Raw genomic sequence first — 45,377 nt, forward strand, 5'->3', positions numbered from 1 at the left:
TTTTTTTACTGCACAATGCCCCTTGCCTGACGCAAGGTCGCGCTTGCCATATTCCGTATTTGGCACAACACTAATTTTATTAATGAGTATTGCGTAGATTGGTAACCACGCGACCCACCCTAACCCTGTGTGGTCGCGTGTTTTTGCGCGGCAGGAGGAGTAAGCGTGGAAAAATCAATCCTTATGGCGGGCTTTCTGGCCCTGTTTGCGGTCCCTGCCTTGGGCGACCCGGCGCATGGGCTTTGGAAAACCGCCCCTGATGACAACGGCAATTTCGGCCATGTGCAGATACAGACCTGCTCCAACGGCAAAATATGCGGGGGGCTGGTCGCGGCATTTGACAGCGGGGCCCAACAGATTGCATCAGACAATATTGGGCGGGCCATTGTGTGGGACATGGAACCCCAAGGGAACGGGCAGTATCGCAATGGGCGCGTTTATGCCCCCGACCGCGACCGCACCTATACATCGCGCATGGAATTGCGGGGGCGCGAACTTGGCGTTTCGGGCTGCGTCATGGGACTATGCCGCGAGTCGCTGTGGACCCGCGTAAACTGACATGACGCGCCGTGCGCCAATGTGGCGCGGCGCGCTTGCGCCCCCATATGGCACACGAAAAATTGCCCTGTCCGTGCAGGCTTGCTATTGTGCAGCGCCGCCATATGGGCAATTGTGCCCTTCAGACAGAATGTCTGCCCCCGCCTGCAACACAGCAATTCGCGCTGCGCAAACAGCATGAAGTGGTCACACCTTGCTTAAATCTGGCCCATGGCCGAAACCTTTAGGCAGTTGCTGCGTTCATCCACAGATGAAGGGCAGATTTGGGGCGTAAGGGCAACATGTCGGGAACCAGATACGAATGCGAAGTCTTCTGCGCCGATGATTTTGCAGTGACTTGGGGAATAAACGAAGGCGACCCCCTTGGGCTGCCGCAGGAATGTGTTCTGGGCGATATCTACAGCCTGAAATCCACACATGTTTTTTCCAGACTGACCCTTCAGCTTGACCCCGCCATTACCGTGCTGCACCATCGTGGTAGTCGCTGTCCTGACATGCCCGCAGGCGCGAAGGTCAGGCTGCTGGGCCAGCTCCGGCTTATGGCCTATGACGGCGATGTGCTGGAAGTGATCTTGTTGCAAATCGAAGGGCAGGTTTTCGGCTTGCCCCTTGGGCCAATGCGCGCGGCCACCGATTATGCCCTCATCGAGATCAACACAACAGACACAGCGCTGCGCCTGTCCGAGATTGTGCGCGGGTGTTTCGGTGCGGGCACGCGCGTGACCATGGCAGATGGCAGCCTGACCGCCATTGAACAACTGCAAAGCGGGGATATGGTCCTGACACGCGATCAAGGCGCGCAACCTGTGCGGTGGTTGGGCAAGGTCACCTTGCGCGGGTATGGGGCCTATGCGCCTGTGGTCATTCCCGAAGGGGGGCTTGGCAATCTGCGCAGTCTGAAACTGGCCCCGCGCCAGCGTATCTTCTTGTATCAACGCGGGGATAAGCGGCTGGGGGGGCGCGCCGAAGTGCTGGTGCAGGCACTGCACCTGGTTGGGTCTGCGGGCATAACCCAACACGAAGGCGGGTTCGTGGAATACTTCAGTCTGGCCTTCGATGAACACCAGATCATCTATGCAGAAGGCGTGCCCATGGAAAGCTTGCTGGTGTCGCGCGCCACCATGACACGCCTGCCCCCCGCCCTGCGGACAGATTTGCAAGCGCGCTATCCCAATTTGCAGCACAAGCCACATTTTGCGCAGGATGTGGCGTCAGAACAGCCGCCGGACGCGCCACATGGCATAAGTTCGCGCGCCTAACCCTGCGTTTTTGCGAAAGCAAAGTGACGGCGCAATTCCGATCTGCTAAGACAGGGTGCCATGTTTTCAGATCATCACAGGGTGCGGTGTTGCCTGCTATCAGAACAATTCTTGTTGCAACGGACCTGCAGCAGCGCTCAGCGGCAGCGCCGGAACGGGCTGCGGCGCTTGCGCGCAAACTGGGCGCGCGCGTTGTGCTGGTGCATGCAGCGCCGGGACGAATCAACCCTGTGGCACGTTTTACCCTGCGCAAGAGACCGGCCAGCGGGACCAGACCTGAAACCGCCCTTGCGCGGATGATGGAACAATACCGCGATGTGCCCATGGACTATGTCATCGCGTCTGGCGCTGTCGAAAATGTGATTTCCCAAGCCGCCAGCGATGTGTCGGCGGATCTGGTGGTTGTGGGGCTGCACAAGCTGCGCAAAGTGCTTGATACCCTTCGGCTGACCACCATGGAACGCATTGCGCTTGCGGTGTCCTGCCCGGTTCTGGTGGCACATACCACCGCAGTTACACCCTATCGTTGTGTTCTGGGCGCAATCACCTTCGCGCCCGCTTCCGCGCAGGCCATGGCAACAGCGGGAATTCTTGCACCAGATGCCGAATTCAATGCCATTCACGCACTGCAACTGCCCCTGAAGGAAAAGCTTCCCAACTCCGAGGTGGAAAACGGCACCGCCATGACCAGCGCCATATTGCAGCGTGACGCGTTCATGCGGCTGGACGGATTGCCCCCGCATATGAATTTGCCCGAAATCATCCCCGGCGGGGTCCACGAAGTTTTGCAATTCCGCATCAACGAACTTGACCCCGATCTTGTTGTAATCGGCAGCGCATCCGGGCGCGATAGCGCCAGCCTTGGCAATTACGCCCGCGACCTTATGCGTGCGCCACCAACCGACCTTCTGATTGCGAAACCCGCCTGAAACGCGCCTGACGCAGCGGTGAACGGGCATGTTGCGTTCATCCGCGCACTATGGCGGGGGCGGATGTCGAAAAACACTCGCAACCCAGAAAAATATGCGCTATTTAATTGTTTAACGTTGAACTATCACTTTTTCCGGGAGGGCTACCAGGCATGGCCACACGAAAAACCGCCGCGAAACCAAACGTTTCGGCCGAAGAGTTGTTGGGGTATTACCGCGACATGTTGCTGATCCGCCGATTCGAGGAAAAAGCAGGCCAGCTGTACGGAATGGGCCTGATTGGCGGGTTCTGCCATCTGTATATCGGGCAGGAAGCTGTTGTTGTCGGGTTGGAAGCAGCGGCCAAGGATGGCGACAAGCGCATCACATCCTACCGCGATCATGGTCATATGCTGGCCTGCGGGATGGACCCCAAGGGCGTGATGGCCGAACTGACCGGGCGCGAGGGGGGCTATTCCAAGGGCAAGGGCGGCTCGATGCACATGTTCTCCAAGGAAAAGCATTTCTATGGCGGGCATGGCATTGTCGGCGCACAGGTGCCACTGGGCGCGGGGCTGGCGTTTTCGGACAAATACAAGGGCAATGACAACGTGACCTTCACCTATTTCGGGGATGGTGCGGCCAATCAGGGCCAGGTCTATGAAACCTATAATATGGCCATGTTGTGGGATTTGCCGGTGATCTTCGTGATTGAAAACAACAAATACGCCATGGGAACCTCTGTGCAGCGCGCCACCAAATCCCCCAGCCTGTGGGAACGCGGTGCCGCTTACGGCATCAAGGGCGAAGAAGTTGACGGGATGGACGTTCTCGCGGTCAAGGCCGCCGGTGAAAAGGCTGTCGCGCATTGTCGCGCAGGCAAGGGGCCGTATATCCTTGAAGTGATGACCTATCGCTACCGCGGGCATTCCATGTCAGACCCCGCCAAATACCGCACCCGCGACGAGGTGCAGAAAATCCGCGAGGAACGCGACGCCATTGAACATGTCCGTGATTTGTTGTTGCAGGGCAAACATGCCAGCGAAGATGACCTGAAGGCCATCGACAAGGACATCAAGGCAGTCGTGAATGACGCGGCCGAATTCTCCAAGGAAAGTCCCGAACCCGCGCTGGACGAACTTTGGACCGATATTTACGCATCCAGCGTGCCACAGAACGCTTGACAGGGGGGACAGGAATCATGGCAACCGAAATACTTATGCCCGCACTCTCTCCCACCATGGAGGAAGGCACATTGGCCAAATGGCTGGTGAAAGAAGGCGATACTGTAGCCGCCGGTGACATTCTGGCCGAGATTGAAACAGACAAGGCCACGATGGAATTCGAAGCGGTGGACGAAGGGGTGATCGGCAAAATCCTGATCGCCGCAGGAACCGAAGGCGTGAAGGTGAACACCGCGATTGCCGTTCTGGTGGAAGAAGGCGAAAGCGCCGAGAATATCCAAACTTCAGCGTCGTCGCCCCCCGAGGCCGCGCCTGCGCCGGCCGAGGCGGCCGACAAGGCGGCCCCCGCAGGGGGCTCCGCGAAGGCCGCGCCCCCCGCTGCGCCAACGCCCGACACCAGCCCCGACTGGCCCGAAGGCACCGAAATGAAAACCCAGACCGTCCGCGAAGCCCTGCGCGACGCCATGGCCGAAGAAATGCGCGCCCATGACGAAGTATTTGTCATGGGCGAGGAAGTCGCAGAATATCAGGGCGCCTATAAAATCACCCAAGGGTTGCTGGCCGAATTCGGCGCACGGCGCGTGATCGACACACCTATCACCGAACACGGGTTTGCCGGAATCGGGGTCGGGGCGGCATTCGGGGGCTTGCGTCCGGTTGTCGAATTCATGACATTCAACTTTGCCATGCAGGCGATTGACCAGATCCTGAACTCTGCCGCGAAAACCCTGTATATGTCAGGCGGCCAGATGGGCTGCCCCATCGTGTTTCGTGGGCCAAATGGCGCCGCCGCGCGTGTGGGGGCGCAGCACAGCCAGTGTTACGCAGCATGGTATAGCCATATTCCCGGCCTGAAAGTCGTGATGCCCTATTCCGCCGCCGATGCAAAAGGTTTGCTGAAACAGGCCATCCGCGACCCCAACCCGGTCATCTTTCTGGAAAATGAAATCCTCTATGGGCGCAGCTTCGATGTGCCGGTGCTCGATGATTTCACAATCCCCTTCGGCAAGGCCAAGATCTGGCGCGAAGGCACTGATGTGACCATCGTCAGCTTTGGCATTGGCATGACCTATGCGCTGGAAGCGGCTGAACGGCTGGCCGAAGATGGCATCAGCGCCGAAGTTCTCGACTTGCGCACCATCCGCCCCATGGATACCGACGCTATTCTGGCATCCGTGCGCAAAACCAACCGTCTGGTCACTGTTGAAGAAGGCTTCCCGCAAAGCTCGGTGGGGAATTACATCACCTCGGTGGTGATGCAGCAGGCATTTGATTATTTGGATGCGCCGGTCATCAACCTGACCGGCAAGGATGTGCCAATGCCCTATGCGGCCAATCTTGAAAAACTAGCGCTGGTCACCACCGATGAGGTGGTCGAGGCCGTGCGCAAAGTCACCTATCGCTGAAAAGGGAGGGACCCATGCCTACAGAAATCCTGATGCCTGCCCTCTCGCCCACCATGGAAGAAGGCACGCTTGCCAAATGGTTGGTCAAGGAAGGCGACAGCGTGTCTTCTGGCGACATTCTGGCGGAAATTGAAACTGACAAGGCCACGATGGAATTCGAGGCCGTGGATGACGGTGTGATCGGGAAACTTCTTGTGGCTGCCGGTTCGGACGCCGTGAAGGTCAACACCCCGATTGCGGTGCTGCTCGAAGATGGCGAAAGCGCCGATGACATCAAAACCACCAGCGCCCCCGCCAGCGCGGGTGCCCCGGAAGCCGCGTCTGCGGCTGACGCGGCTGCGAAGGCGGCCCCCAAAGGGGGCTCCGCCGCAGCCGCCCCCCCTGCGCCGCACCGCGACGGGCAACGCATCTTTGCCTCGCCGCTTGCACGCCGCATCGCCGCCGAGAAGGGCATTGATCTGGCGAAAATCACCGGCTCCGGCCCGCATGGCCGCATCGTCAAGGCAGATATCGACGGCGCGAAACCCGCAGCCAGTGTCACGCCCGCCGCCGCTGCCGCCCCCGCAGCGGCCAAAGCTGCCGCCGCCGCGTCTGGCCCGACCGCCGATCAGGTCGCGCGTATGTATGAAGGCCGCGACTATGAAGAAGTCAAGCTTGACGGTATGCGCAAAACCGTTGCCAGCCGCCTGACCGAAGCCAAGCAGACGATCCCGCATTTCTATCTGCGCCGCGATGTGCAGCTTGATGCGCTGATGGCGTTCCGCGCCGGTCTGAACAAACAGCTGGACGCGCGCGGCGTCAAATTGTCGGTCAATGACTTCATCATCAAGGCCTGTGCCATGGCGCTGCAAGCGGTGCCTGATTGCAATGCCGTTTGGGCCAGTGACCGTATCTTGCGCCTGAAACCGTCCGATGTGGCCGTGGCTGTCGCAGTCGAAGGCGGGTTGTTCACGCCTGTGTTGAAAGACGCGCATCTGAAATCCCTGTCCGCCCTGTCGGCCGAAATGAAGGACCTTGCAGGTCGTGCCCGGAACAAGAAACTGGCGCCGCATGAATATATTGGCGGTGCCATGGCCATTTCCAATCTTGGCATGTTCGGGATCGAGAATTTCGATGCGGTCATCAACCCGCCGCATGGGTCCATTCTGGCAGTTGGCGCAGGTCTGAAAAAACCTGTTGTCGGGGCAGATGGCGAATTGAAGGTGGCCACTGTCATGTCAATGACCCTGTCTGTGGATCACCGCGTGATCGACGGGGCCCTGGGCGCGGAATTCCTGAAAGAGGTTGTCGCCTATCTGGAAAACCCCGTGACCATGCTGGCATAGCAGCTTTAACAAAATCCTGCAAAGAATTGAAAAGGGGCGCAAAAGCGCCCCTTTTCGTTACGCGGGGGCAGCGAAAAATTCCTTTGGGAAACTGCTGCCGCCGGGTCAATCCGCTTGCTGTTGCTGGCGCATCTCTGCCTCAATCTGGCGCCAGCGGGCAACGGCGCGGTTGTGGTCAGCCAGATTGGTGCTGAACGTATGCCCGCCAGTGCCATCTGCCACGAAATACAGATAGGGTGTATCATCAGGGTCCAGCGCTGCGGCAATTGCCGCGCGGCCGGGATTGGCAATAGGCGTTGGCGGCAAACCATCAATCCGGTAAGTATTATAAGGGGTTACCGCGTCCAGTTCAGAACGCCGCAACCCGCGCCCCAATGTGCCGCGCCCCTGCGTGATGCCGTAAATAACCGTGGGGTCGGTTTGCAATCGCATCGGCACCGCAAGGCGGTTCACAAATACGCTGGCAACCTGTCGGCGTTCATCTGCAACGCCGGTTTCCTTTTCCACAATAGACGCCATGATCAGCGCCTCTTGCGGGGTTTGATAGGGCAGGCCATCGGCGCGGGTTTCCCAAAGCTGCGTGAGGATCGCTTCCTGTCGGGCTTGCATATCTGCCAGCAGCGTTTCGCGGCTTGACCCGCGCGTGACCGAATAGCTGTCAGTTGCCAGCATGCCTTCGGGGGGCACCTCGCCTGCTTCGCCGTCCAGAAACTCGGCCAGCCGCAGACCTTCCCATACCTGCCAGCTGGTGGCGCCTTCCGCGACGGTCACGCGGTATTGCATATCCGCTTGCGCTGTGAAACGCGCATAGTCTTCGGGCGGTTCCTGCCCTGCATCGAACTGCACCACGGTTTCAAACCGCTGCGTTGCCGGGTCCAGTTCACGCACCAATGTGTCAATGCGCGTCACCCCGATCCGATACTGGATTTCGCTGCCACAGGTCGACGCCCCGCCCCGCGTAAGAATATCAAGGATTTCATCCATCGAGGCCGCTTCGGGAATCAAATACGACCCGAAGCGCAGACGATCCGCGCGCGCGCTGTATTGCGCGCCCACACGAAACACCTGTTCGGATTTGATGGCGGATTGTTCGGCAAGCCCGCGCGACACCACCCGCAGGCTTGCACCCGGTTCCACGCGGAAACACACAGGCTGTGTCAGCGGTCCGGGACCTGTAAACTGACGTTTTCCTGCAGAAATGATGATGGCCAGCCCGATAAGGCCAACAATCATCAATGTCAGCGCATTGGCTACAACATGGCGCACCATCAGCTGTCAATCTTTCCCAGAATCAAGCTGGCATTGGTGCCGCCAAACCCGAAGCTGTTGGACAGAGCCAGCCGGATATCGCGTTTGCGCGCCACCTTCGGGGCCAGATCAATCGGTGTGTCCACGGCGGGGTTGTCAAGGTTCAGCGTGGGGGGCGCAATCTGGTCGCGGATGGCCAGAATGCAGAAAATAGCCTCGACCGCGCCTGCGGCCCCCAGCAAATGCCCGATTGCCGATTTCGTCGATGACATCGTGGCCTTGCCCGCGCTGTCGCCGAGCAACCGTTCCACTGCCGCCAGTTCAATGACATCGGCCATGGTGGATGTGCCATGCGCGTTGATGTAATCCAGTTCTGACGGGTGAATACCCGCGCGCGCCACCGCCGCTTTCATGGAGCGCAACGCGCCATCGCCATCTTCTGACGGGGCGGTGATATGGAACGCATCGCCCGACATGCCATAGCCCAGCACCTCGGCATAAATCTTCGCGCCGCGTGCTTTGGCGTGTTCATATTCTTCCAGCACCACGACCCCCGCCCCTTCGCCCATCACGAATCCGTCGCGGTCCGCGTCATAGGGGCGGCTGGCGGCTGCGGGGTCATCTGGGCGCTTGGTTGACAGGGCCTTGCACGCATTGAACCCCGCAATTCCTATTTCGGAAATCGGGCTTTCCGCCCCGCCCGCGACCATGACATCGGCATCGCCAAACGCGATCAGGCGGGCCGCGTCGCCAATGGCATGCGCGCCCGTTGAACAGGCCGTTACCACAGCGTGATTCGGCCCCTTGAACCCGTAGCGAATGCTGACATGCCCGGATACCAGATTGATCAGCGCGCCGGGAATGAAGAAAGGCGACACCCGGCGCGGCCCGCGTTCCTTCAGCAAAACGGCCGTTTCCGCAATGCTGGACAGGCCCCCTATGCCAGACCCGATCATCACGCCTGTGCGACAACGGCTGTCTTCGTCTTCGGGCATCCATCCCGAATCCTGCACCGCTTGCACAGCGGCGGCCACGCCATACAGGATGAATTCATCAACTTTTCGGGCTTCTTTGGGTTCCATCCAGTCATCGGGATTGAACGTGCCGCCCGACCCGTCACCACGCGGCACTTCGCACGCATAGGTTGTGGCAAGACCGCTGGCATCAAAGCGCGTGATGGGTCCCGCACCGGATTGACTGTCCAGCAGGCGCGCCCATGTTTCTTCAACACCGCAAGCCAGCGGCGTGACCATTCCCAGCCCTGTGACGACAACCCTGCGCATGTGCCCTCTCACTCCTGTTCGTCGAAAGATATTATCGTTCTGATAGCGGGATTTGGCCCGCAGGGAAAGGGTTGAGCATGGCGCGAATGCTCACAAAGCGGCAAGCTGCGGGAACCTGCCGATAGGGTCGCGCGCAAAAATGCAAAACGCCACCCCGAGAGGTGGCGTTTCAATTTCCGAAAGCCGTTGGAAAATCAGGCCGCTTCCGAGATGAACTTCACTGCATCACCAAAGGTCTGGATGTTCTCGGCAGCGTCATCGGGAATTTCAATGCCGAATTCTTCTTCGAACGCCATTACCAATTCCACGGTATCAAGGCTGTCTGCGCCCAGATCGTCGATGAAGGACGCGCCTTCGGTGATCTTGCCTTCTTCGACGCCAAGATGCTCGACAACGATTTTCTTCACACGATCCGCGATATCGCTCATGTTCTTCCTCTCGGTTTTTTGCCGGTAGCCGGCCTGTAATGTCCCTCAACCGCCAGTGGTTGGCGGCGTGTTGCGCGCCCAATAGGGCCTTCATGTCCGCAGGTCAAGAGTATTGCGGCGTTTGAAACTGTAGTCTCACTTTCATAGCACAGCCCCGCGCCACCGCAAGCATGCTGCGCGGCGTATGGCATGGGTCCCCGTCATCGCATCGTCAGACCATCGCCATGCCGCCATTAACGTGGAGAACCGCACCCGTCACATACCCGGCCTGATCGCTGGCAAGATACAGCACTGCTGCGGCAATATCGGCGGGGGTGCCCATGCGCGCCGCAGGGATACGCGCGTTGATCGCCGCCTTCTGGTCATCGGTCAAGGCGTCGGTCATTGGCGTGGCAATAAACCCCGGCGCCACACAATTGACAGTGATTCCGCGCGATGCCACTTCTTGCGCCAGCGCTTTGGACATGCCCACCAGCCCCGCCTTGGCGGCAACGTAATTTGTCTGACCGGGGTTGCCGGTGGCACCGACCACCGAACTGATATTTACAATCCGGCCCCAGCGCGCTTTCATCATGCCGCGCAGACTGCCGCGCATCAGGCGCATGGCGGCGGTCAGGTTCACGTCCAGCACTTGTTGCCACTGTGCATCGCTCATGCGCATCAGCAGGTTGTCTTGGGTGATGCCTGCATTATTGACCAGAATATCCAGCGCGCCCATTGCGTCAATCGCGCGTTTGGGCAGGGCTTCCACGGCCTCGGGGTCTGACAGGTTGCATGGCAGCACATGTGCGCGCGTGCTCAGTTCGCGCGCCAGCTCCTGCAAGGGGGCCTCTCGTGTGCCCGAAAGCGCAACAGTCGCACCGGCGCTGTGCAGTGCGCGCGCGATATCGGCGCCAATTCCGCCCGACGCCCCTGTGATCAGCGCGGATTTTCCAGTCAGATCAAACATGAGTATTTCCCCAATCCAGCCCGTTTATGCGTTGTCTTCTGCCCCTATAGCAAGGCTTGGGGCGCAGTGCCAACCGAAAGCGGGTTGTGCAATTTGCCGTTACGGTGGCACAACGGGCCGCAAGCCAGATAGCGCTATCAACCCAAAAGGAGTGGGGCACCATGCTGAACCGCGCCCAGATGACCAAGTTGTTCACCACAGGCGTTGCCGCTGCAAACCCGCATGCGGCGGTGCATGACGCGCTGTGTGATGCGCCTGTGCAGTTGCCTGACGGGGGGCGCTTGTATGTGCTGGCGGTGGGCAAGGCCGCGCGCGCCATGATGCAGGCGGCCTTGGCACAGTTGCCTGTGCCCCATGCCGCGCTGGTGATCACCAATTACGAAAACGCCACCCCGCTGGAGGGGGCGCGCGTCATGGCCGCAGGGCACCCGGTGCCCGATGAAAACGGGCTTCAGGCGGGATTGGCAGTGCAAAAGATGCTGGCACGCACCCGCGCGGGCGACCGGGTTCTTGTGCTGGTATCGGGCGGGGGGTCGGCGCTGATGCCGGCACCTGTTCCGGGCCTGTCGCTGGCCGACAAGGCGCAGGTCAATGACCTGTTGCTGGGCGCCGGGCTGGATATTGTCGCCATGAACGCCGTGCGCCAGCACCTGTCGCGGATGAAGGGGGGCGGATTGTTGCGCATGGCGGCCCCTGCGCAGGTGCACGCACTTATCCTGTCGGATGTGATTGGCGATGACCTGCGCGCCATCGCGTCCGGTCCCACTGTCGCGCCGATTGCCACCCGCGATGAGGTGCGCGCGCTTCTGGCCACATCGGGCTTGTGGGACCGCCTGCCACTGGCCGCGCGCGCGGCGCTGGGGCGTGCGCCGGACACGTCCCCCCTGCCCCACGCCGAAAACCGCCTGATCGGGTCCAATCGCATGTCGCTGGACGCGATGGCGCGCGGGTGTGACGGGGCCGCAATTGTGTCGGATGCGCTGACGGGCGATGTAGGCGACGCTGCCGCGCAAATTGTGGCGATCCTGCGCGACGGCGGGCCGCAGGTTGCATTGTTCGGCGGCGAAACCACCGTCAGGCTGCAAGGCACCGGGCGCGGCGGGCGCAATCAGGAACTGGCGCTGCGCGTGGCCAGCGCATTGGACGGTATTGCGGGCTGGCGGTTTTTGTCAGGCGGCACAGACGGGCGCGATGGCCCCACGGATGCGGCAGGCGCGGTGGTCGATGGCGCAACGCTGGCACGCATTCGTGCCGCCGGCGCCGACCCGGCCGCATTGCTGGCCAATAATGACAGCTACCGCGCGCTGGACTTGGCGGGTGATCTGCTGATCACAGGGGCAACCGGCACGAATGTGGCCGATCTGCAAATCCTGTGCATTGACGACGCGCGCGCATTTTAGGCCCTTGCAGGGCACGCAGGCTTGACTTAATCGGGGCGCCATGACCCAGCATCAACGCCTTCTGATCATCGATTTCGGTTCTCAGGTCACGCAGCTTATCGCGCGCAGGCTTCGGGAACTGAATGTCTATTGCGAAATTCACCCTTATCAGAAGGTGGATGACGCGTTCTTGGCCGAATTCGCCCCCAAGGCGGTCATCCTGTCGGGCGGGCCTGATTCGGTCACGAGGGACGGGTCGCCCCGCCCGCCGAAATCGGTGTTTGCGCTGGGTGTGCCCATCCTTGGCATTTGCTATGGCCAACAGGTGATGATGCAGGAACTTGGCGGGCTGGTCGAAACCGGTCATGGCACTGCGGAATTCGGGCGTGCCTATGTTACGCCGTCAGATGACCGGCTGCCGCTGCTGGACGGCTGGTTTACCGGCGCAGATGGCCGCGAACAGGTCTGGATGAGCCATGGTGACCATGTCAGCCGCCTTGCCCCCGGATTTCAGGTATTCGGCACATCGCCCGGCGCGCCGTTTGCGATTACCGCCGACCCGTCGCGCAAGTTCTTCGCAGTGCAATTCCACCCCGAAGTGCACCACACCCCGAACGGCGCGAAACTCTATGCGAATTTCGTGAAGCTGGCGGGCTTTACCGGCGACTGGACCATGGCGTCCTACAAGGATGAAGCGATTGCGCGCATCCGCGAACAGGTGGGCGACAAGCAGGTAATCTGTGGCTTGTCCGGCGGTGTCGACAGTTCGGTTGCGGCTGTGCTGATTCACGAAGCCATCGGCGACCAGTTGACCTGCGTGTTCGTGGACCACGGCCTGTTGCGCCTGAATGAAGCCGAAGAAGTCGTCACCATGTTCCGCGACAATTACAACATTCCGCTAATTCACGCAGATGAAGCTGATTTGTTCCTGGGCGAGCTGGACGGCGTTTCCGATCCCGAAACAAAGCGCAAGATCATCGGGCGATTGTTCATCGACGTGTTCCAGAAATACGCCAGCCAGATTGATGGTGCGGAATTTCTGGCCCAGGGCACGCTGTATCCTGATGTCATCGAATCGGTCAGCTTTTCCGGTGGGCCGTCTGTAACCATCAAAAGCCACCACAATGTCGGCGGCCTGCCCGAAAAGATGGGCCTGAAACTGGTGGAACCGCTGCGCGAATTGTTCAAGGACGAAGTGCGCGCGTTGGGGCGAGAACTGGGGCTGCCGGACACGTTCATTGGCCGCCACCCCTTCCCCGGTCCGGGACTTGCCATCCGTTGCCCCGGTGAGATCACACGCGAAAAGCTGGAGATCCTGCGCCGCGCCGATGCGGTCTATATTGACCAGATCCGCCGCCATGGTCTGTATGATGAAATCTGGCAGGCATTCGCGGCCATCCTGCCCATGCGCACTGTGGGCGTCATGGGCGACGGGCGCACCTATGATTTCGCGCTGGGGCTGCGCGCCGTAACATCCGTGGATGGCATGACAGCGGATTACTATCCGTTCACGCATGAATTCCTGGGCGAAACATCTACACGAATCATCAATGAAGTGCGCGGAATCAATCGTGTTTTCTATGATTGCACGTCCAAACCGCCCGGCACGATTGAACTGGAATAATGCCTGTCCTGCTTCAGGGCAACTTGCATTGTGCTGATGATGCGCAAGCCGGTATCGTGCGCCGGCATCTGCGTGACCATATCCGCCTGACGCGGGCGGAAGCGGGCTGCCTGCAGTTTGACGTCACGCCCACGGATGATCCGCATGTCTGGGAAGTGACGGAACGTTTTGCCACGCGCGCAGCGCTTGACGCCCACCAGACCCGCGCCAAATCCAGCCCATGGGGGCAGGCAACTGCTGGCATACCGCGCAACTACACCCTGACCGAAACCTGAAAACGCAACGCTGTGCGTGGTATTTCAAAACGTCTTTTCTAGAACAAACCGCCATGCTAGGCATGGTGCAGGGCGGCCAGAACCGCCGGCCCCGTGCCAGCTTGGCACAGGGCAGAATGATAACAAAACCCTATGGGAGATACCTTATGAAAAAGCTGCTTCTTGCAAGCACCGCGCTGGCCTTCTCGGCTGGCGCTGCGTTCGCCGATGATGTGAAAATGGGCGTCCTGCTCGGCTTCACCGGGCCGCTGGAATCCATCGCGCCGCATATGGCCGACAGTGCTGAGCTTGCTTTTGCCGAAATCAACGAAAGCGGCCTGTTTCTGGGCGGCCAGACCATTTCAGCGGTGCGCGCGGATTCCACCTGCGTTGACTCCTCCGCGGCGCAGGCTGCGGCAGAACGCATGATTTCCTCTGACGGGGTTGTGGCGATCATGGGCGCGGATTGTTCGGGTGTCACAATGGCGATTTTGCAAAACGTCGCAATGTCTGCAGGCGTTCCGATGATTTCGCCTTCGGCAACATCACCTGCCTTCACAACAACCGAATCAAACGGCCTGTTTTACCGCACCTCCCCGTCTGATGCGCGTCAGGGCGAGATTCTGGCAGGTATCGTGATGGAACGCGGCTTTGATCAGGTCGCGCTGACCTATACCAACAACGATTATGGGTCCGGCTTTGCCAACGCATTCGAGGAATCTTTTGTGGCGGCAGGCGGCACCATCACGTCAAAAGTGGCGCATGAAGAAGCCAAGGGCGATTATTCCGCAGAAGTCGGCCAGCTTGCGGCAGCCGGTGGCGATGCGCTGGTCGTTCTGGGCTATGTTGATGGCGGCGGGTCCATGCTGCGCACGGCCTATGAACTGGGCGCATTCGAAAGCTTCTTCATGGGCGATGGCATGTATGGCGATGAACTGGTCTCGGCTGTTGGCGAAGCGCTGGAAGGCACCATTGGCACCATTCCATGGGCGTCTGGCGAAGGCGCGGATATCTTCCAGCAAATCGCCGAAGCGGCGGGCGTGAATGCATCCTCCAGCTACACCCGCGAAAGCTATGACGCAGCGGCGCTGCTGGCACTGGCGGCACAGGCTGCAGGCGAAGCAACCCCCGAAGGCATTGCGGCAAACATTCTGAATGTCGCCAATGAACCGGGCGAGCTGATCTTGCCGGGTGAACTGGCCAAAGGTCTGCAAATTCTGGCGGATGGCGGTGAAATCAACTATGTCGGCGCAACGAATGTTGAACTGGTCGGTCCCGGCGAAGCGGCGGGCAGCTACCGCGAGTATATCGTCGAAGGCGGCGAATACGTGACAGTTACGTTCCACTAAACACGAAACGGGTCCGGAAGGATCCAGCGGCCCGAGGCGACCCCTCGGGCCGTTTTTCCGATACTACCGAAAAACATGTGTGGCGGAAAACAGATGTGGCGGACAGGGAGTAACACATATGGCCATGATCCGGGTCGAAAACCTGCACAAACATTTTGGCGGGTTTCATGCCGTTGACGGGGCGTCACTGGAAATTGAAAAAGGGTCCATCACCGGATTGATCGGCCCGAACGGCGCGGGGAAAACCACGCTGTTCAATGTGATTGCCGGTGTGCTGCCGCCCACATCGGGGCGCGTGCTGATGGAAGGCGAGGATATCACCGGCCTGCCCCCGCATGAGTTGTTTGCCAAGGGCCTGCTGCGCACCTTCCAGATTGCGCATGAATTCCATTCGATGACTGTGCGCGAAAACCTGATGATGGTGCCCCCCGGTCAGGCCGGTGAAAACCTGTGGTCGGTCTGGTTTCACAATGCCCGCGTGCGCGAAGAAGAACGCCGCATTCGCGCGCGTGCCGATGAGGTGCTGGAATTTTTGACCATCGACCATATTGCCGATGAAAAGGCAGGGCAGATTTCAGGTGGCCAGAAAAAGCTGCTGGAACTGGGCCGCACCATGATGACAGACGCGCGCATCGTGTTCCTGGACGAAGTCGGCGCAGGCGTGAACCGCACGCTTCTGAACACGATTGCCGACGCGATTGTGCGGTTGAACAAGGAACAGGGCTATACATTCGTTGTCATCGAACATGACATGGATTTTATCGGGCGCATTTGCGACCCGGTGATTTGCATGGCCGAAGGCAAGGTTCTGGCGCAAGGCACGCTGGATCAGATCAAGTCGAATGAACAGGTGATCGAGGCCTATCTGGGCACGGGCCTGAAGAACAAGGTCAAAGCCGAGGAGGGCGCGCTGTGAAGAAACGCTGCGCCAACAGAATGAGTATTTGGGGCAAGATGAAACATGCAAAGGGTTCGGCCCATGGATAAGCCGGTTCTGATAGGGGATGCCATGACCGGCGGCTATGGCGGGGCGGATATTTTGCATGACTGCACCATCGCGGTGGACAAGGGCCAGATTGCGGTGATTGTTGGCCCCAATGGCGCGGGAAAATCCACAGCCATGAAGGCCGTGTTTGGCATGTTGAAACTGCGCAAGGGGGCTGTGCGTCTGAATGGCGAGGATATCACCGCCCTGACGCCGCAGGCCCGCGTTGCCAAAGGCATGGGGTTTGTGCCGCAGACCAGCAATATCTTTCCATCCATGAGCGTAGAAGAGAATCTGGAAATGGGTGCGTTCATCCGCCGCGACGATTTTCAGGAAACGATTGAACAGGTGTATGAGCTGTTTCCCATCCTGCGCGACAAGCGCCGACAGGCGGCGGGTGAGTTGTCGGGCGGGCAGCGCCAACAGGTGGCGGTGGGGCGGGCACTGATGACCAAACCCAGTGTCCTGATGCTGGACGAACCCACGGCAGGGGTCAGCCCCATTGTGATGGATGAGTTGTTCGACCGCATCATCGAGATTGCGCGCAGTGGCATTTCCATTCTGATGGTGGAACAGAACGCGCGGCAAGCCCTTGAAATAGCTGATAAAGGCTATGTTCTGGTGCAAGGCGCCAACCGCTATACCGACACAGGGCGCGCGCTTCTGGCCGACCCGGATGTGCGCAAAAGCTTCTTGGGGGGGTGATCAGGATGGAACCGTTAAACGCGCTTGTCAGTGTCACAAATTTCATGCTGATCCCGGCGCTTGCCTATGGCAGCCAGCTGGCACTTGGGGCGCTGGGGATCACGCTGATTTATTCGATCCTGCGCTTTGCGCATTTTGCACATGGCGATACCATGGCGTTGGGAACGGCGGCGGTCATCGGGGGCACCTTCTTTTTGCAGGCGCAAGGTGTCAGCATTGCCCCGCTGCCCACCGCGGTGCTGGCCATCCCGTTCGGGATGGTGGTTTTGATTGGGTATCTGCTGATCGCCGACCGTCTGGTGTATCGCTATTACCGGAAGGTCAAGGCCAAACCGATGATCTTCGTCATGGCTTCGCTTGGGGTCATGTTTGTGACAAATGGCATTACGCGGCTGTTCATGGGGGTCGGTGAAACCCGTTTTGAGGATGGCGAGCGGTTCATCTTCTCGGTCCGGGATTTCCGCGATTTCACCGGACTGGCCGAAGGGATGGCGTTACGCAATGCGCAGGCGCTGACCATCATCACGGCCCTGATCGGCATGGTGGTGTTGTTTTGGTTCCTGAACCGCACACGGGCGGGAAAATCCATGCGCGCCTATTCCGATAACGAGGATCTGGCGCTGCTGTCAGGGATCAACCCTGAACGTGTGGTCATCATTACATGGGTGATTACCGGTATGCTGCTGGTGACTGCAGGCACGCTTTACGGGCTGGACAAGGGGTTTCGCCCCTTCAACTATTTCCAGCTGCTGCTGCCCATGTTCGCCGCGGCCATTCTGGGGGGGCTTGGGTCGCCTGTGGGGGCCATTGTGGGCGCCTATATCGTGGCCTTCGCGGAAATGGGCATAACCTATGCATGGCGACGGGTGTTCAGCTACCTGATGCCCGAAGGGCTGGAGCCGACATCCATGATGCAGCTGTTGCCAGTGGATTATAAGTTTGCCGTCACCTTCGCAATTCTGGTGATTGTGCTGTTGTTCCGGCCAACAGGTATTTTCAAGGGGAAAGTGCTATGAACCTGAGCGCGCGCGATCTGGGTCTGTTTGCGCTGATGGGGGCTGTTCTGGCGATGGTCGGCCTGTTCCAAAGCTGGCAACTGGCCATAACCATTCTGAACATGAGCCTGATTTCCGCCATCATGGCGCTGGGTGTGAACATGCAATGGGGCTATGCAGGCCTGTTCAATGTGGGGGTCGTGGGGTTTACCGCTGTGGGCGGGTTGGCCGTGGTTCTGGTGGCACAGCCGCCAGTGCCGGAAGCGTGGGCCGCAGGGGGGCTTGGCATTTTGCTGGGGCTGATGCTGGGGGTGGCAACCATTCTGGCGGCCATTGCCGTATACAAACGCATGACACCCGGCAAGCTGCGCGGTGCGGCCATTGCTGGCGTTCTGGCGGTTGGGTATTTGCTGACAAGCTATGTGTTCGGCCCGGCCAAAAGTGCTGTGCAAGCCGTCAATCCGGCATCCGAGGGGTATTTGGGCGGGTTGAACATGCCCGTTATTCTGGCATGGCCTGTTGGCGCGGTGTTTGCTGCGGGGGTTGCGTGGCTGGTGGGCAAGGTCAGTCTGGGCCTGCGGTCGGACTATCTGGCCATTGCCACATTGGGCATATCGGAAATCGTCATTGCCGTGATGAAACATGAGCGCTGGCTGGCGCGCGGGGTTAATAATGTGACCGGGATTGACCGCCCCGTGCCCCGCCCGGTGGATTTGCAACCGCAACCTTGGGTGCAATCGCTGGCCGAAACACTGGGCTGGAATGTGTCGCAAACTGCTTCTGTCCTCTCGGGGTTGGGATATGCGGGCTTGTTCATTCTTGTGCTGGCGCTGCTGATGTGGCTTGCGGAACGGGCGCTGAATTCCCCATGGGGCCGCATGATGCGCGCCATCCGCGACAATGAAGTGTCAGCGCGTGCCATGGGCAAGAATGTCACCAAACGACACCTGAATATTTTTGTGCTAGGGTCGGCTGTCTGCGGGTTGGCCGGCGCCATGATGGTGTCCATGGACGGGCAGCTTACGCCGGGCAGCTATGAGCCGCTGCGCTTTACCTTCCTGATCTGGGTGATGGTGATTGTCGGCGGGTCAGGCAATAACTGGGGGGCTGTTCTGGGCGCGTTCGTGATATGGTTCCTGTGGGTGCAGGTGGAACCGGCGGGGCGGTGGTTCATGGAAGTGGTGACATCGGGCATGGCGGACGGGTCCGACCTGAAACAGCATTTGCTGGGGTCTGCGGCCTATATGCGGCTTCTGACCATGGGGGTGGCGCTGCTGCTGATGCTGCGCTTTGCGCCGCGTGGCCTGATACCGGAACGCTGATGCACGCGCCTTGCGCCATAGTGCTGCCCGCCGCCGGGCTGGCGCGGCGCATGCGTGGCGGGGACAAGCTGCTGGAGCAGATCGAGGGCCAGGCCCTGTTGCGCCATGTGGCCCAACGGGCCTTGCAGGCCAGCGCGCATGTGGCCGTGACCCTGCGGGTGGGGGCAGCGCAGCGCGCGGCTGTGCTTGCGGGGCTGCCCGTGACGGTCCTGAGTGTTCCCGATGCGGATGAAGGTATGGCGGCCAGCCTGCGGGTGGCCGCAAACTGGGGGCTGGCTGCGCCGGTGGATGCCCTGATGATTGCCCTGCCCGATATGCCCGATATCACATCTGATGATTTCCGCACCCTGATCGCGGCGCAGCAGGCCCGGCCTGATGACTGCCTGCGCGCCGCCACATCCGACAACCGCCCCGGTCATCCGGTGATTGTGCCACGGGCGCTGTTGCGCGATATGCTGGCCCTTGCGGGCGATCAAGGGGCGCGCGATATTCTACGCGCCCATCCCCCGCGACTGCACCCGTTGGAGGGCATGCGCGCGCTGACCGATCTGGACACACCGGAAGACTGGCAGGCATGGCGCAAGGCCCAGTCCTGAAATACTCAGCCCGTCCCCAAGCGCGCCTTGTTCAGCGCCAGCCAATAGGCGGACTGAATCAGCGGTCCGTTGCGCACCTCACCACTGACAATCAGCGCCATCAATTGCGCAAAAGGAATGACATGACTGCGGATATCCTCGGCCTCGGCGGCCAGTCCTGACACACCTTCATTGTCGCGCGACAGGTCACACAGCGCGACATAGGAATACAGATATTCGGAAATCGCGCCGGGTGACGGATAAAACGCCCCAACTGGCAAAAGCGCATCGTGGCGCACGACAAGCCGCGCTTCTTCCTGTGTTTCGCGCAAGGCCGCTTCTTCGGGCGTTTCGCCTGCATCAATGCGCCCGGCAATGGGTTCCAGCGACCAGCAATTCACATCGCCCCGGATATACGGCCCATACCGGAACTGTTCGATAATCAACACCAGATCCAGCACAGGGTCATAGGGCAGCAATGTGACAGCATCGCTCATGACGAAACCCGCGCGCCGGATCAGTCCGCTTGCGCGGCCATCAAAGCGCTGGAAGGTCAGGTCATCGACCTGCACGCCAAAGAAATACGCATAAGGCTGCATGCGCTGTTGGGACACCACATCATCGCGGTTCCAGTTTCCGCGCAGGGTTGCGGGCTGCACGTCACGGGCGGCGCGCAATTGTGACGCCGCATGCGCAAGCAACATCGGGTAGCGCACCTTCAGCGCCTCGGGGCCGTAAACAGCGCGCAGGGCGAACACTTCGCGCGCGGCCAAAACTGCGGCTTCGGCATGACGCGCGCACCAGCGCGAAAACGACCACGGCGCGCATATCTCGGGCGGCGCGTCAGGGGCGCGGTATATCTGCGCCTGAACCGCCGCCCCGTCGCACAGCACTGTCACTGTGTCGCGGGCATAATCAAATAGCCCTTCGTAAAAATCCAGTCTGGCGCGCGTGGCATCATCAAGGGCCACCAAAACCCCGTCAACTTGCGCATCATGGCTGTTGGCAAGGGCCGGATAGCCCGACTGATCAACCAGCGCGGCCCCCGGCAGGACAGCTGCCTGTCCCACATGCGCCGCGCCCAGCACCACAGCGCGCAAACCGTCATGACGCAAGGGGCCAAACAGGAATATATGCGTTGTCATCGATCAAACCGCCGTGCTTCTGCCCAACGAAAAACAATGGTCAGGGCAATTCCGCATATAACCGTCATTCCCCCCAGAAGCAGCAGGAAATCTGTGTCTGACATCCGGCGCAAATGATCCAGACATGCCCCGACAAAGCCAAGAAACGCCCCTTCCAGACTGGAATAGCGCATTCGATACCCCTGCCAGAACACATGATAACTGCCAAACAGCGCCAAGGCCAAGAAAAGCGTCAGGATAACACCCTGTAATGTCTGGAATATTGACTGCAAAACATTCGCGGAAACATGCCTGCCCACATACCGCCACCCCACAAGCGCCGCGATGGCGGCCAGATACAGGCTGCCATCCATGCGTCGGGGGGGGTGGTCATACAGCAGCACATACCGCTCGCCTGCATAAAAAGCGAGGGCGGCGAACAAGACCGCTGCGGCCAGTCTGGTCAGTGTGGGCATATAGGGTCATCCGGTGTCATACCAGACCTTACTACGTGGTGTTCATGCGCTTCACAACCACGCGGCTGGCGCATCCGATCAGCTTTTGTCCGGGCGTTGCAAGACCAGCTGCGTGACATCGCAACTACCAGAGCGAAACGCCCCTGCGCAGGATGTCAGATAGAATTCCCACATCCGGCGAAAGCGCGCGTCATATCCAAGGGCCGAAATCCGGGGCCATTGTTCAGTGAAGCTATGGTGCCACCGGCGCAGGGTTTCGGAATAGCTGGCGCCGAAATCATGGGTGTCGATATAGGCCAAGCCACTGCTTTCAGCCACTTTGCGAACCGGGCCGGGCGCGCCCAGCATACCACCGGGGAATATATACTTTTGAATAAAATCAACGTGTTTTCGATAAAACTTAAACCTGTCATCCGGCACCATGATAATCTGAATAACCGCCTTTGCGCCTGGTTTCAGCAAGTCATGCACGGATTTGAAATAGGCGGGCCAATACGCCTCGCCCACGGCCTCGAACATTTCGATTGACGCGATGGCGTCATACTGGCCGCGCGTGTCGCGGTAATCCTGCAGGCGGATATCCACGCGATCCTGCACTCCGGCGGCTTGCATACGCGCCACAGCGTAATCATGCTGCGCCTGCGAAATGGTCAGGCCCGTCACCTTCAGCCCGCGTTTGACGGCGGCATATTCGGCAAATCCGCCCCAGCCGCAGCCAATTTCCAGCACGCTGTCACCGGGCTTCACGCCCATTCTGTCCACCATGGCGGCATATTTCGCTTCTTGCGCGGCTTCCAGACTTTCCTGCCCTGTCTGAAACAGAGCCGAAGAATAGGTCATGCTGTCATCAAGCCACAGCTTGTAAAAATCATTTCCAAGATCATAGTGATAGGCGATGTTTTTGCGTGCCTGCGTTTTGGAATTGCTGCGCAGCCAATGGCGCACACGTTCCATGGCGCGCACCAGTTTCATGGGCAGCACTTCGTCATAAAGCGACGGGTTGTCGTCATTGATCAGGTCCATGAACGCCTGCAGGTCAGGCGTGCTCCAGCCGCCTTCCATGTAGCTTTCGGAAAACCCGATATCCCCCTCGCGCACAAGCCGCGCGAACAGGTCCGCGTCATGCACAGTGATCGCAGCATGAAAGCCCGGCAACTTGCCCTGAAAACGGAAAATCCGGCCATCTGGCAAGGTGACATCCAACCGGCCCTTGTTCAACCGCGCGGCCATTGCATGGGCAGCACCAAAAAACCGCGGCAAGTTTTCCTGATTATCAAGTGTTGTCAGAACCTGTGGTATCATGGTGTCGCATGATATTGTATCATCGCGCATTGGCAATACGATCCTTGTCCCTGTGGTATTTTCAAGAGTTTTTGTTGTGCTGATAGGCGTCCAGCGCCCTGTTGCGCCCTGTTGCCAGATCAACCAGCGGGGCGGGGCGCGTGTCATTGGGGCTCAGGCCCCAGGCGCGCGGGCAGGCCTCAAAAAACGATGTGGCCGTGGGCGGCGGGGTGCGGCTTAGTTCGGCAATCCACGCCTTGCGGTAGCGTTGATGCGAATCGAATTTCTGCGCCTGTGTATCGGGGTTGAAAATTCTGAAATAGGGGGCGGCATCGGGGCCGGACCCTGCCACCCATTGCCACCCCATGGCATTGGCGGCCGGGTCCCAGTCAACAAGGCATTGCGCGAACCAGTCCAGCCCAACGCGCCAATGCACCAGCATGTGTTTTGTCAGATAGGACGCCACCAGCATACGCGCGCGGTTATGCATGCGGCCGGTCACATACATTTCGCGCATCGCTGCATCGACCACGTCAATGCCTGTGCGCCCCTGTTTCCAGCGCAGCACATCTGCGCTGTCGCCATTGCCCCACGGGAACCTGTCCCACCCGTCGCGCCAGTTGCTATGGGTTATGTGGGGTGTATGGAACACAAGGTGATAGGCGAATTCGCGCCAGACCAGTTCCTTCAGGAAATGCTCGGCGCCGGGGTTTCCAGCGTCCAGCGCATGCCGCCCGGCATGCCACAACGCGACCGGGCTGATTTCACCATAGGTCAGATTCTCGGACAGGCCCGAACAGGCGTCCTGATCCAGGAAATCCCGCTTCTCCTTGTAGTGTGCAATAGTGCTGGCGATGAACCTGTCCAGCCGCGCGCGGGCCGCATCCTCGCCAATCCGCAGATGTGGCAGCACCACAGCCGCGCCACGATTCATAGCGCGCCCCATCCCCCAATCTGCCAGCGTGTCGCTGGCAGGCCAGGTTTCGGGCGGGTGTATCTGGTCGGGCGCGGCCAGATGCGGCGCAACATCCAGGTCTTTGACCGCACGCCAGAACGGGGAATAAACCTGATAGAACTTGCCCTGCCCTGTTTGCACCTGCCAGGGTTCAAACAGCAGATGTCCGGGAAAACTTCGGGCTTCGGTCCCGTTGTCGCGCAATGCCTGTTTCACTGCCTTGTCGCGTTCAACCTGCGTGGGGTCATATTGGCGCCCCCACCAAACCGCTGATGCGCCTGTCTGCCTGACCAGATCGCGCAGCACCTCAACCGCATCCCCTTTGCGCAGGATCAGCCGCGCGCCGATACGTTCCAGATTTCTGGCAAATTCCTCCAGCCCCAGCCCAAGGCGCCATCTGGGCGCTGCGCCCAAACCTTCTACAAGACTGTCATAAATGAATACCGCAATCACCGGCCGCCCCGATGACACAGCCGCGTGTAGCGCGGGATTATCAGCCAGACGCAAATCCCGCCGAACCCACCAGATAACAGGGGAAATCTGTGTCACGTTTCCTCAAGCTTCATCTTGCTAAAAATACTCATATCACCACGCGGGAGCGTTCTTCCCTTCCGGCCCTTACAAAACCTGATCTAGCGCCAGAATTAATGCGTCAAGATCATCGGGGGTGGTATAATGAACAAATGACAGCCGCAGAACACCCCTTGCGGGATCAATCTGAAGGGCTTGCAACGCACGGTTGGCATAGAAGCTGCCGCCGCCCGCCATGATACCCAGCGCGCCAAGCGCCTGCGCCAGATCGCCCCCCGCCCGCGCATGTTCCAGCGCCACAGTGGGCGCGCGGGCATCCGCCGCCTGTGGGCCGATCAGGCGCAGGTCGTTACGGCCGCTTACATACTCCAGCAAGGGGCGCAGCAGCACCGTTTCATGCGCGCGCATCATGTCATGCACCTGCCCCATACGTGTGGCGGCATCCGGCTGTGGACCTGTGCCAAAATGATGGGCATGCAGCGCATCGAAATAATCGGCCATGCCCGCGCAGGCGGCAATCTGGGCATGGTCCGGCCCTGCGGGGGTAAGCCGTTTATAAAGCGTGTCAGCGTTGAAATAATGCGCCTGATTGGGCAATTGCAGGCCCAGCTCACGCCGCACCACCATAAGGCCCTGATGTGGCCCATAAGTCTTATAGGCGGAAAACAAATATATATCGGCCCCCAGCGCCCCCACATCAGGCAAGCCATGCGGGGCATAGGACACCCCGTCCACGCAGGACCAGATTGCCTGTTGCCTTAGGGCCGCGCAGAGTTGCGCGACAGGATTGATTTCACCCACGATGTTGGAACAATGGGGAAAACACACCAGCCGCACCTTGTCATCAATCAAGCGCCACAGCGCGTCAGGGTCCAGATGGCCGCTGGCCGGATCGATCTGCCATTCGCGCACGTCAATTCCCCGCGCGGCCAGACGCCGCCATGGGCCTGAATTGGCCTCATGGTCTTGATTGGTGACGATAACGGCATCCCCCGGCGACAGCATTTCGCCAAAGGCTTGGGCCAGAACATAGGTGTTTGCAGTGCTTGAGGGTCCGAAACTCAACTCATCGGTGTCGACACCCATCATTGCGGCCAGCCGGGTGCGCGCTTCGTCCATTTCAGCGCCCGCAAGGCGCGACGCCGCATAGGCACCATAGGGCTGAACCTTGCGTTGCGTATAATAGCGAAACAGCCGGTCAATCACTGGCTTGCAGGTATAGGACCCGCCCGCATTTTCAAAAAAGCGCTGCCCCGCCAGTTCAGGCTGCTCAAAGGCGGGGAACATGGCGCGCACAAAATCAAGGTCCAGAACAGGCAAGGTCATGTGGGGGCTTTCTTTCTTCCGGCTGTTGGCGTCACTTTGCGTTGGCAATGCGCCGGGCACAACCCGTTGCGTGGGGGGGGTGGACAAAACGTCCCCCACCCCAAAGCTAGCCTGCGCCCAGAATTACCCGGACATAGTGCTGCGTTTCCGCAAAGGGCGGGATGCCGCCATGCGCCTCGACCGCGCCGGGCCCTGCGTTATAGGCCGCAAGCGCCAGCCGCCAATCCCCGAACTTGTCATACATCATGCGCAGATACCGCGCGCCGCCATCCAGGTTCTGTTGCGGGTCGTGGGGGTCCACACGCAGCATTTGCGCCGTTGCCGGCATAAGCTGCGCAAGCCCGATCGCCCCCTTATGCGACACAGCCGCCGCGTTCCAGCGGCTTTCCTGATGGACAAGGCGCAAAAACAGGTCTTCGGGTATATTGTGCCTGCGTGCCGCGCTGCGGGCAATTTCGGCAAATGCGCCCGCATCCGGGCCGGAATACCGCGGAATAACGGGGTCATCGCGGGACTGGTCGCGGGCATTTGGCAATAACCGCACCGACGCCGAATATTGCTGCGACAAGCGCCCATCGATCACGCGCGCCGCGCGCGACACCACATCTGACCGCCCCGCGCTGTCATTGCCGCGCGACAAGCTAAGCCCCTGCCCCAACCCGCTGGACGGGGCAAACGCAACAAGGGCCGCAAGGCCGGATGTAAACAATATCGCACGCATCATCGCAGTAGATACTGCAAATCCCGCAACAGCACTATCCCAAAATGACCACCCTGCCCCTGCTCGCACAGGCTTCTTTTTGCTGCCGGTCCGCGAAAGACCCGGATTCCCTGCTTTACGCCGCGCGACCAATGAGGGAAAACAGCGTTTGACAGCAAATGCAGATTCTAGAACACGCAGGGGGCAAAAATGGCTGGATCGGTGAACAAGGTAATACTGGTTGGCAATCTGGGGCGCGATCCGGAAGTGCGCACATTCCCTGATGGCGGCAAAATCTGCAACCTGCGCATTGCCACATCCGAACGCTGGCGCGACCGCGCGTCGGGCGAACAGCGCGAACGCACCGAATGGCACAATGTCGTGCTGCGCGGCGACGGGCTGGTGCGCGTGGCCGAGCAGTATTTGCGCAAAGGGTCGAAAATCTATGTGGAAGGCACGCTGCAAACCCGCAAATGGCAGGACCAAAGCGGTCAGGACCGCTATTCCACTGATGTGGTGGTCGCGGGCATGGGCGGCACATTGACCATGCTTGACGGGCGCGGCGACGGGGGCGGCGGGTCTGGCGGCGGCGCTGCAGGTGGTGGCGGTGGCGGGGGCTATGACCGCGATCAGGGCTATGGGGCCAGCTATGGCGGGTCTGGCAGTTCCGCACCTTCCGGCCCGTCCGACATGGATGATGAAATTCCGTTCTAAGCCCCGCTTGACGGGTCCGGCGTCTTGGGGTAACGAGACGCCATTGCGGGTGTAGCTCAATGGTAGAGCGAGAGCTTCCCAAGCTCCAGACGAGGGTTCGATTCCCTTCACCCGCTCCATCCCACATTGTCACGCTGGCACCGTGCATAAACTGCGCCGCGCAAGGATGGCACAGTTTCAGGGGCCGGATTGGCCAGACGAAGGGGCGGTTATGGTATCTTCTTCCTTCAACGGGGTGCGTGGCTGGGTTTTTGACCTTGATAATACACTGTATCCCCCCGAAATCCGGCTGTTCGACCAAATTGAGAAGCGCATGGTCGCCTTCGTCATGCAGGAATTGAAGGTGGATCATGCCGCAGCCAACCAGTTGCGGCGCGACTACTGGGCCACATATGGCACCACCTTGGCGGGGTTGATGCGCAAGCATGACATGGACCCTGTGCGCTATCTGCAAGATGTGCATGACATTGATTTTTCCGTGATCGCGCCGGACCCTGAGCTGCGCAACCGGATATCCAACCTGCCGGGCCGAAAAATCGTCTATACCAACGGGTCCCGCGGCTATGCCCACAAGGTGCTGGAAGCGCGCGGGCTGGCGGGCATTTTTGACGCGGTGTATGGGGTTGAGAATGCCAATTACCAGCCCAAACCCGAACGTGCGGCCTTTGAACATGTGTTCGGCCTTGACGGGCTGGACATCAGCACCGCAGCCATGTTCGAAGATGACCCCCGCAACCTTGCTGCGCCCTATGCAATGGGAATGCGCACCGTGCATGTCGCGCCTGCCCCCCATGACGCGCCGTTCATTCACCATCATACGGACAACCTGACGGGCTTTCTGGCACAATTGTCCTGACGGGCCGTGCAGGTCCGGCGCGGCAACATGCCACGCTGCATTGCAGCGCAATAAAAACTATGTCCCCGGTAAACCAATACCGGAGATAGTGAATATGACAATGACCGCCACCCAACCCGCCCAATCCGCGACATTCCTGAAAAACGAGCCTTGGGGCATTTGGGCGGGCGTGCTGTTTGTGATTGCCACATTGGTGACCGCCACTGTGACGATGGGCTTGCCCGGTCTGGTGCTGGTCATGGTGCCGGCCGCGTTGGGGATGTTGGTCTTGTTGTGCTTCATCGTCTTTGGCTGACAGGTGCGGCGCAACACAATTTCTGCCTGCATCCTTTGGCCGCATTGCACTTGCGCGTCACAACGTTAATGTCTGTCCCTGATTGAATATTGGGGACAAGGCATGCGCGAAACATTCGACATTGTGGTTTCTGGTGGCGGAATTGCCGGATTGACGGCTGCCGCCGCCTTCGGGTCGCAGGGTTACCATGTGCTGTGTGTGGACCCCACCCCCCCCATCATGGCCGAGGCCGACCCCGCATCCGACCTGCGCACAACGGCCTTCTTGCAGCCCTCTGTCAGGGTGCTGGAACTGGCGGGGCTTTGGCCGCGCTTTGCCGCGCATGCAACCCCGCTTCAGGTGATGCGTATTGTTGATGCGGGCGGCGAAACCCATGAACCCCGCGTCAGCCATGACTTCAACGCAGCTGATATTTCAGACCAACCCTTTGGCTGGAACCTGCCCAACTGGCTTTTGCGGCGCGAATGCGTGGCCAGATTGCAGGACTTGCCCAATGTCACCTTCCGCCCCGGCATTGGCACCAAATCCCTGACCACACGCGAAACTGCCGCCCTGATTGGCCTGACAGATGGCACCATGGTTGCGGCAAAACTGCTGATTGCGGCGGACGGGCGCAATTCGCCCATGCGCGCGGCCTTGGATATCGGGGTGCGAACAACGCGCTTTGGGCAAAAGGCGCTGGCCTTTGCCGTGACGCACCCTGTTGCGCATGACAATGTATCGACTGAAATTCACCGCTCTGGCGGGCCGTTTACGCTGGTGCCGCTGCCCGACCGGGACGGCACGCCCTGTTCAGCCGTCGTCTGGATGGAAACCGGACCAGAGGTGGCCCGTCTGGCCGCCTTGCCAGAAGACGCATTCGCGGCCGAGATGAACCTGCGGTCCTGTGGGGTGTTGGGGCAATTGCATCTGGTGACCCGCCGGACAGTATGGCCAATCATCAGCCAGATTGCCGAGCGATTTTATGGCGAACGCACGGCATTGATGGCCGAAGCGGCCCATGTCGTGCCCCCGATTGGTGCGCAGGGGTTGAACATGTCACTGGCCGATCTGACAGCATTGGTGGACATTGCCACCCCCGAAACGCTGGGGTCACCCAAAATGCTGCGCGCCTATCACAACCGGCGCTACCCTGATGTCGCCTTGCGCGTGGCCGGTGTGGGCCTGCTGAACCGCGCGTCCATGATTGACGCCCGGCCCTTGCGCGACATGCGCGCGAAAATGCTGGATGCGATGTATTCAACGGCCCCCGTGCGGCACACGCTCATGAAAATGGGCATCGGCGTCAGGCAGTGACGCGCAGCCCTTTTGTGCGGGCGCAATGCTGCGCAAGTCCGGCGCTGATGGCCGCGTTCATCAAGTGGTATGTCGGGCTTGCGGGAATGTGGCGAACTATGCCTTGAACTGCGGCCCGGCACTGCCTATCTTCGGGGTTGGCAGGTGCTGCTCTTCTCGTGCGTAGCCCTTTTCCAGTGGCCCATAAGCAACTCCGAGGGAGCTGGCTCTGGCATGGTCCTGGCCATGTTATCTGGCGCCCACCTGAACACTCAGGCTCTCGGGAAATTCACGCCACCACGGTCGCTGCGGGCCTGCCACCTACCGCGCGCGCATGACACCTGACGGTGTGGGCTGTTTATACCGAACTGATCGCGCTCGAAATGTGTTATTTCACCGAAATACGAACTGGCACAGGGTCAGTATGGCGCACGCCATCGCCGCCATGGTCATCATCATCGTCATCATCTTCAAACCCCATCCGCATGATTCGAATGGCAAATTGCACGCCAGCAAATACCAGCCCATTGAAGAAGAAGATCAGAAACAACCCCAATAGCCCGTCACTGGACCCGAAAACCAGACGTTGCAGGTTGCCGATGTTGAAATAGATCAGGATCGCGGTGAACACCGCCGACAGGCCAAACCCTATCGCCACCTGCTGGATATAGACCTTGATAAGCTTGGGCATGATGTGTTCCTGACCTTATTATATTCAATGATAGGCATGCAATGCGCAAAAACAAGGGACTTGTTGCGCGCCAGACCAATTGTCGCGGATAGGTGCCGATCAGCGCGTGCCATAGCGCTTGCCCCCGCTGCTGATAGCCCCTATCCACCGGATATGCGCATTCTGAACAACATTGTCACGGATCGCGGGTCCAGATATGCCGTGTCCGGCGGTCCCTGCCGCGACAATGACGACGCACGCAATTTCGTGGCCCTGCTGAAACAGGATCGCAAATTCGCCAGGGCCACCCACCACAGCTGGGCCCTGATCTGTGCCGATGGCCCCCTGAAAAGCGATGACGGCGAGGCGGGGGCGGGCCTGACCATCCTGCGCATGCTGGAACGTGAAGGGGTAAGGGACCACATAATCGTGGTTACACGCTGGTATGGCGGAAAACACCTTGGCGGGGACCGTTTTCGGCATGTGCAAACGGCTGTGCGGCATTATATGGCGCAGATGTAAAACGCGACCACCGCACCAACCAACTGCAATAACCGCAAGACAAGGCTACCTGCCCGTGATCCTGATTGAACATGGCCCCCAAGGCAAACCCGCGCTTTTCGATACGCCCACCCGCCTGCTGGTCGCATGGACGCCGCAAGACGTGCTGCGCGTCCTTGAACAGGCCGAAGCGGCACGCCGCGCCGGCGCATGGGTCGCGGGATACCTGAGCTATGAGGCAGGCCATGTTTTCGAGCCGCGCCTGCATGACTCGCTGAAGGTGGATCACGCGGCCCCGCTGGTGGTGCTTGGCGTCTATGACGCGCCACAGGCCCCCGATGCGTTTTTGCACCACGCAGCCGCCGCAGCCACCGATGCGCAGCTGGCCCCGTTGCAGCCGCTTGTCGAACGCGCCTGTTATGACGCGGCCTTTGCGCGGCTTCAGGACTATATCGAAGCGGGCGATTGTTATCAGATCAACCTGACCTTTCCGCTTGCTACAGAATTGCGTTCGGGCACGGGGCTGGGGCTATACGGGGCGCTGCGCGCGCAGCAATCTGTCGGGTTCGGGGCCTTCATTGATGCAGGGGTCGGCCCGGTCATCATCTCGCGCAGCCCGGAGCTGTTTTTCAGCGTCACCGACGGGGTGATCGAAAGCCGCCCCATGAAAGGCACAGCCCCCCGCAGCCCCGACCCTGTGCGCGATGCAGAATTGTTGCAAGAACTGCTGGACAGTGAAAAATCACAGGCCGAGAATTTGATGATCGTTGACCTGCTGCGCAATGACATTGCGCGCATATCGCGCGTTGGCACAGTGAAGGTGCCCGAACTGTTTGCCATCGACAGTTTCGCCACGGTCCACCAGATGAGCAGCCGCATTCAGGGCCATTTGCAAAACGGCGCCACCCTGCCCGACCTGATGGCGGCGCTGTTTCCCTGCGGGTCCATCACCGGGGCACCCAAGATTCGCGCAATGCAAATCATTGCGGAACTGGAACCCCATGCGCGCGGGGTATATTGCGGGGCACTTGGCTGGGCCGCCCCGTCTGGCGATCAATGCTGGTCTGTGGGAATACGGACCTTGCGCCTGTCGGGCGATGGCCAAATACTGGCGAATGTCGGCGGCGGCGTTGTGCGCGACAGCACAGCCGCAGGCGAATGGGAGGAAGCATTGTGGAAAGCACGCTATATGCAGGCGCTGATCACCCCGGCCTGAAACTGTTTGAAACCATGTATTGGGACGGCCACCGCATACGGCACTGGCCGCTTCATCTGGCGCGCCTGACTGCGGGTGCGCGCGCCTTGGGCTGGACCTGCCCCGAACCTGTCCTTCAAGGCCCCGCTCATCCGGCACGGCTGCGCTTGACACTGGATGCGCAGGGCAAGCTTGAACTGGAAACCCACCCGCTGCCACCACAGGCCACCCAATGGCGTGTCGGGCTGGCGGCTCAACGCCTGACATCCTCAGACCCGTGGTTGCGCATCAAATCCAGCCGCCGTGGCATATATGACAGCGCCCGCGCGTCGTTGCCGGATGGGCTGGATGAACTGATTTTTGTGAATGAACGCAATGAGGTCTGCGACGGCACCATCACGACAGTGTTTTTCGACAGGGGCGATGGCATGCGCACACCCCCTTTGTCATCGGGGCTACTGCCGGGCGTCTTGCGCAGTGCCATGAATTGCCCAGAGGAGGTTTTGCATCCCGAGGACCTGCCCAAGCTGCGTTTATGGGTTGGAAATGCACTGCGCGGCCTGATTGCCGCAACTTATGTGCCTGTTCCCAATCATTGAACTGGATGAATGGTCGGGGCGATAGGATTCGAACCTACGACCTACGGTACCCAAAACCGTCGCGCTACCAAGCTGCGCCACGCCCCGACTGAGGGCTATGTAACGAGGTTCCCCTCCCAAGAAAAGAGGCAATCTTGCCTTTGGCAGAAGAAACCGCATTGCATGGCGTCACGGGTCACAGGGCCATAGCGCGATAGCGTCATCAAGTCGCGGGTGGCGCAACTCTGACCCGATATCAATGCCCATTGAACGCGACAATCCGCCGTTGATTTCCAGCACCATCAGCACATTGTCCCCACCGGGAATCGGTGTTGTATCATGTGGAATGGCGTTGTGATGCACATGTGTGACAGCCCCTGTAGGATCGACAAAGATCATGTCCAGCGGAATCAATGTGTTGCGCATCCAGAAGGACGGGCTGGTGGGGGCCTCGAAAATGAACAGCATGCCTGCCGATCGCGGCAGCGTCTCGCGGTTCATCAGCCCCTGTGCGCGCAGGGCATCGGTATCTGCAATCTCGACGTTGAAACCGGCCTGCCCCCAATCACCGCGCATCTCCACGCGCGTATCCGAACATGCCGCTTGGGCCACGCCGCCAAGGACGGACAGCCCCAGCAAGACCACACCCAGAAGCAGGCCGCGCCGCAGCATCAGCTGTTCCCCACGGGGGTGGTCGCATGTGGCGGCTGGGACATGCCGGATTCCCAGGGTTCAATGGACACAGCCATTCGCCCGCGTTCGCCATCTGCAACGCGCATCGCCAATGCCTCGCCCGGTTGCAATTCCGCAAGCCCGGCACGGCGCAGCGTTTCCATATGCACAAACACATCTTCGGGTTTCCCGAAGATATTGGCAAACCCGAAGCCCTTGACCTTGTCAAACCACTTCACCCGCGCGGGTTCCAGCGGGATGGACATATCAACCGCCGGGGACAGATCGCCGCCCGCCGTGCGGGTTGCGTCTTCGCCTTCGGGGGGTAACACTTCCAGCACCTCAACAGTTTGCAACCCGCGCGTCGTTTTCTGCGCCTGTATCGTAATACGCGCCCCGTCACAGACAGAATTCAAGCCGAAGTTGCGTAACGCATTGGCATGCAACAAAATATCGGACCCTGCCTGTTCAGCAATGATGAACCCGAACCCTTTGCTGGGGTCAAACCATTTGACGACACCGGCGTATTTTTCTGTCGTTTCGTCAGGCGAAGTCATGTTTCTTGTTCCACATCATTTATCTTACGTCCAATACAGCATTTTCGACCAGGTGCCCCGCCAGTACGCCGGGGTATCATACTGTCACGCCACTGCCGATCAAGGCGATAGTCGTGTCACGGTCCATGCGGCGCCGGGCGTGGGTCTGAGCCATCGAAACCGGTCATGCAACCTGAAATCCCCATCTGCCCAAAACTCGATTTCCAGCGGTGTGATGCGATACCCCCCCCAAAACGGCGGGCGCGGCGGGTTTGGCCCAAGCCGCAGGGTCTGACGCGCCACTTCTGCCATCAGGTCCGTGCGTGCGCCCAAAGGCTGGGACTGACGCGACGCCCACGCGCCAAGTCGGCTTTTCAGCGACCGGGACGCGAAATAGGCGTCGGCCTCGGGGCCTTCGGCGCGCGCGGTGACCCCGCGAACCCTGATCTGACGACGCAAGGATTTCCAGTGCAGCACGAAGGCGGCCTTGCCAGCATGGTCAATCTCGCGCGCCTTGACGCTGCCGTAATTGGTGTAGAAGACAAAGCTGTCGTCCAGAATATCCTTCAGCAGGACCATTCGGACATTGGGCGATCCATCTGCATCTACAGTGGACAGCGCAATTGCGTTTGGGTCATTTGGTTCCACCGATTGTGCATCGGACAACCACGTCCTGGCCAGGGCGAAGGGGTCATCACCGGCAAAAATTCCACTACGCGTAGTCACGTTCCCTCCGTGCATAATCCAAAGGGGTATCAACGCATTGCGGTTGCGGCGCTTCGACATCCCTCCAAATTATGACCAAATCTAAATATGACTATGGTATTAATGACTCGGGCGAATAGCGCAACCCCTCGTGACGGGATTAGCCGTTTCAAATTGCGCACGCCCCTCAAATAATCTGCGGGCGCGCCTTAAACAGGCTGACTTGCGCGGCCCGTGCGCTTGGCCTAAAGCATGAAACAACAGCCTACCAGCAAGGAGCGACAGGACAATGGCACAACTGATGAGCGGCAAACGCGGCCTTATCATGGGGCTTGCGAATGACAAGTCCATCGCGTGGGGCATCGCCCGGGCGCTTGCCGAACACGGTGCCGAACTGGCATTTTCCTATCAGGGCGAAGCGCTGAAAAAACGGGTTTTGCCACTGGCCGAAAGCCTGGGAACCCCGCATCTGTTTGAATGCGACGTCACTGACATGGCGTCTGTGGACGGGGTGTTCGACGGGCTGGAGAAGCTTTGGGGCAAAATTGATTTCGTGGTTCACGCGATCGGATTCTCCGACAAGAACGAATTGCGCGGCCGATATGTTGACACGTCGCGCGACAATTTCAACATGACGATGGATATCTCGGTCTATTCATTCACTGCGGTATGCCAGCGCGCGGCCAAACTGATGCCAGAGGGCGGCAGCCTGCTGACCATGACCTATTACGGCGCAGAACAGGTCATGCCGCATTACAATGTTATGGGCGTGGCCAAGGCGGCGCTGGAAGCCTCGGTCAAGTATATCGCCGAGGATCTGGGCAAGGACGGCATCCGCTGCAACGCCATCAGCGCAGGCCCGATCAAGACGCTTGCGGCAAGTGGCATTGGTGATTTCCGCTATATCATGAAATGGAATGAACTGAATTCTCCCCTGCGCCGCAATGTCACGCAAGAAGAAGTCGGCAAGGCGGCGCTGTATCTGCTGTCAGACCTGGGGTCTGGCACGACGGGCGAGAATTTGCATGTCGATGCGGGATACCACGTTGTTGGCATGAAAGCAGTGGATGCGCCCGATATTGACGTTGTGACGGGCAAAAAGGACGCGCATTGACATGACGCTTGCGGCCTTTCTGGCATTTGCAGGGCTATCGCTGTTCGCCGCCATCAGCCCCGGCCCCGCTGTTGTGATGGCCGCGCGCACTGGCCTGCGCGAAGGGTTTAGAACAGGCGTTTTTCTGGCCGTGGGCATTGGCACGGGTGCGGTTTTCTGGGCCTCTGCCGCGCTGTTTGGTTTGGGCGTGATCTTTGCCGCTGCGCCTGCGCTGCTATGGGCGTTGAAAATCACAGGTGCGGCGTATCTGCTGTATCTGGGCTGGGGCATGTGGCGCAATGCACAGACCCCCTTGGATATGTCCCAAACCCGCGCCCTGCCCCGCACGCCCCTGTCCGCGTTCCGTCTGGGATTGCTGACACAACTGGCCAACCCGAAACCCGCAGTCATGTTCGCTGCCATCTTCCTTGGCACGGTGCCCCCACAAACGCCGCTTTGGGTGCTGGGGGCGCTGCTTGCAGTGGTGTTCCTGAATGAAACGCTGTGGACCACGGCTGTGGCGCGCGTCTTTGCCATGGACCGCACACGGGCACGATATATCTCGCTGAAAACCCTGATTGACCGGACCTTTGGCGGGCTGCTGGCCCTGCTGGGGGTCAAGATCGCCGCCACCTGAAAGGAAGACCCATGACCGACCGCCTGCCCCATGAAAAAGGCTTCCATATCAGCTGGGACCAGATCCACCGCGACAGCCGCGCGCTGGCGTGGCGGCTGGACAAGCAAGGCCCCGATGGCGGCCAATGGCGCGCTGTGGTGGCCATTACGCGCGGCGGCCTTGCGCCTGCGATGATCATCTCGCGCGAACTCGATATTCGCGTGGTTGATACGATCAGCGTCAAATCCTATGACCATCAGTCCCGCGATGCTGCCAAAGTGCTGAAATCCCCACAATCCGAGATGATGGGCGACGGCGAGGGTATTTTGATCATCGATGATCTGGTTGATACCGGCAAAACCCTTGAACTGGTCCGCCAGCTCTACCCTAAGGCGCATTTCGCCACAGTCTATGCCAAGCCCCAAGGGCGCGACATGGTCGACACTTTCATCACCGAAGTCAGTCAGGACACATGGATCTTTTTTCCGTGGGATATGGCCTTGCAATATGTCGAACCCTATCGCGGCGCCTAGAATGTGCTGCCCTTAAAGCATATCGCGCAAAAGTGGGAATCGGTTTTGCGCCAAAAGACATGCGACACGCTCTGACGGGCCGTCGCGTGACTTATGCGAACGCAGTATGCGCGCACAGCTTCTGAAAAAGCGCGGGTCTGGCGCGCGGGTTTGAAGGCAAACGACTGCGCGCGGCACGGGCGCAATGACAGGGTTCAGAACGCCCCGCGCGAATCCGGCGGCGGCCAGGGGCACTGGACATTCGGCGCGGTGTTCCCCCGCCCAGGAACCCGGCTTACGCCCCCTTCAATCTATACAGCGGCCAATATTGACGCCAATCCCTGCAAGAATCCCTGTCACGCCACAAACAATCCATGTGCGTTGACAGAGATATCTGCAGGAAACCGGAAGACACAGGACTATGCCGGAAGACCTTGGATGAACGCGTAGAAACAAGGGCTTAAAGGGCGTCTTGGGTGTGTCGCATAGTGATGTGCAATGTTTGCAGGAAAGCATGAAAACTGTACTTAAACCGCATATCAAGGCACCATGTGTCGCCCTTAAACAGCCCATTTAAGCCCTGTTTTATTGGGAATCACACCAGATAGGGCGCAAGGCGGACCTATTGGAACATGCACATAAGTATGCATGTTGTCGCAGCTATGTGCATGTTCAGCACAAGTCTTTGTTATTATAAGATAAAGGCAACGCAGCGGAACATCTAGAGGCCTGCCAAACATGCACGCAATTTACCTGGTTGGAGCAAGCTTTGTTAGTGGATCATCGCCGCGTGGCGTTGCAAAACCCATAGCCTACGAGGTGGCCATGAGGGCAAACGTTCGAAAGTTTCGACGACTACTTCAATCTCATGAGGCCGAGCATTGTCTAATACTACTCCAGTTGATCCATTCCAAATTGGCACGCATATGCCTTCATCTACCATCTCTGCGATAACTTGCTGGTCACCCGTTCGAAAGGCTTGGTCAAACTCGAATAGTGCCCCTAACCATTCGCATCCGTAGGTCGCGTCTGGTGCGTCGATGACTACGAATCGCTTGTGTTCATTCACCCCAGAGTAGGACGCGAATGCTGTCCCTGACATTAAAAGGGTGGCAGAAAGTAATAGTAACCTCACCGCTAACTCCGCGCTTAACTTAACTGGATCTCTGTGTTTTTTGATTGTCAGTCAACTGTTGTTGCCAGCACTTGCACACCGTCTGATCACATCCGACAAGTGGTATAGTAAATCCTTCATCAGCCGGCCTAATAACTTTGTCAGCGGCAACAGCTACTGCGCATGGGCATTCCTGCGGGCCTAGCCTTAGCTCCACCCATGGAAGAGCGCGCTTTGTGCGCTCCATCCGATTACGCTGCGCAGATAATTGAATTACGCGCATCGCCATGCCCACTGTTTCTGAAAATGGTTCGCGCCGTTTTTTTGGTATGCCCGTGAGCCGCTGATTTAGCGCATTAATCAAATTTTCGGGTGTTAAATTTTCATCGCGTCGCCAAAGAATCGACCATTTCAAAGCCAGCAATCTCTGGCTATGAGTTGTGTTTTCGGGATTTCTCAAGCCACGAAAGTGTGGTGGGCGCGGGCGTCCATCCGGACCTATTTCAATATCTGGCAGATGTTCCAGATTTGCTTTTTGTTTATTTTTGAACCAATGAAACATGACGATCATCCCCAAGTATGCCCTGACCAAACGATCTGGCCAAGGATATTTTCGCTGATGTCGTTCATGGCGTCGCCAATACGGTGCTCCGTCGGGTGTTTGGGGTTATCCGAGCGCAGTAGAAGGGCGGTGCTCGGAATGACTTCAATGCGTTTTATCCGTAATGTCTCGCCATCACGGAACGCGTATATCTGACCCGAGCGAATATGGCGTTTACGCCGGTCGATCATCACAAGATCACCATCATAGAGGCTGGGTTCCATACTGTCGCCACGTACATTGATGAGGACACTGTCGCCCGCAGAGATACCGTTCTGAGCAAGCCAGCGCTTCGAGAAAGCCAGATGGTCGATCGGCGGGCCATCAAAATTGATCATGCCGTTGCCTGCTTCGCCAACCGCGTCATAGCGCGCAACGGTGTCAAATTGTTCGCCCGCGACCGTAGTGGTTGGAGGAGCTCCAGCGCTTCGAGGCGGCCCGAAATAGAATTCAAGACCAAGGACTTCAGAAAGGCGCTGTAGCGCAGGAAGATTGTACCGCTTCTCGCCTTTGCGCTCCATTCGAAGGTTCTTGATAAGCGAAGGGTGACCAACGGCAAGCTTAGAGGCTGCCGCATCCGACAAGCCTTTTCGTTTTAGTGCCTCATCAATGGTCGTAAGAATCGGGTCCATCGAAGCACTTTAGCCACTAGCGGCTAATTCGTAAATAGTTAGCTTGTAGCGGCTTGACTTGTCGGGCCTGTAGTGGCTAACTATGAGCATGACACAGAGCAGTGCCCTCATAACCCTCGCAGAGACGCTGGCCGCCCATCAGGGCGTGACGCATTACGCGATCTCGATGCGCGCCCTAAAAAAGGGCGACTTCTTCAAAAAGCTGGTGGCGGGCGGAGATTGCCGTACTGCCACTGCAACCCGCGTTCTGAACTGGTTCCACAACAACTGGCCCGATGATCTTGCGTGGCCTTCGGATGTTCCGCGCCCCGATGCGCGCGCAAAGAAGCGGAGGATCGCGTGATGCGAAGCATAATCCGTGCGCTACGCAGTCTTGATGATCACTGGATCGGTGATCTGATCGGCGGGGTATGCCTTTTTGGCGCAATGATCCTGCTGGTGATCATAGCGGGGGTGCTGTCATGAGCCTGGTGGACAGCATGCTATCCGCTGAAGAGCGCTTCGGGCGTGTCCGCGAGACAGTTGCGCAACTGCGCAAGCCCGCATGTACCGGGTTCGCACGTACCCATCTGTCGCGCCGCCTGATTGATGATCTGGCACATCTGGAAGAGATCGGCGCGCTGGAGAGTGTGGCCGAGGTTCTGGGAGTGGCATTCGGAGGGCGGGTGTGATGGCAGAATATCGGGTTCAGAAGGTGCGCGATGCCTTTCTTGTGCTGAACGCCGAGGGGGAGCGCGTAGGCCCGTTCTGGACAAATGAACTGGCCGCAGAACGTGAACGGCAGCGGATGCAGGAGGCCTTCGATATACGCCTGAAGCGCGTGTTGCGGCCTTGTCTGTGCTGTGAAGCGCAGTTTCATTCGCAGGGCATCCATAACCGTCTTTGCGATGCGTGCAAGGCCCATGCGAACGCGCTTGGGCGCGAGATGACGGGGTAAGCCGTGATGCATGCAGCCCCCCTGACTTCACCCAGATTGCAGCGCGTATTGCAGCTGCTGCGTGACGGACGCCCGCATACGACGCGCGATATTGTGCGGCGCGCGCGGGTGATGGCGGTGAATGCCTGCATATCAGAACTGCGCCAGCATGGCGCTGAAATCACCTGCGCGGCCCAGATCGTGAATGGACAGCGGCGGTTTTACTACACGATGATCAAGGAACCGAAATGATGAAGACGCCTCGTCTTATGCAGATCGACCGCGTGTCGGTGTCTGATATCGAAGTATCGAACCGGCTGCGGCCCGTCTCGGAAGCGGGTGTCGAGAGTATCATCGCGTCCATTCAGGAAACTGGTGTGATGAAGGACGCCATACACCTGCGCCAGAAGAAGGGCGGAAAGCTGGTTCTGATCGCGGGCGGGCACCGGCTTGAGGCCGCAAAGCGGCTGGGGTGGACTGAGATAGAGGCGAAGGTCTGGGCCGATGTGACCGACGACTGGGCGCAGCTTATGGAGATTGATGACAATATCGCCGGGGCGGAACTTTGCCCGCTCGATACAGCTGTGTTTCTTGCTGCGCGAAAGCGGATTTATGAGAAGCTGCATCCTGAGAGCAAGCATGCTGTTGGTGCCGCACTGGCGGCAAAGCGGTGGGATGCGACGGACACGATGTCCGTCGCATTCACTGCGGCGACCGCCGAGAAATTCGGCATGTCGGATAGGCATGTGCGCCGCCTGATCGCCGCAGGCGGTCGCCTCGACCCGCGCGATATTGCGCTGCTGCGGAAAGCCCCCAAGCCGGTCACACTGAAAGACCTGGCTGAGATTGCCAAGATCAACGAAACTGTCGAGCGCTATGACGTGGTTGCGGCACTTTCTGAGGGGCGCGCGAAATCTGCCGCAGATGCGCGCAAGAAGCGCAATGCGGCTGACAAGAATGCCCCTATTGAAGACCCTGTTGAAGCCGCGTTCAATGCTCTGAAAAAAGCATGGTTGCGCGCGCCTATGGCCGCGAAGAAGCGCTTCCTGCTTGAGCATGCGTCCGAGGTCTGGGAGGCGACGGGCAACGGCGCTGCGCTGGGAGCCTGGGAGAAGGCCCTTGATGACGCTGGTGGCGCAGATGACAGCGCAGCCTTCACATCGCGGCGGGGGATCGCATGACCGAACTTATCCCCGCGAAAATCTGGTGGACGGCATCGGAGTTGGCAGAAGCCGGGCTGCCAGATCTGCCAGGCACACGACAAAACGTTGAGCGCTGGATCAAGTCCATCAACCTTCGTGCGCATCCTGATTTTGCGCGCAAGCGACAGGGGCGCGGTGGGGGCTGGGAATACCACTGGAAGGCGTTGCCGAGCCGCGCACAGCGCAAGCTGTTGAGTGAGGCTATCGCGCCAAGTGCCGCGCCCGCGCCCGCCCGCGATGAAGTATGGCAGTGGTTTGAGGGGTTGCCGGAGGCCGTTCAGGACAAGGCGCGGACGCGGCTGAAAATTATTCAGGCGGTTGAGGCGCTGGAAGGTCAGGAAGGCCGTTATATGGCAGTGGATGCTGTTGCGCGAATGGAAGATGTCAGTGCGCGTAGCATCTGGAACTGGTTGTCACTGATCGAAGGTGTGCGCCGAGATGACCGCTTGCCTTATTTGGCCCCGCGCCACCGTGCAGCCAAGCGTAAGGAGACCCGCGACGAGGTTGATCCGGATTTCATGGACTGGCTGAAGTCCGACTATCTTCGGCTGGCGCGGCCCAGTTTTGCGACCTGCTACCGGCGTGCCGTGCGTGTTGCGCAGTCAAAGGGTTGGGCAATCAGCCCCGAGCACACGATGCGGCGGCGCTACAAGGAACAGGTGTCACGCCCGACCGAAGTGTTGGCGCGCTATGGTCTGGAGAAGCTCAAGCGCATGTTTCCGGCGCAGGTACGGGATAAAACCGCGCTGCAGGCGCTGGAAGTGGTCAATGCCGATTACCACAAGTTCGATGTGTTCGTGCGCTGGCCCGGCGAGGCGAAGCCCGTGCGCCCGCAGATGGTGGCGTTTCAGGATATCTATTCCGGTCTAATCCTGTCGTGGCGGCTGGATCTGACGGCCAATTCCAATGGCGTCATGCTGGCTGCTGGCGACATGATCGAGGATTGGGGTATTCCGGAACATGTGGTTCTGGACAATGGTCGGGAATTCGCCGCCAAGCTGGTGACAGGCGGCACTCAGACACGGTTTCGTTTCAAGGTTCTGGAGGATGATATTCCGGGGCTGTTTGTCGCGCTTGATGTGAAGGTGCATTGGGCGACGCCCTATAGCGGGCAATCAAAGCCTATCGAGCGCGCGTTTCGTGACATGTGCGATGCGATCAGCCGCGATCCGCGTTTTGAGGGGGCCTGGACGGGCAACACCATCGACGCGAAGCCCGAGAATTACGGCAACCGCGCTATCCCGCTGGATCAGTTTCTGCGTGTGGTCGAGGAAGGCATTCAGGAACATAACCTGCGACAGGGGCGGCGTTCCGAGGTCGCTTGGGGGCGCAGTTTCCGCGAGGTGTTTGACGAGAGCTATGCGAGGGCACCAATCCGCAAGGCAACCGAGGCGCAGCGGCGTCTGTGGTTGATGGGAGCCAAAGGCCTGCGCGGCGATAGCCGGAGCGGTGAGCTGAAATTCCAGGGCAACCAATACTGGGCGGCATGGATGCATGAATTGGCAGGCAAGCGCGTGATTGCGCGATTTGATCCAGCGGACCTTTGGGATGGCCTGCATATTTACAGCATGGAGAACGCCTATCTTGGTCATGCGCCCGCGCGCGAAAAAGGCGGCTTCCTTTCGATTGATGAAGCCCGGCGCACGCAACGCGATCGCGCGGCGTATATCAAGGCCGAGCGTGTCGCCGTGGCCGCACATCGCAAGCTGAAGGCGCGTGATCTGGGGGCTGATCTGGATGCGGCACCCCTACCTGATGCAGCCCCTGCGGTCGAGGCCAAGATCGTGCGGCCCGTCTTTGAAAAGCGGCGCGGCGCTGATCCGGAGGCCCCGCGCGCTGATCTGTCGGCGGCACAGGCTGCAGTGGTGGCGGATCTGCAGACACGCCGCGCGAAACCAAATGACCAGAGCGAGAGTGATATCGAGCGCTTTAAGCGGGCGCTGGAGCTGGAGGCGAAGCGCGATGCCGGTGAGGCGCTTGCGCCAGAGCAGGAGCGTTTCCTGATGATGTATTCCCAGACGTCCGATTATCGGGCGCACAAGAAGATGATGGAAGATTTCGGGGCTTCCTACCTCGGATGAAGAACCGCCGGGGGCGGTGCAACGCCCACCGGCGGCAGAGCGGTAGAATGGAGATTAAGATGACAGACGAGAGGCAGCTTTACAATAGCGTCGCACCGCTGCGGAATGTAGCCGCACTGGTCGCATTGATAGACCGCGTGCAGAACAGGGCACTTGGTCTGCCGGGAATGGCCTGCTTTTATGGACCTTCGGGTTTCGGCAAAAGCACGGCAGCCGTGTATGCGGAGAACCGGTTTCAGGCATTTCAGGTTCAGGTCAAATCAGCATGGTCGAAAAAGAAGTTTTGTGAGGCCGTCCTGGGCGAGATGGCTGTCCGGCCTGCGCGCAGTATCGGGGACATGGTGGATCAGATATCCGAGCATCTGGCGATCACCGGTGCGCCGCTGCTGATCGATGAGGCCGACCATCTGGTCGCGCGCAAAATGATCGAGATCGTGCGCGATATCTATGAGGGATCACAGGCACCGGTAATCCTGATCGGCGAGGAATTGTTGCCCCAGAAGCTGAAGGAATGGGAGCGCGTCCATGGCCGCATGCTTGACTGGGTGGCGGCGGAACCTGGCACGATCGACGATGTGGAGAAGCTATTGCCGATCTATGCGCCCAGTGTGCGGTTTGATCGGGCACTTTGCGAGGCTATCCTGAAACACTCGCATCATTCCATCCGGCGGATCAGTGTCAATATCGCCAAAGTGGCCGAGCGCGCCAAAATCCTGGGGCGCGATGAGATGGGTGTTGGCGACTGGGATGCACGTCAGTTTTTCACCGGTGCAGCCCCCGCGCCCCGGAGGAATGTGGCATGAGTGGTCGGGTCACCCAGCGCAACGAAGCGCAGGCAACGCTGGCATGGAACGTAGCCCTGCGCAAAGGCGAATTCACCTATCAGGATATCTCGGCAGAGACGGGTATCGGCATAAGAAATACAACCAGTCTGGTGCGCAGTTGGGAGGCGCGCAATGCCGTGATGCGGATAGGCAGGATTGGCAATCGTCAAGGGTTTCGCGTCAGGCAAGACGAACGTCCGGTCGCGGCACGGCGGGACGGTACCGCAATGCGGCACGAAACTGCGGCAGGGAACATGTGGCGGGCGATGCGCGGGTTGCGCGTCTTCACGCCCACCGATATCGCCGCGCATTCGAATACGCCAACATGTCATGTGGCCCTGCCTGCGGCACAGGAATACTGCCAGATGCTGGCGCGCGCCGGATATCTGAAGGTCGAGCGCAAGGCGGTTCCCGGACGGCGCGAAGCGGCCTATCGGTTGATGCGCAACACGGGACCATTGCCGCCCCGTGAACGCCGGGTGCGCGCCGTCTACGATGATAACCTTTGCGAATTCACGCATATGGCAGGTGGCCAATGAGTGGGCCGTTAGAGGTTGCCCGCGACGCCTGGGGCGATGCCTTGCCTGATTGGGTGGAGCGCCTTGCCCTGCAATGTGCAGCCAGCAGTCAGAACAAGGTGGCACTGCGCCTTGATCGCTCTGCCGCCTTGGTCAGTCAGGTGCTGCGGAACAAATACCCCGGCGATCTGGCGCGGATTGAGGAGTTGTTTCGCGGGCATTTCATGGCTGAGACAGTGCGGTGTCCTGAGTTGGGTGCACTGCCCTTGCATGAGTGCCATGGCTGGATGGCCAAAGCGCGGCGGTTCCAGTCCTCCAACAGCCTGCGGGTGCGGATGTACCGCGCCTGTCAGCGCTGTCCAAGGTTCAGGAAAGGAGACAAAGATGCCGGAAAGTAAGCCAGCGCGGGCATTCGACGAGTTGCTGGCGCAGCATCAGATCGCTGAACTGACCCATCGCGCGCAGGAGCACGAAATGGCAGCTGCAATCCTGATTGTCGCCGCCCGGATTATCGGGGCAGCGGCGCTTGAAGATGATGCTTCATTCGAACAAAACCTTGCTCGTTTCCGCACCGATGCGCGTTTCGCGCGAAGCCAGATGCGGGCAACAATGCAGGCCAAAGCGATGATCGATCGGGCGCGCGGAGGTGGCTATGCCCATTGACCGCTGGACAGAGGCCGAGATGTTGCGGTTGGCTGCGCGCGGAGTGCTGAAGGTTGACCTTCTGGGGATGCGCGGCACCACGCTTGTGACCTGCGACGAACTGGCCGCGATGGCGGCTGTACTCGCCTTGTCGGGCGCACTGCCCGATGAACTTCTTACCCCGAAAACTCTTTCAAAAGGAACTGACTGATGTCTGAGCATACCCCTATGCCAATCCCCGACGGCCGCGTTGAAGTGGGCGGGAAAACCTACATGCCCGACACCAAGGGCAATCTCGTCCCCGTCGAACTGATCGCGCCCGCGACACAGCTGGAAGATGAGACTGTGCGCAAGATCATGAGCTACGCCGTAGACCTGTCCGAGCAAGTTGCACGGTTCAAGGGCCATACGTTCGAAGACCTTGGCGCGCTGGAAGCACTGCTCGGCCAAGAATATGGTGTCACCAAGGGCGGTGCCAAAGGCAACAAGACCTTCATGAG

54 protein-coding genes and 2 tRNA genes are annotated in these 45,377 nt (G+C 59.5%); 39 read left to right on the forward strand and 17 right to left on the reverse strand.

Features of this window, described 5'->3' with window-relative positions; translation table 11 throughout:
- Positions 1–165 precede the first annotated feature (165 nt).
- The 6 genes from ACTZWY_RS15950 to ACTZWY_RS15975 all read left to right on the forward strand — a co-directional run bounded on the left by ACTZWY_RS15950 (position 166) and on the right by ACTZWY_RS15975 (position 6,640).
- Positions 166–558 (forward strand): DUF2147 domain-containing protein, encoded by a 393-nt coding sequence (locus ACTZWY_RS15950; protein ID WP_444791700.1) that lies wholly within the window; start codon positions 166–168, stop codon positions 556–558.
- A gap of 281 nt (positions 559–839) precedes the next feature.
- The gene (locus ACTZWY_RS15955; RefSeq protein ID WP_444791701.1) at positions 840–1,817 is read left to right on the forward strand and encodes a Hint domain-containing protein; all 978 of its coding nucleotides are present in this window, start codon (positions 840–842) and stop codon (positions 1,815–1,817) included.
- Between the two features lie 89 nt (positions 1,818–1,906).
- A complete protein-coding gene (locus ACTZWY_RS15960) occupies positions 1,907–2,746 on the forward strand; it encodes a universal stress protein (RefSeq protein ID WP_444791702.1) in 840 nt (279 codons plus the stop codon).
- Positions 2,747–2,898: 152 nt separating this feature from the next.
- The gene (gene pdhA, locus ACTZWY_RS15965; protein WP_444791703.1) at positions 2,899–3,909 is read left to right on the forward strand and encodes a pyruvate dehydrogenase (acetyl-transferring) E1 component subunit alpha; all 1,011 of its coding nucleotides are present in this window, start codon (positions 2,899–2,901) and stop codon (positions 3,907–3,909) included.
- Positions 3,910–3,926: 17 nt separating this feature from the next.
- The gene (locus ACTZWY_RS15970; protein WP_444791704.1) at positions 3,927–5,315 is read left to right on the forward strand and encodes a pyruvate dehydrogenase complex E1 component subunit beta; all 1,389 of its coding nucleotides are present in this window, start codon (positions 3,927–3,929) and stop codon (positions 5,313–5,315) included.
- A 14-nt stretch (positions 5,316–5,329) separates the two neighbouring features.
- Positions 5,330–6,640, forward strand: a complete 1,311-nt coding sequence (locus tag ACTZWY_RS15975) for a pyruvate dehydrogenase complex dihydrolipoamide acetyltransferase (RefSeq protein WP_444791705.1) — start codon at positions 5,330–5,332, stop codon at positions 6,638–6,640.
- Positions 6,641–6,745: 105 nt separating this feature from the next.
- Here the strand turns inward: ACTZWY_RS15975 and mltG are convergent, their stop codons facing one another.
- The 4 genes from mltG to fabG form a co-directional block, all read right to left on the reverse strand.
- The gene (mltG, locus tag ACTZWY_RS15980; RefSeq protein ID WP_444791706.1) at positions 6,746–7,909 is read right to left on the reverse strand and encodes an endolytic transglycosylase MltG; all 1,164 of its coding nucleotides are present in this window, start codon (positions 7,907–7,909) and stop codon (positions 6,746–6,748) included.
- Positions 7,909–9,171, reverse strand: coding sequence for a beta-ketoacyl-ACP synthase II (fabF, locus tag ACTZWY_RS15985; RefSeq protein WP_444791707.1), 1,263 nt, complete (start codon positions 9,169–9,171; stop codon positions 7,909–7,911). Before fabF ends, mltG begins: the two co-directional genes overlap by 1 nt.
- Positions 9,172–9,365: 194 nt before the next feature.
- Positions 9,366–9,599 carry an acyl carrier protein gene (locus ACTZWY_RS15990; RefSeq protein ID WP_444791708.1) on the reverse strand — a complete coding sequence of 78 codons (234 nt, stop codon included), beginning with the start codon at positions 9,597–9,599 and terminating at the stop codon, positions 9,366–9,368.
- A 211-nt stretch (positions 9,600–9,810) separates the two neighbouring features.
- Positions 9,811–10,548: a 3-oxoacyl-[acyl-carrier-protein] reductase gene (fabG, locus tag ACTZWY_RS15995; protein ID WP_444791709.1), complete on the reverse strand. Its 738-nt coding sequence runs from the start codon at positions 10,546–10,548 to the stop codon at positions 9,811–9,813.
- Positions 10,549–10,709: 161 nt separating this feature from the next.
- On the opposite strand from fabG, the gene ACTZWY_RS16000 reads away from it, so the two are divergent.
- The 9 genes from ACTZWY_RS16000 (at position 10,710) to ACTZWY_RS16040 (ending at position 19,757) form a co-directional block, all read left to right on the forward strand.
- A complete protein-coding gene (locus ACTZWY_RS16000; RefSeq protein WP_444791710.1) occupies positions 10,710–11,948 on the forward strand; it encodes a glycerate kinase type-2 family protein in 1,239 nt (412 codons plus the stop codon).
- A gap of 40 nt (positions 11,949–11,988) precedes the next feature.
- Positions 11,989–13,551, forward strand: a complete 1,563-nt coding sequence (gene guaA / locus ACTZWY_RS16005) for a glutamine-hydrolyzing GMP synthase (protein WP_444791711.1) — start codon at positions 11,989–11,991, stop codon at positions 13,549–13,551.
- The gene (locus tag ACTZWY_RS16010) at positions 13,551–13,826 is read left to right on the forward strand and encodes a putative quinol monooxygenase (RefSeq protein ID WP_444791712.1); all 276 of its coding nucleotides are present in this window, start codon (positions 13,551–13,553) and stop codon (positions 13,824–13,826) included. Before guaA ends, ACTZWY_RS16010 begins: the two co-directional genes overlap by 1 nt.
- 146 nt (positions 13,827–13,972) lie before the next feature.
- Positions 13,973–15,154 (forward strand): ABC transporter substrate-binding protein, encoded by a 1,182-nt coding sequence (locus tag ACTZWY_RS16015; protein ID WP_444791713.1) that lies wholly within the window; start codon positions 13,973–13,975, stop codon positions 15,152–15,154.
- Between the two features lie 124 nt (positions 15,155–15,278).
- Positions 15,279–16,070: an ABC transporter ATP-binding protein gene (locus tag ACTZWY_RS16020; RefSeq protein ID WP_444791752.1), complete on the forward strand. Its 792-nt coding sequence runs from the start codon at positions 15,279–15,281 to the stop codon at positions 16,068–16,070.
- Between the two features lie 63 nt (positions 16,071–16,133).
- The gene (locus tag ACTZWY_RS16025) at positions 16,134–16,844 is read left to right on the forward strand and encodes an ABC transporter ATP-binding protein (protein WP_444791714.1); all 711 of its coding nucleotides are present in this window, start codon (positions 16,134–16,136) and stop codon (positions 16,842–16,844) included.
- 5 nt (positions 16,845–16,849) lie between these two features.
- Positions 16,850–17,860 (forward strand): branched-chain amino acid ABC transporter permease, encoded by a 1,011-nt coding sequence (locus ACTZWY_RS16030; RefSeq protein ID WP_444791715.1) that lies wholly within the window; start codon positions 16,850–16,852, stop codon positions 17,858–17,860.
- Positions 17,857–19,161 carry a branched-chain amino acid ABC transporter permease gene (locus tag ACTZWY_RS16035; RefSeq protein ID WP_444791716.1) on the forward strand — a complete coding sequence of 435 codons (1,305 nt, stop codon included), beginning with the start codon at positions 17,857–17,859 and terminating at the stop codon, positions 19,159–19,161. The genes ACTZWY_RS16030 and ACTZWY_RS16035 overlap by 4 nt, the downstream gene beginning before the upstream one ends.
- Positions 19,161–19,757, forward strand: a complete 597-nt coding sequence (locus tag ACTZWY_RS16040) for a nucleotidyltransferase family protein (protein ID WP_444791717.1) — start codon at positions 19,161–19,163, stop codon at positions 19,755–19,757. The genes ACTZWY_RS16035 and ACTZWY_RS16040 overlap by 1 nt, the downstream gene beginning before the upstream one ends.
- A 5-nt stretch (positions 19,758–19,762) precedes the next feature.
- Here ACTZWY_RS16040 and ACTZWY_RS16045 read toward each other — a convergent pair whose 3' ends face one another.
- The 6 genes from ACTZWY_RS16045 to ACTZWY_RS16070 all read right to left on the reverse strand — a co-directional run bounded on the left by ACTZWY_RS16045 (position 19,763) and on the right by ACTZWY_RS16070 (position 26,150).
- Positions 19,763–20,881: a gamma-glutamylcyclotransferase gene (locus ACTZWY_RS16045; RefSeq protein ID WP_444791718.1), complete on the reverse strand. Its 1,119-nt coding sequence runs from the start codon at positions 20,879–20,881 to the stop codon at positions 19,763–19,765.
- Positions 20,878–21,336, reverse strand: a complete 459-nt coding sequence (locus tag ACTZWY_RS16050; protein ID WP_444791719.1) for a TrgA family protein — start codon at positions 21,334–21,336, stop codon at positions 20,878–20,880. The genes ACTZWY_RS16045 and ACTZWY_RS16050 overlap by 4 nt, the downstream gene beginning before the upstream one ends.
- A 78-nt stretch (positions 21,337–21,414) precedes the next feature.
- Positions 21,415–22,668 carry a class I SAM-dependent methyltransferase gene (locus tag ACTZWY_RS16055; protein ID WP_444791720.1) on the reverse strand — a complete coding sequence of 418 codons (1,254 nt, stop codon included), beginning with the start codon at positions 22,666–22,668 and terminating at the stop codon, positions 21,415–21,417.
- A 31-nt stretch (positions 22,669–22,699) separates the two neighbouring features.
- Entirely contained in the window at positions 22,700–24,121 is a 1,422-nt protein-coding gene (locus tag ACTZWY_RS16060; protein ID WP_444791721.1) for a cryptochrome/photolyase family protein, read from the reverse strand.
- 69 nt (positions 24,122–24,190) lie between these two features.
- Positions 24,191–25,429 carry an aminotransferase class V-fold PLP-dependent enzyme gene (locus ACTZWY_RS16065; protein WP_444791722.1) on the reverse strand — a complete coding sequence of 413 codons (1,239 nt, stop codon included), beginning with the start codon at positions 25,427–25,429 and terminating at the stop codon, positions 24,191–24,193.
- A 106-nt stretch (positions 25,430–25,535) separates the two neighbouring features.
- Positions 25,536–26,150 carry a lytic transglycosylase domain-containing protein gene (locus ACTZWY_RS16070; RefSeq protein WP_444791753.1) on the reverse strand — a complete coding sequence of 205 codons (615 nt, stop codon included), beginning with the start codon at positions 26,148–26,150 and terminating at the stop codon, positions 25,536–25,538.
- A 189-nt stretch (positions 26,151–26,339) separates the two neighbouring features.
- On the opposite strand from ACTZWY_RS16070, the gene ssb reads away from it, so the two are divergent.
- From ssb to ACTZWY_RS16095, 5 genes are all read left to right on the forward strand, one after another.
- Entirely contained in the window at positions 26,340–26,843 is a 504-nt protein-coding gene (gene ssb / locus ACTZWY_RS16075) for a single-stranded DNA-binding protein (protein WP_444791723.1), read from the forward strand.
- Positions 26,844–26,888: 45 nt separating this feature from the next.
- A tRNA-Gly gene (locus ACTZWY_RS16080) sits at positions 26,889–26,962 on the forward strand.
- Between the two features lie 92 nt (positions 26,963–27,054).
- Positions 27,055–27,699 carry a pyrimidine 5'-nucleotidase gene (locus ACTZWY_RS16085; RefSeq protein ID WP_444791724.1) on the forward strand — a complete coding sequence of 215 codons (645 nt, stop codon included), beginning with the start codon at positions 27,055–27,057 and terminating at the stop codon, positions 27,697–27,699.
- 94 nt (positions 27,700–27,793) lie between these two features.
- Positions 27,794–27,994 carry a hypothetical protein gene (locus ACTZWY_RS16090; protein WP_444791725.1) on the forward strand — a complete coding sequence of 67 codons (201 nt, stop codon included), beginning with the start codon at positions 27,794–27,796 and terminating at the stop codon, positions 27,992–27,994.
- A 102-nt stretch (positions 27,995–28,096) separates the two neighbouring features.
- On the forward strand, positions 28,097–29,290 hold the full coding sequence (locus tag ACTZWY_RS16095; protein ID WP_444791726.1) for a UbiH/UbiF family hydroxylase: 1,194 nt from the start codon (positions 28,097–28,099) through the stop codon (positions 29,288–29,290).
- A gap of 367 nt (positions 29,291–29,657) precedes the next feature.
- Here ACTZWY_RS16095 and ACTZWY_RS16100 read toward each other — a convergent pair whose 3' ends face one another.
- Positions 29,658–29,960 carry a hypothetical protein gene (locus tag ACTZWY_RS16100; RefSeq protein WP_444791727.1) on the reverse strand — a complete coding sequence of 101 codons (303 nt, stop codon included), beginning with the start codon at positions 29,958–29,960 and terminating at the stop codon, positions 29,658–29,660.
- 153 nt (positions 29,961–30,113) lie between these two features.
- Between ACTZWY_RS16100 and ACTZWY_RS16105 the strand changes: the two genes are divergently transcribed.
- The 3 genes from ACTZWY_RS16105 to ACTZWY_RS16115 are packed head-to-tail and all read left to right on the forward strand — an operon-like array spanning position 30,114 to position 32,234.
- On the forward strand, positions 30,114–30,461 hold the full coding sequence (locus tag ACTZWY_RS16105) for a YigZ family protein (protein WP_444791728.1): 348 nt from the start codon (positions 30,114–30,116) through the stop codon (positions 30,459–30,461).
- Between the two features lie 55 nt (positions 30,462–30,516).
- Complete coding sequence (locus tag ACTZWY_RS16110; RefSeq protein ID WP_444791729.1) at positions 30,517–31,656, forward strand: aminodeoxychorismate synthase component I; 1,140 nt, start codon at positions 30,517–30,519, stop codon at positions 31,654–31,656.
- Entirely contained in the window at positions 31,614–32,234 is a 621-nt protein-coding gene (locus ACTZWY_RS16115; RefSeq protein ID WP_444791730.1) for an aminotransferase class IV family protein, read from the forward strand. The genes ACTZWY_RS16110 and ACTZWY_RS16115 overlap by 43 nt, the downstream gene beginning before the upstream one ends.
- Positions 32,235–32,244: 10 nt before the next feature.
- On the opposite strand, the gene ACTZWY_RS16120 is transcribed toward ACTZWY_RS16115, so the two are convergent.
- The 4 genes from ACTZWY_RS16120 to pdxH all read right to left on the reverse strand — a co-directional run bounded on the left by ACTZWY_RS16120 (position 32,245) and on the right by pdxH (position 34,147).
- Positions 32,245–32,321 (reverse strand) — tRNA-Pro (locus ACTZWY_RS16120).
- A gap of 81 nt (positions 32,322–32,402) precedes the next feature.
- Complete coding sequence (locus ACTZWY_RS16125; protein ID WP_444791731.1) at positions 32,403–32,885, reverse strand: DUF192 domain-containing protein; 483 nt, start codon at positions 32,883–32,885, stop codon at positions 32,403–32,405.
- On the reverse strand, positions 32,885–33,442 hold the full coding sequence (locus ACTZWY_RS16130; protein ID WP_444791732.1) for a cold-shock protein: 558 nt from the start codon (positions 33,440–33,442) through the stop codon (positions 32,885–32,887). The genes ACTZWY_RS16125 and ACTZWY_RS16130 overlap by 1 nt, the downstream gene beginning before the upstream one ends.
- A gap of 99 nt (positions 33,443–33,541) precedes the next feature.
- Entirely contained in the window at positions 33,542–34,147 is a 606-nt protein-coding gene (pdxH, locus tag ACTZWY_RS16135) for a pyridoxamine 5'-phosphate oxidase (RefSeq protein ID WP_444791733.1), read from the reverse strand.
- Positions 34,148–34,415: 268 nt separating this feature from the next.
- Between pdxH and fabI the strand changes: the two genes are divergently transcribed.
- From fabI to gpt, 3 genes are read left to right on the forward strand one after another with little or no spacing between them, the layout of a single operon-like run.
- Positions 34,416–35,240, forward strand: coding sequence for an enoyl-ACP reductase FabI (gene fabI / locus ACTZWY_RS16140; protein ID WP_444791734.1), 825 nt, complete (start codon positions 34,416–34,418; stop codon positions 35,238–35,240).
- Between the two features lies 1 nt (position 35,241).
- A complete protein-coding gene (locus tag ACTZWY_RS16145) occupies positions 35,242–35,856 on the forward strand; it encodes a LysE family translocator (RefSeq protein WP_444791735.1) in 615 nt (204 codons plus the stop codon).
- A gap of 11 nt (positions 35,857–35,867) precedes the next feature.
- Complete coding sequence (gpt, locus tag ACTZWY_RS16150) at positions 35,868–36,368, forward strand: xanthine phosphoribosyltransferase (protein ID WP_444791736.1); 501 nt, start codon at positions 35,868–35,870, stop codon at positions 36,366–36,368.
- A gap of 1,133 nt (positions 36,369–37,501) precedes the next feature.
- Here gpt and ACTZWY_RS16155 read toward each other — a convergent pair.
- Together ACTZWY_RS16155 and ACTZWY_RS16160 are read right to left on the reverse strand one after the other, a co-directional pair.
- Positions 37,502–38,032, reverse strand: coding sequence for a hypothetical protein (locus tag ACTZWY_RS16155; protein ID WP_444791737.1), 531 nt, complete (start codon positions 38,030–38,032; stop codon positions 37,502–37,504).
- Positions 38,029–38,694 (reverse strand): S24 family peptidase, encoded by a 666-nt coding sequence (locus ACTZWY_RS16160; RefSeq protein WP_444791738.1) that lies wholly within the window; start codon positions 38,692–38,694, stop codon positions 38,029–38,031. The genes ACTZWY_RS16155 and ACTZWY_RS16160 overlap by 4 nt, the downstream gene beginning before the upstream one ends.
- A gap of 88 nt (positions 38,695–38,782) precedes the next feature.
- Here ACTZWY_RS16160 and ACTZWY_RS16165 point away from each other — a divergent pair, with 88 nt between their 5' ends.
- The 13 genes from ACTZWY_RS16165 to ACTZWY_RS16225 all read left to right on the forward strand — a co-directional run.
- A complete protein-coding gene (locus tag ACTZWY_RS16165) occupies positions 38,783–39,037 on the forward strand; it encodes a hypothetical protein (RefSeq protein ID WP_444791739.1) in 255 nt (84 codons plus the stop codon).
- On the forward strand, positions 39,037–39,159 hold the full coding sequence (locus ACTZWY_RS16170; protein ID WP_444791740.1) for a hypothetical protein: 123 nt from the start codon (positions 39,037–39,039) through the stop codon (positions 39,157–39,159). The genes ACTZWY_RS16165 and ACTZWY_RS16170 overlap by 1 nt, the downstream gene beginning before the upstream one ends.
- Positions 39,156–39,365 (forward strand): hypothetical protein, encoded by a 210-nt coding sequence (locus tag ACTZWY_RS16175; RefSeq protein WP_444791741.1) that lies wholly within the window; start codon positions 39,156–39,158, stop codon positions 39,363–39,365. The genes ACTZWY_RS16170 and ACTZWY_RS16175 overlap by 4 nt, the downstream gene beginning before the upstream one ends.
- Complete coding sequence (locus ACTZWY_RS16180) at positions 39,365–39,631, forward strand: hypothetical protein (RefSeq protein ID WP_444791742.1); 267 nt, start codon at positions 39,365–39,367, stop codon at positions 39,629–39,631. The genes ACTZWY_RS16175 and ACTZWY_RS16180 overlap by 1 nt, the downstream gene beginning before the upstream one ends.
- Before the next feature lie 3 nt (positions 39,632–39,634).
- Complete coding sequence (locus ACTZWY_RS16185) at positions 39,635–39,862, forward strand: hypothetical protein (RefSeq protein ID WP_444791743.1); 228 nt, start codon at positions 39,635–39,637, stop codon at positions 39,860–39,862.
- Positions 39,859–40,791, forward strand: a complete 933-nt coding sequence (locus tag ACTZWY_RS16190; protein ID WP_444791744.1) for a ParB/RepB/Spo0J family partition protein — start codon at positions 39,859–39,861, stop codon at positions 40,789–40,791. Before ACTZWY_RS16185 ends, ACTZWY_RS16190 begins: the two co-directional genes overlap by 4 nt.
- Positions 40,788–42,893, forward strand: a complete 2,106-nt coding sequence (locus ACTZWY_RS16195) for a transposase domain-containing protein (RefSeq protein WP_444791745.1) — start codon at positions 40,788–40,790, stop codon at positions 42,891–42,893. Before ACTZWY_RS16190 ends, ACTZWY_RS16195 begins: the two co-directional genes overlap by 4 nt.
- A gap of 59 nt (positions 42,894–42,952) precedes the next feature.
- Positions 42,953–43,696 (forward strand): AAA family ATPase, encoded by a 744-nt coding sequence (locus tag ACTZWY_RS16200; protein WP_444791746.1) that lies wholly within the window; start codon positions 42,953–42,955, stop codon positions 43,694–43,696.
- The gene (locus ACTZWY_RS16205) at positions 43,693–44,256 is read left to right on the forward strand and encodes a hypothetical protein (RefSeq protein ID WP_444791747.1); all 564 of its coding nucleotides are present in this window, start codon (positions 43,693–43,695) and stop codon (positions 44,254–44,256) included. Before ACTZWY_RS16200 ends, ACTZWY_RS16205 begins: the two co-directional genes overlap by 4 nt.
- Complete coding sequence (locus tag ACTZWY_RS16210) at positions 44,253–44,633, forward strand: hypothetical protein (RefSeq protein WP_444791748.1); 381 nt, start codon at positions 44,253–44,255, stop codon at positions 44,631–44,633. Before ACTZWY_RS16205 ends, ACTZWY_RS16210 begins: the two co-directional genes overlap by 4 nt.
- Positions 44,620–44,898: a hypothetical protein gene (locus tag ACTZWY_RS16215; protein ID WP_444791749.1), complete on the forward strand. Its 279-nt coding sequence runs from the start codon at positions 44,620–44,622 to the stop codon at positions 44,896–44,898. The genes ACTZWY_RS16210 and ACTZWY_RS16215 overlap by 14 nt, the downstream gene beginning before the upstream one ends.
- On the forward strand, positions 44,888–45,088 hold the full coding sequence (locus ACTZWY_RS16220) for a hypothetical protein (RefSeq protein WP_444791750.1): 201 nt from the start codon (positions 44,888–44,890) through the stop codon (positions 45,086–45,088). The genes ACTZWY_RS16215 and ACTZWY_RS16220 overlap by 11 nt, the downstream gene beginning before the upstream one ends.
- Positions 45,088–45,377, forward strand: a 290-nt coding sequence (locus ACTZWY_RS16225; RefSeq protein WP_444791751.1) for a DUF3164 family protein, incomplete at its 3' end; no start/stop codon positions are given. The genes ACTZWY_RS16220 and ACTZWY_RS16225, both read left to right, overlap by 1 nt.

The organism is Roseinatronobacter sp. NSM, from assembly GCF_052379845.1.
GTDB lineage: Bacteria > Pseudomonadota > Alphaproteobacteria > Rhodobacterales > Rhodobacteraceae > Roseinatronobacter.

What these genes read in the sequence shown, in the direction of transcription:
- ACTZWY_RS16085 (WP_444791724.1), top strand. Translation starts at nt 27,055, where the DNA reads ATGGTATCTTCTTCCTTCAACGGGGTGCGTGGCTGGGTTTTTGACCTT.
- fabI (WP_444791734.1), top strand. Translation starts at nt 34,416, where the DNA reads ATGGCACAACTGATGAGCGGCAAACGCGGCCTTATCATGGGGCTTGCG.
- ACTZWY_RS16045 (WP_444791718.1), bottom strand. Translation starts at nt 20,881, where the DNA reads ATGACAACGCATATATTCCTGTTTGGCCCCTTGCGTCATGACGGTTTG.
- ACTZWY_RS15990 (WP_444791708.1), bottom strand. Translation starts at nt 9,599, where the DNA reads ATGAGCGATATCGCGGATCGTGTGAAGAAAATCGTTGTCGAGCATCTT.
- ACTZWY_RS16205 (WP_444791747.1), top strand. Translation starts at nt 43,693, where the DNA reads ATGAGTGGTCGGGTCACCCAGCGCAACGAAGCGCAGGCAACGCTGGCA.
- ssb (WP_444791723.1), top strand. Translation starts at nt 26,340, where the DNA reads ATGGCTGGATCGGTGAACAAGGTAATACTGGTTGGCAATCTGGGGCGC.
- ACTZWY_RS16210 (WP_444791748.1), top strand. Translation starts at nt 44,253, where the DNA reads ATGAGTGGGCCGTTAGAGGTTGCCCGCGACGCCTGGGGCGATGCCTTG.
- fabG (WP_444791709.1), bottom strand. Translation starts at nt 10,548, where the DNA reads ATGTTTGATCTGACTGGAAAATCCGCGCTGATCACAGGGGCGTCGGGC.
- ACTZWY_RS16130 (WP_444791732.1), bottom strand. Translation starts at nt 33,442, where the DNA reads ATGACTTCGCCTGACGAAACGACAGAAAAATACGCCGGTGTCGTCAAA.
- ACTZWY_RS15975 (WP_444791705.1), top strand. Translation starts at nt 5,330, where the DNA reads ATGCCTACAGAAATCCTGATGCCTGCCCTCTCGCCCACCATGGAAGAA.
- ACTZWY_RS16035 (WP_444791716.1), top strand. Translation starts at nt 17,857, where the DNA reads ATGAACCTGAGCGCGCGCGATCTGGGTCTGTTTGCGCTGATGGGGGCT.
- ACTZWY_RS16020 (WP_444791752.1), top strand. Translation starts at nt 15,279, where the DNA reads ATGATCCGGGTCGAAAACCTGCACAAACATTTTGGCGGGTTTCATGCC.
- pdhA (WP_444791703.1), top strand. Translation starts at nt 2,899, where the DNA reads ATGGCCACACGAAAAACCGCCGCGAAACCAAACGTTTCGGCCGAAGAG.
- guaA (WP_444791711.1), top strand. Translation starts at nt 11,989, where the DNA reads ATGACCCAGCATCAACGCCTTCTGATCATCGATTTCGGTTCTCAGGTC.
- ACTZWY_RS16095 (WP_444791726.1), top strand. Translation starts at nt 28,097, where the DNA reads ATGCGCGAAACATTCGACATTGTGGTTTCTGGTGGCGGAATTGCCGGA.
- ACTZWY_RS16190 (WP_444791744.1), top strand. Translation starts at nt 39,859, where the DNA reads ATGATGAAGACGCCTCGTCTTATGCAGATCGACCGCGTGTCGGTGTCT.
- ACTZWY_RS16010 (WP_444791712.1), top strand. Translation starts at nt 13,551, where the DNA reads ATGCCTGTCCTGCTTCAGGGCAACTTGCATTGTGCTGATGATGCGCAA.
- ACTZWY_RS16030 (WP_444791715.1), top strand. Translation starts at nt 16,850, where the DNA reads ATGGAACCGTTAAACGCGCTTGTCAGTGTCACAAATTTCATGCTGATC.
- ACTZWY_RS16000 (WP_444791710.1), top strand. Translation starts at nt 10,710, where the DNA reads ATGCTGAACCGCGCCCAGATGACCAAGTTGTTCACCACAGGCGTTGCC.
- ACTZWY_RS16195 (WP_444791745.1), top strand. Translation starts at nt 40,788, where the DNA reads ATGACCGAACTTATCCCCGCGAAAATCTGGTGGACGGCATCGGAGTTG.
- ACTZWY_RS16215 (WP_444791749.1), top strand. Translation starts at nt 44,620, where the DNA reads ATGCCGGAAAGTAAGCCAGCGCGGGCATTCGACGAGTTGCTGGCGCAG.
- ACTZWY_RS16200 (WP_444791746.1), top strand. Translation starts at nt 42,953, where the DNA reads ATGACAGACGAGAGGCAGCTTTACAATAGCGTCGCACCGCTGCGGAAT.
- ACTZWY_RS16160 (WP_444791738.1), bottom strand. Translation starts at nt 38,694, where the DNA reads ATGGACCCGATTCTTACGACCATTGATGAGGCACTAAAACGAAAAGGC.
- ACTZWY_RS16170 (WP_444791740.1), top strand. Translation starts at nt 39,037, where the DNA reads ATGCGAAGCATAATCCGTGCGCTACGCAGTCTTGATGATCACTGGATC.
- ACTZWY_RS15970 (WP_444791704.1), top strand. Translation starts at nt 3,927, where the DNA reads ATGGCAACCGAAATACTTATGCCCGCACTCTCTCCCACCATGGAGGAA.
- ACTZWY_RS16220 (WP_444791750.1), top strand. Translation starts at nt 44,888, where the DNA reads ATGCCCATTGACCGCTGGACAGAGGCCGAGATGTTGCGGTTGGCTGCG.
- ACTZWY_RS16180 (WP_444791742.1), top strand. Translation starts at nt 39,365, where the DNA reads ATGGCAGAATATCGGGTTCAGAAGGTGCGCGATGCCTTTCTTGTGCTG.
- ACTZWY_RS16055 (WP_444791720.1), bottom strand. Translation starts at nt 22,668, where the DNA reads ATGCGCGATGATACAATATCATGCGACACCATGATACCACAGGTTCTG.
- ACTZWY_RS16145 (WP_444791735.1), top strand. Translation starts at nt 35,242, where the DNA reads ATGACGCTTGCGGCCTTTCTGGCATTTGCAGGGCTATCGCTGTTCGCC.
- ACTZWY_RS16050 (WP_444791719.1), bottom strand. Translation starts at nt 21,336, where the DNA reads ATGCCCACACTGACCAGACTGGCCGCAGCGGTCTTGTTCGCCGCCCTC.
- ACTZWY_RS15955 (WP_444791701.1), top strand. Translation starts at nt 840, where the DNA reads ATGTCGGGAACCAGATACGAATGCGAAGTCTTCTGCGCCGATGATTTT.
- ACTZWY_RS16100 (WP_444791727.1), bottom strand. Translation starts at nt 29,960, where the DNA reads ATGCCCAAGCTTATCAAGGTCTATATCCAGCAGGTGGCGATAGGGTTT.
- ACTZWY_RS16105 (WP_444791728.1), top strand. Translation starts at nt 30,114, where the DNA reads ATGCGCATTCTGAACAACATTGTCACGGATCGCGGGTCCAGATATGCC.
- ACTZWY_RS16175 (WP_444791741.1), top strand. Translation starts at nt 39,156, where the DNA reads ATGAGCCTGGTGGACAGCATGCTATCCGCTGAAGAGCGCTTCGGGCGT.
- ACTZWY_RS16065 (WP_444791722.1), bottom strand. Translation starts at nt 25,429, where the DNA reads ATGACCTTGCCTGTTCTGGACCTTGATTTTGTGCGCGCCATGTTCCCC.
- ACTZWY_RS16165 (WP_444791739.1), top strand. Translation starts at nt 38,783, where the DNA reads ATGACACAGAGCAGTGCCCTCATAACCCTCGCAGAGACGCTGGCCGCC.
- ACTZWY_RS16040 (WP_444791717.1), top strand. Translation starts at nt 19,161, where the DNA reads ATGCACGCGCCTTGCGCCATAGTGCTGCCCGCCGCCGGGCTGGCGCGG.
- ACTZWY_RS16125 (WP_444791731.1), bottom strand. Translation starts at nt 32,885, where the DNA reads ATGCTGCGGCGCGGCCTGCTTCTGGGTGTGGTCTTGCTGGGGCTGTCC.
- mltG (WP_444791706.1), bottom strand. Translation starts at nt 7,909, where the DNA reads ATGGTGCGCCATGTTGTAGCCAATGCGCTGACATTGATGATTGTTGGC.
- ACTZWY_RS16070 (WP_444791753.1), bottom strand. Translation starts at nt 26,150, where the DNA reads ATGCGTGCGATATTGTTTACATCCGGCCTTGCGGCCCTTGTTGCGTTT.
- ACTZWY_RS16090 (WP_444791725.1), top strand. Translation starts at nt 27,794, where the DNA reads ATGACAATGACCGCCACCCAACCCGCCCAATCCGCGACATTCCTGAAA.
- fabF (WP_444791707.1), bottom strand. Translation starts at nt 9,171, where the DNA reads ATGCGCAGGGTTGTCGTCACAGGGCTGGGAATGGTCACGCCGCTGGCT.
- ACTZWY_RS16015 (WP_444791713.1), top strand. Translation starts at nt 13,973, where the DNA reads ATGAAAAAGCTGCTTCTTGCAAGCACCGCGCTGGCCTTCTCGGCTGGC.
- ACTZWY_RS16025 (WP_444791714.1), top strand. Translation starts at nt 16,134, where the DNA reads ATGGATAAGCCGGTTCTGATAGGGGATGCCATGACCGGCGGCTATGGC.
- gpt (WP_444791736.1), top strand. Translation starts at nt 35,868, where the DNA reads ATGACCGACCGCCTGCCCCATGAAAAAGGCTTCCATATCAGCTGGGAC.
- ACTZWY_RS16155 (WP_444791737.1), bottom strand. Translation starts at nt 38,032, where the DNA reads ATGATCGTCATGTTTCATTGGTTCAAAAATAAACAAAAAGCAAATCTG.